The following is a 56,099-nucleotide window of genomic DNA, read 5'->3' as shown; positions in this document are numbered from 1 at the left end:
ACCTGCCTGTCTCCAGGCTCGTGCCGGTCAGGATGCACTTTGTCGTCGTATTGCCCATCTCAACAGACGCCACGATAAAATAAGGCTTCACCCGGTACTCGGGAACACCGTTGCCCGGTCCGTGGGAGAGCGATGGCGGAGGCGGGCTTTCGACGATATGCGGAGTAGGTTTGAAAAAGCGCTCCAAAAAGCGGGCACACATAGTAGTCTTTTCCCTGTCTCGCGGCTTATATTTTTCCATACTCCCCTACGGCGTCCGGGACCCGCAGAGTGAGCAAAAGATTGAGGGGGTCCCGCACAGGTGACGGGCAGCAGTATACCGATTTTTCGGGAGGGTTCTGCTGATTCAGGTAGATGTCTGGGTTTGGAGGCCGCCACCCCTCTCGAACCTCAGGAGTTCGCTGTCGTTGCGCGACCCCGGCAGAGCGCTTATATATGCACGGCGCGGATATCCTCGTTACCGGAAAGGTCCCGGCGCGACGAAGCGCCCGTTCCGCTTCCGGGAGAGGTGAACCATATGGTTGCGCTTTCAGGTGAGATTAAGGAAGTATTCGGCAAAGTCAAAGTCATGCCGATGGCCACGGCATCGAAGAGCGGCGTCCCGAACGTGGCGCCGATGGCATCGATCCAGCTCGTCGGCGACGACACCGTCTGGATCATGGACAACTACATGGTAAAGACGCTTGAGAACCTCAAAGAGAACCCGGTGGTGGCTCTCTACTTCTACGACCCGGACTCCAAGCGCTGCTTCCAGATAAAAGGCTCGACGGAGATCAAGACGTCCGGCCCCGATTACGAGAAGTTCCGCGATCAGGTGAGGACAAAGAGCCACAAATATCCGGCGAAATCGCTCATCGTCATCACGATCACCGACGTCTTCGAATGTACACCGGGAAAAGAGGCAGGGAAGAAGGTGCTCTAAGCACCCTTTAACGTTTCTTGAGGTTCTGGAAGAGGCGCGCCTGCAGTCCGAAGTAGTTCGAGAACCCGACGGCGTGGTTCTGGTCGATCGTCGTCGAGTCGAAGGAGACCAGGTCGTCGGAGTACAACGCAAGGTCCGAGCTCCGGCCGAGCACCTTCAGGCCGCCCTTATACAGGCCGACGTCCACGGTGCCGCTGGCCCGCTCTTGCGTCTTGTCGATGAACGCGTTCAGTGCGTAGAAGAGCGGTTCGTGCACGAGACCCATGTAGGCGAGCTCGGACCACTTGTCGTCGACGATATGCTTGAACGCGAGTTCCGAGCGGGTCAGGACGAGGTGCTCAAGGTCACGGTGCGCGGCAAGAAGGACGGTTGCGGCCGGGTGCTCGTAGTTCTCCCGGGCCTTCAGGCCGAGGACCCGGTCCTCGATCATATCGTTGCGGCCAACGCCGTTCCTTCCCGCGATCCGGTTCAGCTCTTTGATCAGGGCGATGCCGGGAAGGCTCTTCCCGTTGAGAGCGACCGGGATGCCCTTCTCGAACTCGATCCGGACCTCCTCCATGACGTCGGGGGCGTCCTTCGGCGAGACCGTCCAGGCATAGATCTCCTCAGGCGGGTGGAAGGCCGGGTCTTCGAGGTTGCCGCCCTCGATGCTCCGGCTCCAGAAGTTCTCGTCGATGCTGTAGGGCTTGTCTTTTGCCACGGTCACCGGGACGTTGTGCTCCTGCGCGTAGCAGATCTCCCACTCGCGGGTCAGGTTCATCTCCCGCATCGGTGCGACGATATCGTATCCGGCGGACCTGAAGATGAAGTCGAACCGGAGCTGGTCGTTTCCTCTGCCGGTACACCCGTGTGCGATCTTTGACGCGCCTTCCTTCTCTGCAACCTTCACGATCTCTTCGGCGATCAGCGGACGGGCAAGCGCCGTACCCATCGGATACCCCTCATAGGATCCGTTCGCCTTGATCGAGGGGAAGATGCAGTCCGCTACAAACTTCTCCCTGGCATCGATGGTATAGTGCTTGTCTGCAAGTTTCCGGCCCTTCTCTGTTGCCCGGGCGATATCCTCTTCGGGCTGGCCCACGTCGACGGCAACGGTGACGATCTCGTCAAATCCGTAGTGCTCGCGCAGGAGGGGGATACAGATGGAGGTGTCGAGACCTCCCGAAAATGCTAGGACGACTTTTCCCTTTTCCATGGTACTGATCACCGCGTTCCTGGTTTCTGTCTGAGAGACAGACTGGAGTAATCTACATTATTATGACCTTTCACCCAATAAATGAACTGGTATGGATGGGCGCACCGGGAGAAACCGGAACCGTTACCGGGATTCCCGGGGTCGGAGATGGTGGAATGTGGAGTGCATGGGACACGCCCCATGACGGTCCGTTGCGCCGGGACCTCCGGCATAAAGGATTGGCAGATAGAAATCCGGGAAAATGAACATTACACAGCAAACAATCGTCAGACCGCCTATAATTCACAGGATAACGAGCATGACAGCACTTAATTTCAGAATACACCGCAAAATGTCTGAAAAACCTAAATCCCACATGAAATCGGACATTTTAAAAAAACAGAAATTATAACAAAGATGAGATAGATATCGTGAAGCCGGGAGGGTTCCGTCATTTTTGAGAAGTTCCAAAATGAGAACATACCATTACCACAACCAATCATCAGTGTGAAGGGTCTGACCAAGGTATTCGGGCAGGATCCCGGAAAGGCGCTGGAACTCCATCGTTCCGGCCGCTCAAAGCAGGAGATATACAAAGAGACCGGTTCGACACTGGCACTCGATAACGTCTCATTTGAGGTTATGCCGGGCGAGACGTTCGTCCTGATGGGGCTTTCCGGGAGCGGGAAATCGACGCTCCTGCGCTGTATCAACCGGCTTATCGACCCCACCGAGGGTGAGATACGGATCGACGGCGAAGATGTCGTCAGGATGAACCGGGAGGAACTCCAGGCGACCCGGCGGCGCAAGCTGGGCATGATCTTCCAGAGTTTTGCTCTCCTCCCCCATCGGACGGTTCTTGACAACGTCGCCTTCGGGCTTGAGATCCAGGGCATCCCGGCAGACGAGCGTCATAAAAAAGCCGAAGAGGTGCTCCAGATGGTGGGGCTCGGCGGCTACGGGGCGAGCATGCCCGGCGAACTCTCCGGCGGCATGAAGCAGCGGGTCGGGCTCGCCCGGGCGCTCACCAGCGACCCGGACATCCTCCTGATGGACGAGGCGTTCAGTGCCCTCGATCCGCTCATCCGCCGGGACATGCAGGACGAACTGCTGGAGATCCAGCAGCGGCTCGGTAAGACGATCGTCTTCGTCACCCACGACCTCGACGAGGCCTTAAAACTCGGCGACCGCATCGCCCTGATGAAGGACGGCGCGATCGTACAGATCGGCACGCCCGAGGAGATCCTGACGAATCCCGAGAACGCCTACGTCGAGAAGTTCGTCGCTGATGTGGACCTGACAAGAGTTCTCTCGGCAAGCGACGTGATGCGCCATCCCGAACCGGTTGCCCAGTGTACCGCGGGACCCAGGGTAGCCCTGCACCTCATGGAGGAGCACGACATTCCGGGGATATTCGTCGTCACCCGCCAGCGCCTGCTCCGTGGGCGGGTGACCCTCGACGACGCCGTCGAAGCCGTCAAGAAGGGCAAAGCGATGGCGGAAATCCTTATCACCGATATCCCCGTCGTGGCCCCCGACGCATCGCTCTCCGACATCATCTCGCTGATCGTTGGGAGCCCCTACCCTGTGGCGGTGGCGGACGATACGGGCAGGCTCAAAGGAGTCATATCACGCGGCGCCATCCTCGCTGCTCTGGCACGGAAGGGGGAGGATATCAATGCAACTGCCTAAACTCCCCGTGGGAGAGGCCGCCGAGTGGCTCGTTGACTGGATCGAGCTCTACTTCGGCTGGCTTCTTGACGGCATCAGTGAAGGGCTGCGGTATCTCATCGGCGGGTTCCAGGACCTCCTGATCTTTATACCGGCACCCGTCCTGATCCTCCTCGTGAGCGTGCTGGTCTGGTTCGTCACCCGGCGTGATATCAGACTGGCGGGGCTCACCGCGCTTGGCCTGCTGCTGATCTGGGACCTTCAACTCTGGGATCTCGCCATGCTTACCCTGGCACTCGTCCTCGTCTCGACAGTCCTTGCGCTCGCGATATCGATCCCGCTCGGGATCGCGGCTGCGCGGAGCGACCCGCTGAACGCTGCACTCAGGCCGTTCCTTGACTTCATGCAGACCATGCCTTCGTTCGTCTACCTCATTCCTGCTGTGATCTTCTTCGGCCTCGGGAGCGTCCCGGGCATCATCGCGACGGTCGTCTTTGCGATGCCACCGGCGTTGCGCCTCACGAATCTCGGGATCCGACAGGTGCCCCGCGAGTTGATCGAGGTTGCAGACGCCTTCGGCACCACGCCCCGCCAGAAGCTCTTCAAGGTGCAGCTCCCCGTCGCGCTCCCCACCATCATGGCAGGGGTGAACCAGTGCATCATGCTTGCCCTCTCCATGACCGTCATCGCATCGATGATCGGGGCGGGGGGGCTCGGCTACCAGGTGCTTGTGGGCATCCAGCGGGTGGATATCGGGATGGGGTTTGAAGCGGGGCTTGCCATCGTGATCCTCGCGATCATCCTCGACCGGATCACGCAGAACCTTGTGCCGCAGCGTGAGAGCCAGTGACCCATCCCAATAGTATTTTTGAGGGGAACGAGTGGCCGGCTCATCCTCCGGCAAACACGTTCGTATCGACCGAAGAGAGGGTGGATAGTCAGTAGAGGAAAGAGCGTTTTATCGCCGTATGTCCGTCCGATTTGGGTTTTAAAATGGGCCCGTTCGCCAATCGGAACCCGAAAAACCTAAATAACGTTAGACCCATATGTTGAAGCGGTCAAAATCTGGCCTTTTTGCCCTGGGGTGCAAACACGCCAGGAGTGGCATATACCGCCACCTCTGCTCTATGTTCGGGCCATTGGCATCTTGCCGCCCGAACTGTTCGTGAGAACCCGGAACCCCACACAGCCGGATTCTGAACGCCATTTAGCCGCCCAGAAGCGGCAAAAACGATAAGGTGATTATATGGTTCATACGATGAGAAGCACACTCGTACTGGCAGGTATCGTCCTGGTGCTCTGCCTCTTCTCCGCCGGCTGCACCGGCACGGAAGCGACCGAGCCCAAGAAGGAGATCAGCATCGGCTACGTCACCTGGGACTGCGCCATTGCGAGCACCAACGTAATGAAACTGGTCTTTGAAGAAGCAGGATACGACGTCGAACTGATCGCAGTCGACGCAGGACCGCTCTTCCAGGCACTGGCCGGCGGGGATGTCGACTTCACGACGACCGGATGGCTCCCGCACACGCATGAGAGTTACTGGGAGCAGTATGGCGAACAGATCGATTACGTCAGGCCGAACATTCCCGGAGCGGCACGTATCGGACTCGTCGTCCCCACCTACGTGACCATCGACTCGATCGAGGAGATGAACAGTGTCGCTGATCAGTTCGGCGGCAGGATCGTCGGCATCGAGCCCGGCGCGGGCGTCGTGGCCCGGACCGAGCAGGCCATCGATGAATACGGCCTTAATTACAACCTCGTCACCAGCAGCAGCGCCGGCATGGCCGCTGAACTCGGCGCCGCCATCAGCGATGAGGAGTGGGTCGCGGTGACCGGGTGGTCGCCGCACTGGAAGTTCGGCCGTTACGACCTCAAGTTCCTCGAGGACCCGAAGGGTGTCTACGGCGGGGCCGAGGATATCGTGACCCTCGCACGGCAGGATCTCGCGACCGACGACCCGGAGGCCCGTGCAATCCTTGAGCGGTTCGAGTGGACCGGCGAGGATATCGCCTCGGTCATGACCGATATCGCGGGCGGCATGCCTGAAGAGGAAGCCGCACAGAAGTGGATCGACGCCAACAGCGAGAAGGTCGATCTCTGGCTCGGGACAGCATAACCCCCTCTTTTTTCGGCTTTGTTGAAACTCTCTTGGGAGAGTCATCGTTTGTGTCCCAGACACGGATTCCGAGGAGACATCACCATGAGGGGGGTGGGGACAAAGGGAAGTGCGAATGAAGTGAGCATGAGAAGACCTTCGGCCCTCTCGAACTCCTGCCCTACGGACAGCTGTTCGTTGGAACGTCGCACCCTTCGACCCGTCGCTCTTCGCGTGAGCTGAAGTGGACGGCAACACCGGAACAAAAAGAGAGGGGGACCAAATCCCAGATCACGCCGACCCGATGTAGTGCCCGAGCGGTTCGAGGGTGATCTCCTCGCGCTTGATGGCGTCGATCGCCATCGCCGCAGCCCGGGCCGCCTGAAGCGTTGTGATATAGGGTATGCCGTAATCGACGGCGGCCCGCATGATCTGGATGTGGTCCTGCCGCGACGCCTTGTCCGCCGGGGTGTTGATGATCAGCCGGATTCCCCCGGAGCGCATGACGTCGATGACGTTCGGGGACCCTTCCTGGACCTTCCGCACGAGGTTGGTCTCGACGCCGTTCTGGGTGAGGTAATCGACCGTCCCGCTCGTACCGTAGAGGGAAAGGCCGAGGTCGCGGAGCTTTCGCGCGATCGGGAGGAGCTCCTCCTTCTGCTCGTTTGTCACCGATATGAAGACGTTGCCCGTCGTCGGCAGGGTGTTCTCTGCGGCGGTGCATGCCTTGTAGTAGGCACGGCCGAAGTCGTAGTCGATCCCCATCACCTCGCCGGTGCTCTTCATCTCCGGCCCGAGCACGGTGTCCACGCCGGGGAGCTTGTTGAAGGGGAGGAGCACCTCTTTGACCGCGACGTGCTCGATCTCGGGCTCGGCAACATTCATATCGGCCAGTTTCTTGCCGACCATCACCTTCGCGGCGAGCTTCGCGAGCGCGATGCCCGTCGCCTTCGCGACGAACGGCACGGTCCGGCTCGCACGCGGGTTTGCTTCCAGGACGTAGACGACGTCGTTCTGGACGGCATACTGGATGTTGATCAGCCCGACGACACCAAGACCGAGGGCGATCCTCTTCGTGTAGTCGCGCACCCGCGCGATGACAGATGGAGAGAGGGACTGCGGCGGGATGACGCAGGCCGAGTCGCCGGAGTGGACGCCGGCCCACTCGATATGCTCCATGATCCCGCCGATCAGGACGTCCGTCCCGTCGGAGACCGCATCGACGTCGATCTCGACGGCGCCCTGGAGGAAGGAGTCGATCAGCACCGGGTGCTTCTTGCTCACCCGGACGGCCTCTGTGATGTAACTCTCGAGTTCGGCATCGTCGTGGACGAGTTCCATCGCCCGCCCGCCAAGGACGTAGGACGGCCGGACCAGCACCGGGTAGCCGATCGCCCGCGCCATCGTTCGCGCCTCGTCCTCCGAGTAGGCGGAAGAGTTCGCCGGGCTCGGGATATCAAGCCGGGTGAGAAGCCGGCTGAACCGGTCGCGGTCTTCCGCCGCATCCATGGCATCGGGCGACGTGCCGAGGATCCTTGTCGTAAGGCCGAGGCGCCGGATCTCCGCTTCCAGCGGCACGGCCAGGTTCACCGAGTTCTGGCCGCCGAACTGGACCATGACGCCGTAGTAGTCGTCCATCCTGAGGATGTTCACGACGTCTTCAAGCTGCATCGGCTCAAAGAAGAGCCGGTCGGATGTATCGGCGTCGGTCGAGACCGTCTCGGGGTTGTTGTTGACGATGTGGACCTCGATCCCCTCTTCCTCACGGAGCGCCATCACCGCGTGGACGGTGCAGTAGTCGAACTCGATCCCCTGCCCGATCCGGATCGGCCCGGAGCCGAGGATCAGCACCTTCTTCGCGTCGTTTCGGGAGAGTTCGCACCCCTCCTCCCACGTGGAGTAGAAGTAGGGTGTGGTGGCCGGGAACTCCGCGGCGCAGGTGTCCACCATCTTGTAGGTCGGCCTCCCGGCGATAGCCGCGATCTCATCGGGGGTCTTTCCCGTCAGCGCCTGCAGGTCCTCGTCCGAAAAGCCGTAACGTCTCGCGACCCGGATCTCCTCCGGCGCAAAAGCGGTCTCGAGTTTCCGTTCGAGGTCCACAATGTTCTTGATCTTCTCTAAAAAGAATGGCGTGATGGCGGTGAGACCGGCAACCTCCTCGACCGTGAACCCCTCGCGGAAGGCGTCAAAGAGGCACCCGAACCGCTCGTCCGTCGGGGACGTAAGGATCATCCGGATCTCACTCTGGCTCGTGTGCCGCTGCATATCGTTATCGAGCGACCGGAGCGCCTTCTTGAACGCCTCCTCGACCGTCCGCCCGATCGCCATCACCTCACCGGTGCTCTTCATCGCCGTGGTGAGCGTCCGGTCCGCGGACTTGAACTTGTCAAACGGCCACCGCGGCACCTTCACCACCACGTAGTCGACGGCAGGCTCGAAGGATGCCGGGGTGACGCCGGTGACCGGGTTCATGATCTCGTCGAGCCGCAGCCCGATCGCGATCTTCGCCGCCACCCGGGCGATCGGGTAGCCGGTCGCCTTGGACGCGAGTGCGGACGACCGCGAGACCCGGGGGTTCACCTCGATGATCCGATAGTCGCCGTCTTTGTAGGCGAACTGGATGTTGCACCCGCCCTGGACATCGAGCGCCCGGATGATCTTGATGGCAGCGGTCCGGAGCGTCTGGAACTCGTCGTCCCGTAGCGTGAGGATGGGCGCGACGACGACGCTCTCGCCGGTATGGATGCCCATCGGGTCGACGTTCTCCATACCGCAGACGATGATGCAGGTGTCTGCCGCGTCCCGCATCACCTCGAACTCGATCTCCTTCCACCCGGCAACGCTCTCCTCCACGAGCACCTGGTGGATGCGGGAGCGGGTGAGACCGATCTCGATGATCCGCCGCATCTCCTCGGGCGTGTGCGCCACGCCGCCGCCGGAGCCGCCGAGGGTGTACGCCGGCCTGATGATCGCCGGGAGGCCGACCTCGCGGATGGCCTCGTCGATCTGGTTCATATTCTCGAGGATCATGCTCCGGGGGACGGGCTCGCCGATCTCATTCATCAGATCCCGGAACTGCTCCCGGTCTTCTCCCCGGTAGATTGCCTCAAGCGGGGTCCCCAGGATCTCCACGCCCTCAAGCGCACCTATCTCCGCGAGCTCCGCCGTCATGTTCAGGCCGGTCTGGCCGCCCATGCCGCTCAGGATACCGTCCGGCTTCTCTTTCTGAATGATCCTGGCTATGATATCAGCCTTCAGGGGCTCGATATAGATGACATCGGCCGTGTCCGGGTCGGTCTGGATCGTCGCGGGGTTCGAGTTGACGAGGACGACCTCGACACCCTCTTCCCGGAGCGCCCGGCAGGCCTGCGATCCCGAGAAGTCGAACTCGGCCGCCTGCCCTATCTGGATTGGGCCGGAGCCGATGATGAGGACCTTTTTGATGTGAGATTTCTTCGGCATGACTAGATCCCCCCGTAGACGCGGTCAAAGAAGTGCATCTCCGTATCCCGCGGCCCGCCGTGCGCCTCCGGATGGAACTGGACGCAGGTGATATTGAGATCCGCGTTCTCGAACCCCTCGACCGTGCCGTCGTTCACGTTCCGGTACGAGACGGTGCATCCTTCGGGTAGCGTCTCTTCGTCCACCGCAAAACCGTGGTTCTGTGTCGTGATGTAGATGCTCCCGTCCCGATAACGGACCGGCTGGTTCGTTCCCCTATGTCCGAACTTCATCTTGTAGGTCTCGGCACCGAGCGCAAGGGCGGCTACCTGGATACCCATGCAGATGCCGATGACCGGCACCTCGCCCGCGAGGTCCCGGACGCATCGAATGGCGCCTGTTGCCCGTCGCGGGTCGCCGGGCCCGTTGCTGACGAAGAGTGCGTCGGGCTCTGCCGCCATCACCTCGTCAGGTGTGGCGGTGTGCGGGAAGACGCGGATATCGGCGCCGCGGTGGCTGAGGCTTGAGAGAATATGCCGCTTTACACCGAGGTCGATGACGGCGATCCTTTTTCCGGGGCCGCTGATCCGGTAGGGCTCGGGGCAGGAGACGCTCCCGATCAGATCGAGATCGCTGATAGGAGGGGCAGTCCTGGCGTGCCGGACAGCATCTTCTCCGTCGTCGCTCCCGACGATGAGGGCTGCCCGGAGCGTACCGACCGTCCGGGTCTTTATTGTCAGGCTGCGAGTATCGACGCCCGATATACCCCGAAGGCCGTTTTCTTCAAAATATACTGCAACCGATGGTTGCGTTGTGGGTGTGCGGGAGACCTCCCGCACGACGCAGCCCCGCGCGTGGACCTCTGGACTCTCAAAATTCTGGTGATCTACACCGTAATTTCCGATGAGGGGGTAGGTAAACATCAATACCTGCCCGGCATAACTGGGGTCCGTCAATGCCTCCATGTAACCGGTCATCTGCGTCGAGAAGACGAGTTCACCGGAACATACCCCCTCAACGCCAAAACCATCCCCTACAACAAATGTTCCGTCTTCAAGACCCAGAACCGCCTTCATGAATTACCATATCATGTGGGGCAGATTCCTTATTAACGGTAGTGACGGATCGAACCGCTTCCAGGAACCCCCGCCGGAAATGCGTAGTTACAGAGCGCGGCGGTCCGAAATATTGAAGTTCACAGAGCGCCGGGTGAGACCTGATGACCGGGAGCGCGGAGGAGAAGACCGCAACGATTGAGACACCCGATGGGACGTTTACCGTCAGGCTCACGTGCGAGGATCTCGGGCGCATCTATCCGGGCATGGTCAGGTACACCATCACGGTTATCCGCGGCACCGAGGTGGTCTACACCTATGCCATCAACTCCTACGAGAGCGCACGCCAGGGTTCCCTCCTGGACACCCGGGTGGCGGCCGAGATCGTCTTTGCCCGGCTCGCGCACGACGTGGCATCCCGCCCCCATATCTACACCCGGCCGCGGGTCTTCATCCGGCCGCTTCCGGGCGGCGGCACGACGGACGTCGTCATCCTGCAGGGGAGCCCGCGCCGGTTCGGGAACTCAGCAGCGATTGCGTCATGGTGCGACGACGAGGCCGCCCGATCCGGCCTCTCCTCCCGGATCTTCTTTCTGCAGGAGATGGATATCCGCCCGTGCATCGGCTGCTACACCTGCTACAACAACGGTTACTGCCCGGTTGACGACGATATGCCCCCCATCATCCGTGCAATCGAGTCTGCCTCCGTCCTCGTCGTCTGCACCCCGGTCTACACCGGCACCGTCCCGGCGGGCCTCAAAGCGGTGATAGACCGTTGCCAGTGGCTTCACGCCCGTGAGAAGGTATTGGAGAAAGAGGTGCATGCCCGGGGCCTGCTCGTCGCCGTCGCAGGTCGGCGGGGAGCCGAACCGTTCGTCTGCGTAACACGTGTGGTCGGCATGTTCATGGAGAACCTGGGTATCCGCCCGACCGGGCCGGTGCTGGTCGGCGACCTCGACAGGGTGCGGGATGTGGAGAAGATCGAGGGGGCTGAAGGCGACATCCGGGCGGCACTGCGTGCGCTGCTCGCTCCTCGGGACGAAGAATAATATATTCTCAAATCCCCCACCGATGATGCATGGCAGAAGTGATTGTTGAGATTGTCGGGTTTATGGAGTCCGAATGCGGCCCGTTCCCCTGCGACGAGACGCGATCCTGCGGCCTCGATACCTGTTACCCATCGAATAGCCTGATGGACGCCATCGGCGCCCTGCGCGACGAACTCCTCGACCTGTATGGCGATAGGGTCGAGGTGAAGACGACCCTGCTTGACGAGGCGATGCCCGATCACATCAGAACGATCATCGAGGAACGCCACCCGCCTATCCCGATCATCCTCGTCAACGGGCGGCTTACGTCTATCGGGAGGGTCTCGCTCGACCTGATAAAAGAAGAGATTGAGTATGCTCTTGAAGAGTCTTAGAAGATCTTCTTCAACTCTCCGGTCGCGAGGTCGAAGTACAGGCCGTGGAGCCGGACCCGCCCTTCTTTTTCCGCAGCCCTGACCGGCGGGTAGGTGCGGAGGTGCTCAAGCTGCAGGCCGACGTTCTCAATCTCGATGAGCCGCCGCCGGGTCTTCTCCTCCTCGGGGCTTTGCGGCACCTGCATCCTGGCATCGACACGGCGTTTCGCCTCCATAGCGTTGTTGAGCCAGAGCGGAATGTAGGCGTCCGTGCTCTCGTGGTCAAGGCCCTTTATGGCGCCGCAGTCCGAGTGGCCGCAGACGGCGATATCTCCGACCTTGAGGTGGTTGACCGCGTACTCGAGCACGGTCGCGAAGTTCCAGTCGTGAACCGGGACGATGTTGCCGATGTTCCGCTGTACGAAGATCTCCCCGGCCTTCGAGCCTGTGATGCGCTCGGGATCTACTCGTGAGTCCGAGCACCCGATCCAGAGGACCACCGGGTGCTGGCCTGACGCCAGCGGACCGTAATGCTCAGGGTCTTTGTCGAAATCTTCTTCCAGGAACCGCTTGTTACCCTCAAGAAACTTCTCGATCATCTATGTACTCCATAAGCGTTGTGGGCGACCGTCTCGGATAGGTGCGCCTCTGAAGAGGGGGTTACTCTCGAGGGTTAAAAAGGTATATACCTGCATGTTGCGGGGCAACGCGCAGTCCGGGAGCCGGAGAAACAAACGGCATTCCGGGCCGCGATAGAGCCGAGAATGCCGGAACACCTCTGTACATCAATGCCCGGATCAGGGGCGCGGGGTACCCGGTTCACCATGACGCCGTTACAAGGTACGTTAACAAATTCCAATGGTTTATAACAACTTTCTTCAGCAGGGGCCACGGCGCCGGCGAGGGGTATGCGCTCCCCAAAAAAAGAGGAGTTATCTCTGGACGGCGCCGAGGTTCGCCTGCTCGACGGTCTGCACGTAGCGGGCGAGCACGCCCGTAAGCCGGCGCTCCGGAGGCTTCCAGGCCCGGCGGCGCTCCTCAAGGGTCGCTCTCTCGACAATGAGGTCGAGGGTTTTTGCATAGAGGTCGATCACGATCTCGTCGCCGTCCTCCACGAGGCCGACCGGTCCGCCGACCGCGGCCTCGGGGGCGACGTGCCCGATGCACGGGCCCCGGGTGCCGCCCGAGAAGCGCCCGTCGGTGACCAGGGCAACCCGGGCATAGCCGAGGCCCATCAGCGCCGAGGTCGGCGAGAGCATTTCAGGCATCCCCGGTCCTCCCCGCGGGCCTTCGTAACGGATCACGACGACGTCGCCTTCCGCGATCTCACGGTGAAGGATCGCCTCCATCGCGGCAGCCTCACCGTCAAAAACCCGCGCCGGGCCCCGGTGCCGCCACATCGCCTCAGGTACGGCAGCGCACTTGACGACCGCGCCGTCGGGAGCAAGCGTTCCCCGCACGATCTTCAGGCCGCCCGCCGGGTTGACCGGGGCGTCGGCCGTCTTGATCACGTCCGGGTCGGTGACCTGCGCGCTCTTCGCGATCTCAAGGGTTGAGCGGCCCGAGACCGTCGGGGCGTCGTCGAGGTAGCGCTCGAGCATCTTCAATATCGCGGGGATCCCTCCTGCCCGGTGGAGGGCGAGCATCGAGTGCGGGCCGCCGGGCTGCATGTGACAGATGTGGGGAGTCGCCTCGGCGACGGCGTTGAAGGTCTCAAGGTCGAGCGGGATCCCTGCCTCGCGGGCGACGGCCATCAGGTGAAGCACCGTGTTCGACGACCCGCCAAGCGCCATGTCTACCCGGATGGCGTTCTTGAGGCCTGTAGGGGTGACGATATCCCGCGGGCGGATTCCTTCCCGGACAAGGTCGACCGCCCGCTCCCCGCTCTCGCGGGCTATGCGGAGTTTTGCTGCGTCGACCGCGGGGATGGCGGCACACCCCGGGAGGGAGAGGCCCAGCGCCTCGGTCACGCACGCCATGGTGTTTGCGGTATACAGTCCCTGGCAGCTCCCGCAGCCGGGCATCGCTGCGCACTCAAGGCTCCCGAGTTCCTCTTCGCTCATCGTGCCGGCGGCGACCCTGCCCACGCCCTCGAAGATATCGATGAGGGAGAGTTCGCGGCCCGCTGCGTAGCCGGGGAGCATCGGGCCCCCGGTGACGACGATCGTCGGGATGTTGCACCGCACCGCCGCCATGAGCATACCGGGGACGATCTTGTCGCAGGTCCCGATAGAGACCAGGCCGTCGAACCGGTGCGCCTCGACCATCAACTCGACGGCGTCGGCGATGTTCTCCCGCGAGGGGAGCGAGTAGCGCATCCCCTCGTGGCCCATCGCGATCCCGTCGCAGATGCCGATGGTCCCGAACTCGAACGCCACCCCGCCCGCGGCCGCGATGCCCTCCTGCACTTTCTGTGAGATCGACCGGAGGTGGATATGTCCGGGGACGATCGTGTTATACGCGTTCGCTATACCGATGAAGGGCTGGTCCATCTCCCGGTCGGTCACGCCGAGCGACCTGAGCAGCGCCCGGTTCGGAGCACGCTGGTAGCCTTTCTTAACCGTCTCACTCCGCATGGTAATCCTTGTAGAGGGTAAGCGCGCGGGGGGAGAAGAGGGTTCCGGTTGGGCGGGCTGTGGTGCAGGTGGAATTTCCTTGCGTGACGAAGGCGGGTGGTTTGTCACGTGCGCGAACGCTACCTGGCGCACTCTTTAAGTTATCACATCTCATTCGGCCAAATAGGACCATACACAGATTTCGGGGGGATATCGCCACGCGCTGCCCCCGCCCCTAGGGGGCGGGGGAGGAGGCCGAAGGCCGGGTGGGGTGGGGGTTATAGACTTCCCAGATTGGTGGAGACAGGGGAGGGGGGCAAGCCCCCCTCGCACCTAACGGTGCTCAAGCTCGCTCTCGCTCGCACTCCCCGTCAGCCCCTCCCCCAAGGGCGATAGCCACCACGGTCCAGTGTATCTGGTTATTCCTTGTTTTAACGGTCCAGTTCGTCGCAACATGACATAACAAGCGTCAAAAAAAAGGAACTGCACTGACACAGGGGAAGAGAAAACCTGTTCCTCACCCCTCAAACCCCTCATACAGTTCCACCACCCCGCCGATGACGATCACCGCCGGGGGCCGGACGCCTGCGGCTCGGGCTTTCTCGGCGACATCGGCGAGGGTCCCGACCGTCACCCGCTGGTCGGGCCGGAGGCCGCGCTCGATGATCGCGACCGGGGTTGCGGGGTCCTTGCCGTTCGCCGTGAGGGCGGCCGCGATCGCGGGGAGGTTTTTGACGCCCATCAGGATGACGAGGGTCCCCTTCAGCCGCGAGAGGACCTCCCAGTCCAGGGCGGACTCGGGCTTCGTCGGGTCCTCGTGGCCGGTGATGAACGTCACCTGCGACGCGTACCGCCGGTGGGTGACCGGGATCCCGACCATCTCCGGGACGGCGATGGCGCTGGTGACGCCCGGCACCACCTCAACCCTGATACCGTGTTCCCGGAGCGTCTCGATCTCCTCCCCGCCGCGGCCGAAGAGGAAGGGGTCGCCCCCCTTCAGGCGCACGACGGTCTTGCCCGCCTTCACCCGCTCGACCATCAGCACCTCGATCTCGTCCTGCTCGAGGGTGTGGCTGCCGCCGTACTTCCCGCAGTCGATCCGTTCGGCGTCCTCGGGGAGCGTCGCAAGGATCTCCTCGCCCGGGAGCTGGTCGTAGAGGACCACGTCCGCCGTGTCGATCACCTCACGGGCCCTTATCGTCATGAGGCCGAGCCCGCCCGGCCCGGACCCGACAAGATATGCTTTTCCAGTCATGGTGTTATCCCCAGTGCCGCGTAGGCCTCCCGGATAAGGCCGCCCGCCTGCCTGCGCAGGGCCTGCCCGCACTCCCGGGCTTCGCCGACGGTCGAGATCCGCCGCTCAGTCCGCTCCCACCGGGAGCCGTCGAGCGCCAGCACCTCGGCAATCAGGTTCCCGTTCCTGCAGAAGATCCCCTGCGGGGTGAAGCATCCGCCGCCGACCTCCTCCATGACGGCCCGCTCGATCTCCACGTCGAGGCGGGTCGGTGCATGGTCGAGGGCCGCGAGTGCCTCGACGACGGCCGGGTCGTCCCGGCAGACGACCGCGACGGTCCCCTGGTTTGGGGACGGGACGAACCGGTCCGTGGGGAGGGGTTCCCCGGCAAGCCGGATGCCGAGGCGCTGGAGGCCAGCCTCCGCGAGGACGATGGCGTCGTATTGTCCCTCGCGGAGCTTCCGTAACCGGGTATCGACGTTCCCGCGGAGCTGCTTCACCTCAAGCGCCGGGGCGTCGCGGAGGAGCTGGGCGCGGCGCCGGGTGCTCGACGACCCGATGATGCGGACCGCATCGAGGGGGCACTCGTGCGCAAGGAAGTCGGCGGGAGAGTCCCGCTCGAGCACCGCGGCGCAGACCAGTCCTGCCGGCCGCTCCGCGGGAATGTCCTTCATGCTGTGCACCGCGGCGTCGATCTCGCCGCGGAGGATCGCGTCGTCGAGCGCCCGTACAAAGACCCCCTGTCCCCCGATGGCGTGGAGCGGAACGTTGGTCGCGGTGTCGCCCTCCGTCGTGATCGTGATGATTTCCGCCTCGATACCCCGGTCGGCGAGCATGCCGACCACCTTGTTTGTCTGTGCAAGCGCAAGCGCGCTTCCCCGTGTGCCTATGCGAAGAGACATGATCCGTATGCCTCCGCTATCTGTTTGATGTCCTGCGTTGTGTGTGCGGCCGAGAGGAAGTTCGTCTCGAACTGCGACGGCGGGAGGAAGACCCCGGTATCAAGCATCGCCTTCCAGAACCGCGAGAACGCTGCCGTGTCGCACTCCTTGACCTCACGGTAGTCCCGCGGGGCCGAGTCCCGGAAGAAGTGCTTGAAGAGCGAGCCTATCCTGACGAACGAGCCCTTGTGCGCGTCGACGGCGACCTCCCCGATCGCCCGCGTGGCCTCGTCGAGCCGCCGGTAGACCTCCGGGTGATCGTGAAGGTGGCGGAGGGTCGCGTACCCCGCCGCGAGGCTTGCCGGGTTGCCGCTGAACGTCCCCGCCTGGTAGACCGGGCCTGCGGGGGCGACCAGTTCCATGATATCGCGCCGTCCCCCGAACGCCCCGATGGGAAGGCCGCCGCCGATGATCTTGCCGAACGTGGCAAGGTCCGGCTTCACCCCATAGAACACCTCCGCGCCGCCGATCCCGACGCGGTAGCCGGTGATCACCTCATCGAGGATGAGGAGAACATCGTGAGCGGCGGTGATCTCCCTGACGTCGGCGAGGTAGTCTCCGTCAGGGAGGACCGGGCCGATATTCCCCATGATCGGTTCGAGGATGAACGCGGCGACGTCGTCGTTGGCGAGCAACGTCTCCAGCGCTTCGGGATCGTTGTAGGGGACCTGCCGGGTGTGCGCCACAAGGTCCGCGAGGACGCCGGCGGAGTCCGGCACCCCGAGGGTCGTCGCCCCCGACCCGGCCTTCACCAGGACCGCGTCGTGGGCGCCGTGGAACCCGCCTTCGACCTTGATGATGTCCTGTTTCCCCGTGTAGCCGCGGGCGAGCCGGATCGCGGCCATCGTCGCCTCAGAACCCGACGAGACGAACCGGACCATATCGACCGCGGGGTGGTCGGCGGTGATCATCCCCGCAAGGTCGAGTTCGAGCGGCGTCGGCGTCCCGTAGAGCCAGCCCTTCTCGAGCTGCCGTTCGATCGCCTCCCGGACTACCGGGTGCGCATGGCCAAGGATGAGGGGGCCGTAGCCGAGGCAGCAGTCGATCAGGTCGGCGCCGTCGACGGTCGCAAGGTGCGAGCCCGCGGCACGCTCGACGTAGAACGGGTTGGGCTTGATGGCCCGCACCGGGCTGCTGACGCCGCCCGGCATCAGGGTCTTTGCCCGCGCGAAGAGGTCACTGCTCTTCATCGAGCCACCTCGCTGCATCTTCTGCAAAGTAAGTGATGATCAGGTTGGCCCCGGCCCGCTTGATGGCGGTGAGGCTCTCGAGAGCGACGGCCCGCTCGTTCAACCATCCGCGCTCCGCTGCAGCCTTGATCATCGCGTACTCACCGCTGACCTGATAGGCCGCCACCGGCAGCCCGAACGCTGTGACGGCCGCAAGGATGTCAAGGTAGATCCCGGCCGGCTTGACCATCAGGATATCCGCCCCTTCGGCCGCGTCAAGCTCCGACTCCATCACCGCCTCGCGGGCGTTGCCCGGGCAGATCTGGTAGGTCGTCCGGTCCCCAAACGAGAACCCCGAGTCCGCCGCGTCGCGGAACGGCCCGTAAAGGGCGCTCGCAAACTTCGAGGAGTAGGACATGACGAGGACATCCGGGTATCCGGCGGCGTCGAGGGCGTGCCGGATCGCCTGCACCATCCCGTCGAGCATGCACGACGGCGCGACGATATCGGCGCCGCTCTCCGCGTGAGAGACGGCTATCTGCGCCATCAGGGCAAGCGAGGGGTCGTTTAAGAGGTCCGGGCCATCAGGGGTCTCCCCGACGATCCCGCAGTGGCCGTGGTCGGTATACTCACAGGCGCAGACATCGGTGATGACCACCATCTCCGGCAACCGCTCCTTGATCTTCCGGGCGGCCCGCTGGACGACGCCGTCGGCCGCGTAGGCGCCGGTTGCCTCGCTGTCTTTTGTGGCCGGAACCCCGAAGAGGAGCACCGCCCGGATACCGGCGTCCCGGAGGCGGGCACAGTAATCGGCGACGCCGTCTACCGGGTGCCGGGACTGCCCCGGCATCGAGGCTATCGGAAATGGTGTACTGATCGATTCGTCCACGAAGACCGGCGCAATCAGGTCGGTCTTCTGCAGTTCTGTCTCGCGGAGGAGCGGCTGGACGATTCGCCGCCGTATCCGTCTCATTCGTCGTTCTGGAAACATGGTTCTCCCCGGGTAATCGCCCTCATCAGGGCCTCTGCCGTTGCTATATCGCCGGATTCTGCGCACGCGCGTATGGACGCGGTCGCATCCGCGAGGAGCTTCTTCGTGAGCGCCCGCGTCAGGTCGTCGATGACCTCCGCCGTGCGGTCGTCCTCCTTCCCCAGGCGGGTAAGCGCCCGGTCGCGTTCACGCGCCCGGATCGACTCTGCCCAGGTGTAGAGGAGGGCGAGCGTCTCGTCGGCCGCGGTCCTCCGGAGGAGCCGGATGAAGTGGTCGAGTTCCTCGTCGATGATACCCCGTGCCCGGTCCGCTTCGCTCCTCCGGGAGTCCATGGCGGCGTCGTTGATGTTTTTGAGGTCGTCGATCGTGAAGAGATGCACGCCCTCGATCGAACGCACCCCCTCCTCGACGTCGCGGGGCTGGGCGATGTCGATGAGGACAAGGTGGCGGGGGTGCGGGTCGAGCGGCCAGAGCCGCTCCTCCATCGCCTTCCCGACCTCCTCGGCGCGGATGACCGGGTGCGGCGCGGCGGTGCAGGAGATGACGACGTCGGAGAGCGCGATGTAGCGGTAGAGGTCCTTGAAGTTGACCGCCCGCCCCCCGATCTTATCCGCAAGCATCACCGCGTGCTCATAGGTCCTGTTCGCGACATAGATGGCCGTGAGGCCCTTGACAGCGAGCGCCTGCGTCACCAGAAGCCCCATCTCCCCGCTCCCGACGACCAGGATGTGCCGGTCGCAGAGGCTGCCGAGGAGGTTCTCTGCAAGCGTCACGGCTGCAGAACCGACGGAGACCGCTCCTTGGTTGATCTGAGTCTGGCGCCGGACCCTGACCCCCACGTGCACCGCCTTGTTGATGCAGAGTTCGATGACGCTGCTCGCGGCCCCCGCCTCCTGTGCGGTCGCGAGCGCTCGCCTGAGTTGCCCGAGGATCTGGTCCTCGCCGACGACGAGGGAGTCGATGCCCGCGGCCAGTTCCAGGAGGTGATGAGCCACGGCCTCGCCCTCGATGACCGCAAAACCGCGTCTGCCCCGCTCCTGCAGGAACCCTTCAAGGCTCCGTGCGTCGCCCTGCACCAGGACCTCGACGCGGTTGCAGGTCTGGAGAAGGAGAGCGCCCTTGAACCGTTCCCGCGCCTCACGAAGGAGCGCCGCCTCGTCGGGGAACCGGAAAGCCTCGAGCGTGGCGATATTCGCGGTGTGGTGGTTCACGCTCGCGAGCGCGAGCGGGGTCGTGAGCGGTTCAGGCATGCAGGTACCTCTCGACCGCCATCGCGCGTGCCCGGTCGTAGTCGGCGGCGAGCGCCTTCCAGACCTCGTCGTCCTCGAGGATGCTCCAGAGGATGCGGGATCGCTCTGTCTGCACCGGTTCGGTCTCCCGGAGCATCGAGCGCACCTCTTCCTGCAGGTCGATCATCCGGTCAAGGTCCGCATACTCCTTCTGGAGCCTCATGCGGAGGTAGCGAGCGACGGCGGGGCTCTTTCCGCGGGTGCTGATCGCGACCAGGTAGCGGCCGCCCCGGACGACCGAGGGGATGATGACGTCCCCGGACTCACCGGCGGCGTTGTTGAAGAGGACGCCGGAACCGGCGCACGCCCGCCCGATACGGTCGTTGAGCCCCGGGTCCGGCGTCGCGGCCACCGCGAGGAACGCGTCCTCGAGGAGGGCGCGGAGCGCCGGATCCGGGAGGGTCGAGAGGTCGGCCTCCTGCCGCCTGATCGCGAGACCATCAAGGTTCGGTGAGAACGAACGGCTGATAACCGTCACCGCCGCCTCATGCTCAAAGTATGCAGCCTTTCGGGCACCGACGTCGCCTCCCCCGAAGATGAGCACCCTTTTGCCCTTCAGGTCAAGCATGAGAGGGATCATTCCTTCTATACTCTGGTGAACGGACTAGATTAAGGTGTTGAAAAACAGGTTCCCTCAGAAACCCGTGAGCATACGACACGTGGTCGGATCACCGGGAGCCGCTTGCCAAAACAAGGTATTAATGAGACGGAGATCATCTACGTGAGTGATATGGCTGAAAATATGTATGCATTCAGCAGACTGGACGGTGCCTTTCAGCGCACGAAAAGCCTGCTCTGGCCGATCAGATGGGGCGTCTGGCTTCGCCTGGCCCTGATTGCGCTCTTCGTGGGAGGGGGCGTCAGTTTCCCGAACACTTCCGGGTATACCTTCGACGAAGGCGACCTCCCGGCCGGCGTTGTGGAGTCTCTTCCCGATATCGCGCCGCTCATCGTGGCGTTCATCCTCATCGTGCTTGCGATCGCTCTCATCTGGTGGATCATCGGCACGGTGATGCAGTTCGTCTTCGTCGATATGCTCCGGACGGGTGATATTCATATCAGGCGCTTCTTTGGAGAACGGCTCGGCAAAGGAGTCCGGCTCTTTCTCTTCGAGGCAGCCCTCACGCTGATCCTGATCCTCGCCATGATGGCGTTCATCCTCATGCTCGTCGGGCTCGGGGGGTCGGGTGGCGGCGGTGTTGCATTCATCCTTCTGTTCATTCCGTTCATCCTGGTCGCAGCCCTCCTCTTCGGCCTCATCTTCCTCCTGACCCACGACTTCGTCGTCCCGATGATGATCCACGAGGACTGCGGGGTCATCGAGGGCTGGCGGCGGCTTATCGGGGTGATATCGGCCAACGTCTGGCAGACCGTCGTCTACGTCGTCACCAGGTTCGTGGTGGGCCTCATCGCCGGAATCGTGCAGGCGGTCCTGGTCATCCTCGCGATGCTGATCATCGCGATACCGTTCGTGCTCATCGGGATCGTCCTCCTCGCTGCAGCCCTGGCCAACTACGTGCTGCTCCTCGTCCTCCTCATCCCCTACCTCGTCGTCGCCGTCCCGGTTGCGCTCCTGATCGCGGTGCCGTTCGTCACGTTCTTCCGGTACTACGGGCTGCTGGTGCTTGAGGGGCTCACGCCGGAGTACCGCCTCCTCCCCGAATAACTCTTTTTTTTAGCCCGGAAGAAGAACCGTTTCGGTTATGTCATGACCTGTCGGCGGAGTTGCCCGTGGAAGAGAAAGACTCTTCCATTCATGAGACCATGAATCACGATCAGCAATGGTCGATATCGAGCCGCTGGTGATCCTTGCCCTGGCGCTGGGGCCGGGAGTATTCTGGGCGTGGTATTTCTACCGCAGGGACAAGTTGAATCCCGAACCGGCGGCGTTGATCGTGAAACTCTTCCTCCTCGGCGTCCTCGTCACGTTTCCCGTGGCCTTCGTCGAGGGATTCTTCGGCCTCTTCATCGCGTCCTCGCTGGCCATGGGCGCCGTCGTCGCGCCGATCGTCGAGGAATACGGCAAGTTCTGGGTCGTCCGACGGTTCGCTTACCCGAACACCGAGTTCGACGAACCGATGGACGGCATCGTCTACGCCGCCGCCGCCGCTCTCGGGCTTGCGTCGCTCGAGAACGTCCTTTACGTCTTTGCGGCATACGTGACGTCGCCGGAGCTCGCCCTCAGCACAATCGTCGTCCGGGCGATCTTCTCGGTCCCCGGGCACGCGCTTTTTTCCGGTGTCTGGGGCTACGCCCTCGGCCGGGCCAAGTTCGCGCCCGCAGAAGAGCGTTCGGGGATCGTCCTCCGGGGGCTTGCTCTCGGGATGGTGCTGCACGGCATCTTCAATTTCCTGCTCTTCTCCTCCGAGATCGTCGCCTACGCCATCGCTGTCTTCATTCTGGTCCTGACACCGGGGCTCTGGATACTTGCAAACCGAAACATCAGGCAGGCGCTCAACCACGGGGGACGGTGACTGCTCCCACGACTAAATTCGTGGGCATCTACGGATGTTATCCGAGAGATTGCAGCCCCAATCTCAAGATATTGATCGCCGCGTTCTGGTCCCGATCCAGTTCCAACCCGCAATGCGGGCAGGAGTGAACTCGGTCAGAAAGGTTCTTGACGACGATCAGGCCACATCGGGAGCACATCTGCGAGGTGTTTCTGGGGTTCACCACGATCACCTGCGAGCCAGCATCCTCCGCTTTGCTCGTTGTGATCGTGACAAACTGGTTCCAGGCCACATCGGCTATGTTTTTCGCCAGATAGGGGTTCTTTTGCATATCTCTGATATTCAGATCCTCGAACACAATCGTCCCGAACCTGTTCATCACCTTCCGGGAGGTTTGGTGAGCAAAATTGAGCCGTCTGTTGGCGATCCGTTCATGGACGTGTGCGACGATCTTCCGGGCCTTCTTCCGTTCAGGAGTGCCCTTCTCTGCCTTCGAGAGTTTCCTCTGCGCCTTGGCAAGAGCTTTCTCGTCGGTGCGGAAGAACCGAGGGTTCTCGATCTTCTCCCCATTCGAGAGCGTGGCGAAAGATTCGAGACCTACATCTACCCCGACTGCGGTCTCCTTCCTGGGTGCTGGATCGGGATCATACTCGACCGAGAAGCAGGCATACCATTTCCCGGTTGCCGACCGCCGGACTGTGAGGGTCTTAATCGTCCCTTGGATCGGGCGGTGGAGGACGATCTTCACATCCCCGATCTTCGAGAGGTTGAGCCGATCTCCGACGAACTTGAACCCGCCTTTCTCAGCCTGCGGGTACGTAAAACTGTCATATCGCCCCTTCCCCTTGAATCGAGGGTATCCGGGGTTCTCCCCGGCTTTCACTCGCCGGAAGAAGGCTTTGAGCGCGAGATCCACCCGAACCTGAACGTTCTGGAGGGTCTGAGCATAGACCTCCTTCAGTTCAGGCCGTTCGCGTTTCCACTGAGTCAGGATCTTGTTTGTCTCATACAGGGAGACAGAACGCTGTTCCTGTTCCCAGGCGGTCTTTCGCAATGCGAGCGTGTCGTTGTAAATCCACCGGCAAATCTCAAGTGTCCGCTCTAACTGGGTGACCTGAGATTTCGTCGGATAGATCCGGTAACGATACGTTCTACGGATTGTAACACTCTATCGACCTGTGCTTAGATATGGTTGTCGGTGGCATTCATCCCACGACGGAAGTCGTGGGCTCTCTGCCTGTTTGATCGTAGGCGCGCGACCGTCAGCATAGCGGGGATTCGTCCCGGGGAAAATCCGCTCCCGGACGAGATCCTGCAGCGACGGCACCGCCCGATCCGGGTCACGATTCGATAGGCTTATTAGCCAGAGAATCCCATGTTGTAAGGCACACAGTGCGAAAGCACAGTTGTGCGCCGATAGTGTAGTGGTTATCACTAGGCGTTGCCAACGCCTAAACCCGGGTTCGAGTCCCGGTCGGCGCATCCGAACACAGGTTCGATCCTTCTTTGATTTTTACCCCCGGGAGCGAAGCGTCGGTAATCGGCGCGGAATGTTAACCGCCTCATCGTTCTCCTTCTTCCTGTAACGAGGGCTCCTGCCGGCTGGAGCCTTTGGACGGGTGAAAGCCGGAGAAGAAGAACCTGGATTTCTCTACCGGCAGCATTGCCGATGCCGGGGTTGAGAAACTCCGGATGCCCCCATTTAAACGGGGGAGCGGTCACAGGAGCGAAAGAAAGTCCTCGACAGTCATGCCCGCATCGGCGATCAGGTTTCTTAGCGTTCCCCGCTTGAGTTCGGTATGAGCCGGGACAGAGAGGAGGGCCGGAGATGCGTGGTTGACCATAATGACATGGCTGCCGGTCTGGCGGGCAACCGTCCAGCCCATCTTAGAAAAGGCCTTAACGGCTTCTTTTCCTGATATAACCGGTAATTTTCCCATGAGTTACAACGCAACATCAGCCAGGTGTTCGCCGGGTTGCTGCGTCACCCGATCGTTGAGCACCTCAATACATCCGGAGATGGCATCTTTGATGTTCTCGAGGGCTTCTTCAACGGTCTCACCCTGCGAGTGACACCCGGGAATTGCGGGGCAACTCACAACGTATCCGCCGTCCTCCGGATCTTCCCTGACGATAACCCGAAATTTCATCTGTACGCACCAGATTATCTCTATGGTCTCCCGGAGTAATCAGGGTTTGCCCGGGCCTGATAAACCACCTTCGCAGGTTGCCCGGGAGACGCTTACTGTCAAAGATCGCATCCCATAGTCCCTGCGCAGCTTCGCACCTGCCGGATGCATCCATCGATCGGCGCGGAACCATTATCACCGTCACGGTCACTCTCCCGCTACAATGGGACTACGGCAGGGGCTCTCGCAGTTCGACCTGACGAATATCATCGTCGGGGCGATCGTCGGCGCCGACATCTACATCGCATCGGCGCTCACGGCCGGCCTGGTCGGCCCGTTCTCGATCGTCCTCTGGGCGGTGGCCGGGCTCTTCGCCATAGCGATCGCGATGGTCTTTGCCTACTGCAGTTACTACGTCCCCCGTGTCGGCGGGCCGTTCGCCTACGTCTCGGAGGCGTTCGACGACTTCTATGGGTACCTCGCCGGCTGGAGCATGTGGATCGCCGAACTCCTCGCTCTCCCGGTCTTTGCAATCGCGTTTGCAAACTACCTCCAGGCGCTCGTCCCCCTCACCCCGGTTGCAAAGGTCGCCGTCCGGGCGCTCTTCGTAGCGTCCCTGACGCTCGTCAACATCGTCGGTGTCCGGGCCGCAGGAAGGCTGAACGATGCCCTGACGCTCATCAAACTCTCTCCCCTGCTCCTCCTCGCCGTGACGGGGTTCGGCGTCTTCATCGTCCGGCCGGAGACGTTCGTCGGGAACTACACCCCGCTGCTCCCGCTCGGCCTGCAGAATGCTGCCCACGCTCTGGTCCTGATCTTCTGGGCATACGCCGGGTTCGAGCTGGGGACGCTCCCGGCCGGCGAGGTCGAGAACCCGCAGAAGGCCATCCCCCGCGCCATCGTCACCGGGATGCTGATCGTCTCCTTCTTCTACCTCTCGACGAACTTCGTGCTCTTCGGGGTCGTCAACTGGACCGAACTCGACCAGAGCACCGTGCCGCTCGTCGTCGCCGGCACCGCCCTCTTCGGGTCGGCAGGAGCGCTCATCATGACGGTCGGCGCCCTCTTCTCGGTGGCCGGGTCGGACGAGTCGGGGATGCTCGGCAGCGCACGGCTCGCGTACGCGATGGCGATCGACGGGCTCTTTCCCCGTGCGTTCGCGAAGATTCACCCCCGCTACAATACGCCTTACGTGGTCCTCATCATCCAGGGAGCGATCGCCTTCGTCCTCTCGAGCATTGGAAACCTTCCCGGGCTGATATCCTTCGCCGTCCTCAACCTCGCGTTCTCGTTCCTGCTCACCTGCTTTTCCCTCATCGTTTTACGGAGCGACGGCGCTGCGGACCTCCGCGGCCAACACCTCCTCCCCCTTGCCGGCATCGCGATCTGCCTCTTTCTCCTCTTCTCAACCACAACCTTCGATAAGGTTACGGGGGTCCTGGTCATCCTGGCGGGTATCCCGATCTACCTCTATTACTCACCGAAAACCGATATCCGTCATCTCAAAGACGTCTTTCTCTCCGAGGAGGCCGTATTCCTGCGGCGTCTCGAGGCGAAGGAGACGTATCTCGCAAACCTCCTGGCCCTCACCCACACGGTCTTCCGGAGGATCCGGCGGCGGGGCAGCCGCGAACCTGGAGCGAGGTAGCACTCACCGCGCCCGGCCCGACCCCAGCAGCCGCGCCATCTACACCGTCGCCACGGCCCTGCACTTCCCGATCACCGACGACGACCGGGTCGGGCGCCGGGCGCTCTCCGCGGTCCCCGCCGGCGGCGTAACGAGGAGGTTTTGGCCGTATCACGCAAAGGGATGCTTCGCGGTATCCTTCCGGGCGAGCACCTTGCTCAGCGTCGGGGGCCTTGCGGGAAGGTTCGGGGTGAGGACGGCCAGGAGCGGCGTGTGGCCCCGTGCGGGCGATGCGAGCGCCGTGACGAACGCCTCTTCCACGCTGCTCCCCTTCTTGATGACAAAGTCGACATGGACAACCTCCGGCCCCTCCCGAACCATACCCTTATATTTCCCGCTCCGTATTATAGTCGAAAGCGCAACTGCCTCTGCAGTTGTGCCTTCTCCAGGTCTCAGCGGAACGCATCCTCCCTGGAGAGAGGGGCGCGTTGCGGATGCACCGGATCTATCGGGGGGCTGTCGTGGACTCGATCAGGGTTGCAATTATCGGTGTCGGGAACTGTGCCAGTTCGCTGCTTCAGGGCATTGAATACTACCGGGGAGGGAGCGAAGAGAGTGCAATCGGGTTGATGCACTGGAACCTCGGCGGCTATCTGCCGTCCGATATCAACGTGGTAGCGGCATTCGACATCGATGCAAGAAAGGTCGGGAAAGACGTCTCGGAAGCCATCTTTTCACCCCCGAACTGCACAACCGTCTTCTGCCCCGCAATACCGAAGACCGGCGTGACCGTCCGGATGGGCCGGGTGCTGGACGGCTTTCCCGAACATATGCTGAGTTACAAGGAGGAGTGCAGGTTCGTGCTCGCCGATGAGGAGGAGGCATCTCGTGAAGAGGTCATCCGGGTGCTCGAAGACTCGGGCGCAGAGATGCTGCTCAACTACCTCCCTGTGGGATCGGAGGAGGCTGTACGGTTCTATGCCGATTGTGCTCTCGAGGCGGGGGTCGGCCTCATCAACAACATGCCGGTCTTCATCGCAAGTGACCCTGCCTGGGCAGAGAGGTTCTGCGCAAAGAGGCTTCCGGTCATCGGCGACGACGTCAAGGCGCAGCTCGGGGCGACGATCACCCACCGGGTTCTCGCCGACCTCTTCCGGCAGCGGGGGGTGAAACTGGACAGGACCTATCAACTGAACACCGGCGGCAACACGGACTTCCTGAACATGTTGAACAGGAGCCGTCTTGCCTCAAAAAGGGAGTCCAAGACCCAGGCGGTGCAGTCGGTCCTCGATATGCCTCTTGATGACGATGATATCCACATCGGTCCGAGCGACTACGTCTGCTGGCAGAAGGACAACAAAGTCTGTTTCCTCCGGATGGAAGGAAGGCTCTTTGGGAACATCCCCATGAACCTCGATCTCCGCCTCTCCGTCGAAGATTCGCCCAACTCCGCCGGGATCGTCATCGATGCGATCCGGTGCTGCAGGCTCGCCCTTGATAGGGGGATCGGCGGCGTGCTGACATCTCCGTCCGCCTACTTCATGAAACATCCCCCGGTGCAGGTCAGGGATGACGAAGCTCACCGTATGACCGAGGAGTTCATCCGGGGCGTACGGCGCGACTGAAGGCCGGGGCTTCACTCGATGAGGACGAGGCCGACCGACGTAATGTCGCCGTGGACGATCTTGCCGTACTCAAGGTTCCTGCAGGGGATGACGTGCAGGTCCCACCCGGCCTTCCGGGCGGTGGCGAAGACGTCGATCCCGGCACCCCCCATGGTCGGGCGGACGAGGTCCATGTGCCGGCAGAGCCTGCGGATGCTCTCGTCAACGACTCCTTCGTGCTCCTCGGCGACACAGTGCAGGTGCTCGCAGTGAACTACCCCCGCGCAAGCGGGGGACTTCCTGCTTCATCCTCCTCCCTATTGGGAGCGAGTCCACAGGCTCTTCGGCGCGTTCCGCGCCTGCAAGTGCAAACTGTTTGATATTAATCGCGGCGTTCAAGTCCCGGTCGTGGTGCGTGCCGCATTCGGGGCAGGCCCACTCCCGGTCCTTCAGTGTCAGATCGGTCTTCCAGTATCCGCAGACCGAACAGGTCTTTGATGAGGGCTCGAACATCCCGATCTTCAGCAGGGTTTTCCCGGCTTCCTGACACTTGTATGCCAGCATCGAGACAAAAGAACCCCACCCGGCGTCGCTGATTGCTCCCGCGAGAGAATGGTTCTTCACCATGCCGTCCACGTTCAAGGACTCCACGGCCAGTGCTTGGTTTTCGCGGACCAGTCGAGAAGAGAGCTGGTGCTGGAAGTCCCGCCGTTGGTCGGCAATCTTCTGGTGACACCGGGCAACCTTGAGCCGGGCCTTGCCACGGTTCCGGGAACCCTTCTGCTTGCGGTCGAGCCGGCGCTGGAGCACGGCTAACCGCGTTTGCGTGTTCTTGAGATACTTCGGGTTCGCTACCTTCTCCCCGGTCGAGAGAACGGCATAGTGCGTGAGACCCAGGTCGATCCCGACTGTCTGGTCCGGGATCGGATCGGCAGGGTGCGGGGGCTTCCTGCCGTCCTCGACCACGATGCTGATGAAGTACCGACCGGTCGATCTGCAGATGATCGTCGCAGTCTTCATCCTGCCTTCGAACCGGCGGTGGAAGACGGTTTTGATCGCACCGATCTTCGGGAGTTTTACCGTTCCCTGCTCGAAGTCCACGGTATACGACTGCGGCACCGTGAACGCCTGTTCGGGGGCGTGCTTCTTCTTGAAGGTCGGCTCGTCGGCGCGCCCCTCGAAAAAGTTCGTGAACGCACGGGAAAGGTGATGGATCGATTGCTGCAACGACTGGGCGTTGACTTCTTTCAACCAGGGCAACTCCGCTTTGAGGGCAGGAAGCTGCTTCATGAGGTCGTACCCGGACAGGCTGATCCCGTCGTCGTGATATGCCAGATTCTTGCGGTCGAGCGCCCAGTTGTACACATACCGGCAGCATCCGAGATGCTTGGCGATCAGGACTTCCTGATCCCTCGTGGGATAGAGCCGGTACTGGTACCGCCGCAGCATACGATACTGTCGTATGGAGTCTCCTCCAGCATAAAGAAGAGCCGCACGGGGCGAAAGTGAACAGACGTTGGGGTGCCGCGTTCACCTCCCCGTGCGGAGGGAGCCCTCCCGCTCTGCCAGTCGCACCTCCGGTGCTCAAGTTCCGCTCCTTCAACCCCGCGGAGGGTAGATGCAGGGGTATCCCCCAAACCCGAACGCCTTCGGGAAAACGTCGTAGAAAGCCGTCTTTTCAAGAAGATGTACCGTCGAGTTCACCCAGAGGATGAGATCGCGGAAGAACGGGTGGAAGTCGAGGGGGATCTCGTCGGGTTTCAAGTCCGGGTGGCCGGGGACGCCCTCAAAACGGAGGAGGATGCCGGTGCTGTACTCGGCGAGCAGCCGGCGGGTCTCGTCGAGTGCGGGGGCATACGGCGGGCAGGACATGTGTTTCCCGTAGCCTTTGCACCCGAACCGGCACTTGAACCGCACCCATTCCGCAACGACGACATCGCGGGCCGCTATCCGCCGTGCCTCCGCACCACGCTCCCGCGCGAGCGCGGAGAGCCTCTCGATCTCTTCCTCAAGTTTGCTTCTCACTGCGCTTCCCCCCGGTGAGGGTATCTGCCGTATCTGGGTATTTATAGGTAGCGCGAGGGGGATGAGGGTCGGGATCCTGCTTTTTGGGGACGGATACCGCCGGTTAACGGATCGAATGGAAGAAACGGGCCCTCACGTCGATGCTTCCCACCCGGCGCAGACGTCCCGCTCGGGGTCGAGGAGGACGTCGTGCGGGAGCCCGATGAGCGCGACGGCCGCGAGCGCCCCGATGACGCCACGGCCGCCGTGGAGGCGGATGCCAAACCGTTCGGCGGTTGCCTCCGCCGCTTCCCGGGTGAGCACCGTCTCTCTCGCGCTCCTGCCGTAGGCCCGGAGCGCACCGGGTGTCCGGAACCCCTGCCGGACGGCGATCCCCCAGCCGGGGGAGACCGCCTCGCCGGCGACGAACCGCACGGCCGCCTCCTCGATCTGCGGCACCTGGCCGGGCTCCACCGCGAGTTCGATGTAACTGCAGGAGTTTCCGGCGGTCGCGCCTTCGAGCCGCGGGTTGAGCATCGCCACGCGGTGGCCGATCGGCATGACGCCGTCAAGCTTCGCGAGGTGCTGGAGGAGGGCGAGGGCAAGGGCGAACGTCGCGCCCTCGCCCTCTACATCGGTGTCGTCGATCCCGATGGCGACGTAGGCGAGCGCCCGGGTGATCACCTCGCCCTCGACCACCGCTCCTTCACGGTGGACGGTGACGCCGCAGACCCCCTCTGCAAAGGACATCATATCGGTGAGCGAGTAGGCCGGACCGCCGATGCACCGGATGTACTGGTGGATGTAGTCGCCATCATGGAAGACACCGACGATCCCGACCGCCGGCGCCGGGTCGAGCCCGACGGCGACGTCCCGACGGCCGAGGAGCGCCCGCTCCCGGAGCAGGGTCCCGTCGCGGCGGACCGACTGCAGGGCGCCGCCGGCGCGGGCGTGGTGGAACTCGCAGAAGGCGGCGCAGCCTCCGCTCATGCACTCGTGGTAGATCTCGACCTCGCTGCCGTCGACGGTGGTGAAGACCCGGCGGCAGGCGCTCTCCGGTATCACGCTGCTTGCCGCATACCGGGCCGCGTGCCGTCCTCGCTGCTCCTCCGTGAGGAGGACGCACCCCTCTTCGATGAGGCGGTTCACCCAGTCCTGGACAGTGCTCCGGGGGGTATCGAAGGCCTCAGCAATGTCGGCTACCGTGAAGTAGCCTCGTTCAAGCGTCAGCTGGCGCATCAAGCGCAGGTACTGTCTTCTCCGTTCAAGAACCCTGGACATGCCGCTCCCGGATAGCGAGGAGGTCGCCGATCACGGCACTGGCGGTCTCGATGGAACCCGCGCCCTTCCCGATGAACGTGAGGTCCCCGGCGAGGTCCGCCTCCACGGTGACGGCGTTGAGCGTTCCTTCGACGACGAGCGGGTGGGCCTTCGGGATGATCCGCGGAGAGACGCGGAGCACCCCGGCACCCGGGATGATCTCGCCGATCAGCCGGATGGTGCAGTCCTGGTCCTCCGCAAGCTGCAGGGCGTCGGGTGTCAGGAGGGTGATCCCCGTCCTCTCTACGTCGTCGAGCGTTGCATGCATATCAAGGACGGTGTTTGCGAGAATGACGAGTTTGATCGCCGCGTCGATCCCTTCGACGTCGTAGGTGGGGTCCGCCTCGGCGTACCCGAGTTCCCGCGCCTCGGCAAGGGCCTGCTCGTAGGTGAGGCCTTCTGCGGCCATCCGGGTAAGGATGTAGTTGCAGGTGCCGTTGAAGACGCCGGAGAGCCGGGAGATGGTGTTCCCGGCAAGCCCCTCCTGTATCGCATGGATGAGCGGGATCGCCCCGCAGACCGTCGCCTCGTACTTCAGGAAGACGCCGTTTGCCGCCGCAAGCGCCCGGAGTTCAGGGTAGGCGATGGCGATCGGGCCTTTGTTTGAGGTGACGACGTGCTTGTGCCGCCGGAGGGCCGCCCGCATGTGGCCCAGCGCCGGCTCGGCGGTCTCCACGTTCGTCGGGGTCACCTCGACGAGGACGTCGTACTCCGCCTTCGCCACCACGTCCGCGGGGCTGACATCCGGGCGGCCGCAGGGGCCGCCCTCCTCCTTTCTGGCGAGCGCCGCTAGAAGGTCGATCCCGCCGGCGTCGATGATGCCGCTTCGCGAGTCGGCAAGGCCGGTGACGGTGATATCGAGGTCTTTTGCAAGGATCGTCCGGACGATGCCCCGGCCGACGGAACCCAGCCCCAGGAGCGCGATCCGCATCATGCACCCTCCAGGGGCTCGATGATGAGGAGGCTCTTCCGCTCCGCGACGCCGCGGAGGATCCGGATCGCCTTTGCCATCTCTGTCCGGGTGGTCGAACGGATGGTGATGCGGGCCGACGAGGGGGCATTGATCGCCGGCATAACGAGGGAGAGCCCCGTCACCTCGGCCGAGCCGGTCCGGTCGATAGAGTCGACCGTGTCGGAGAGGTCCGTGTGCATCAAGTGGCCGATCATGATCAGGGTGCACTCGTAGAGGAGCCGCTCCTCGCCGATGCGCACGACGCTGACGCCTTGCTCCCTGAGGAGTTCAAGGAGGTTGTCGAGACGCCCCTCGGGGAGTTCCAGGACGATCTGGACGTCCAGCGTCTCTGTGGCCGCCGGGGTCTCTCTCTGGTGGATGACCGCTATGATGTTTCCCCCGACGGCCGAGATCGGTTTGAGAGCCGCGACCAGCTGTCCGGGCCGGTCTTTCATCTCGAGCTTCATGGATACCTGCAAAAAACCACCTGCTGAAGAGTTGACCTGCCGGGGAGATAAGCCTTGTACCCCAGAACGGACCTATCGACGGGAGGGGGTGCCGCAAAAAAGGGTGGGGAGAGCCGTGCTGTTACCGCACGGACCCGGGCGCCCCGGCGACGATCGTGAGAGCCCGGGCAAACTCCGGGAGGATCTCGGCGGGGATGCCCATGACGAGCTCGCCGTCCTCGATGCCGGAGAACCGGCGCGAGCCGTCGCACCCGAGGGAGTAGTTGATCCGGCCGGTGAGGTAGGGCTGCGCGGTCGCGTCCGCGCAGACCGACTGGATCCCCGACATCCCGGACTCGATCCGTCCGCCGAGCTGGTAAAGCGTGGCCTGCGCGAGTTTGAGCATCGTCCGCGGGTTTGCAATGATGATGACGACGTGCGGGTCAAACGGCGTCTTCTCAAGCGGGGCATAGACCGTCGCGTAGGTCTCGAGTTCGGGGACGTGCGGCACCTGCTGGATGGTCCGCATGCAGGCGGCCCAGCTCTCGAACTTGCCGAGTTTGTAATAGAACTCCCCCGTTCGAAGACTCTGCGTGAGTTCCTTCAGCCCGAGGGCCCAGCCGCCTCCCATGCAGACGTGTTTCTCGGCGGTCGCGTAGAAGATCTCGCCGTCGAGACGGGCCCGGCTGACCATCTGGCAGTGGCGGACCGTCTCCTCGATCGGGCCGACCGATTCGGGGATGCCTTCGGGACTCTTTGCAAATTTTACCGCGACCGGTGACCCCCGGAGGTCGAGGGTCTTCTTCAGCGTCTCTGCGATCTCCGCATAGGAGAACTCCGTGCGCATCTGGTCTTCCATGATCATACTCACTCCAGTGTGCAGATAGTCCCCGCGGTCGCTCATAAAATCTCGGTTTGCGGTATGACGGGATCAGAGGTTGCGCAGTTTATGGTTCACCTTCTCAAAGAAGGGTTTGCCCGTATGGACGAAGAGAGCGGGATCGGCCGATTTCTTGACCGTGACCGTGACCTCCTTCTCCAGTTCAAACGGGCTCTGCCCGTCGATGACGAGGTGCGCCGGCTTATCGGTCTCAAGGGTGATCGCAAGATCCCTCCCGGTGCTGATGAGGCGGGGACGGGACGAGAGCATGTAGGGTGCGAGCGGTACGAGAAGGTATCCCTCGATCCTGGGATCGACGATCGGCCCCCCCGCGCTCATGGCGTAGGCGGTCGACCCGGTCGGGGTCGATATGAGCAGGCCATCGGCCCTGAACTCTTCTGCAGGCGTCCCGTCGACGTAGACGCCGAACCGGAGCATCTTCGCCGGCCGGTCAGTGACGATGACCGCCTCGTTGAGAGCGTCGCCGAACCGCCGCCCGTTAACAGAGAGGCTGATCCTCAACCGGCGTTCGACCTCAAAGCCGCTTTTGTGGGCTGCGAAGAACGCGCGCGCTTCGGCGGGCTCCAGGTCCGCAAGGAACCCCACCTCGCCCCAGTTAATCCCGAGGACCGGAACCTGCTTCTTCATCTGGTGGACGGTGAGGAGGACCGAACCGTCACCGCCGACGACCACGACAAGGTCACCGGCGAGCTCCTCAAACGGTATGCCCTCCTTCTTCCCGATATGCCTCGCTGTGCCCTCTTCGAAGACGACGTCATGTCCCAGGCCTTCGAGCTCCCGGGCAAGTTCCGCGGTGTAGCGGAGCGCATTCTCATCGTCGATGCGCGATACCAGCACGATCTTCATACGCAACCCTACCTCAGGTACTCGATGACTTTGTTATGCACGATCCCGTTCGTGGCGACGAGGCTCCGGCCGACGGCGACCTCGTCGGGGAAGACGAGGGCGTTCCCCTCGAGATCGGAGACGGTGCCGCCGGCCTCCTCGCAGACCAGCATCCCGGCCGCCGCGTCCGTGACGCGGAGCGTCCCCCGCAAGTCGACGAAGCCGTCGATGCGACCGCACCCGACGTAACAGAGTTCGAGCGCCGATGCACCGAGGAGGCGCCACCGCCGGATGTGCCGGCCGAGCCCGAGAACGCGGGCCGGGTCGGACTTGCGGCCGCCGTAGACGCTCATGGCGCTCTCCTGGAGGAGCGATGAACTCGAGACACGGATAGGGTGCCCGTCGAGGAAAGCGCCCCGCCCCCTGACGGCGTGGAACGTCTCGTTCGTGGCAAGGTTACGGACGTATCCCTGCTGGACGACACCTTCTTCTGCATACGCTATGGAGAGAGCGTAGAAAGGGATCCCGACGACGGCGTTGTAGGTGCCGTCGACCGGGTCGAGGAAGATGGTGCCTCTCTCCCCGCCCATATCGGCGCACCCGAGTTCCTCGCTGATCAGCCGCCGGCAGCACGGGTGGCTCCGGAAGTAGTCTACGACGATATCCTCTGCGACCTGGTCGATCAGTTTCGTGGGCGTGCCGTCCGCGCCCATCTTCACGAACTCTCCTGCTTCCGGCGTTCCGACCATGCCGGCTACAGCATCAGAAACAGCCCCCGCCAGGTCGTCACACGCACGGATGAACTCCATCAAAAATTCCTCATAACATACCTTGTTCTACGGTGTATTTATGTAATGTAATCCAGATACATTAATCACGCGTTTATCGAGTGAGACAATATGAAGGAACAAACAGAAGTTGGAAAGCTGAAAGAGGGACGCTACGTCGTCATTGAAGATGAGCCTTGCAAGATTGTCTCCATCGCTATCTCCAAGCCCGGGAAGCACGGGGCAGCAAAGTCCCGGATCGACTGCATCGGCATCTTTGACGGTGTGAAGCGCTCGGTCGTCCAGCCGGTCTCGGCGAAGACTTACGTCCCGGTGGTGGAACGCAAGATTGCGCAGGTCATATCGATCGCCGGCACGACCCTTCAGCTCATGGACGTCAAGGACTTTGAGATGTTCGAACTCACGGTAACCGAAGACCAGGTCGGCGGCCTGGAACCCGGCCAGGAGATCGCCTACATCTCGTCCCTGGGTAAGAAGAAACTTGAGTGACGTGTTCTGGCTCTCGAAGACGGGCATGCACGAGCTCGCCCATCTCCATTTTGCGGATGCGGATGCGTCCTACGAGGACGCCCGCTATGCCGTCTTCGGCGTCCCCTACGACGCCACGACGTCGTTTCGGCCCGGGACACGGTTTGGCCCCCGGGCGATCCGGGAGGTCTCGCTCAACTTTGAGTCCTACGAACCCTCGACCGGGATAGACTTCTGCGAGGTGCCGGTCACGGACCTCGGCGACCTTGCGGTCTTGAAGGTCCCGGAGGATCTCGTGGGCCAGGTGGCCGACGTCGTGAGCGATATCGCCGGCGACGGGAAAGTGCCGGTGATGCTCGGCGGCGAGCATACCGCGACGGTCGGTGCGGTCAGGGCGGTGGCGCCGGAGGTCTACGTCGTCTGCGACGCGCACCTGGACCTGCGGGACGAACTCGACGGGACACCCTACAGCCACGGGTGCGTCACCCGGCGCGTCCTCGATGGGGTCGGGGACGTCGTGATCATCGGCGCCCGGAGCGGTGATGCCGAGCAGTTCGCGGTTGCGGCCGAGGAGACACGGCTGTATACCGCCGATACGGTGCGGGAGCGGGGGATCGGCGCCGTGCTCCAGGAGGTGCGGGAGCATATCGGGGAGAGGAGGACCTACCTCTCGATCGACGCCGACGCGATCGACTGCTGCTTCACCCCCGGCCTCGGGACGCCCGAGCCGTTCGGGATGACGCCGCTCGATATCCGGGAGGTCGTGCGGACCCTTGCCCCGCAGGTCGTGGGGTTCGACTACGTGGAGGTCGCCCCGTTCGACTCCGGCCAGACGGCGGCGGTGGCGGCGCAGATGGTGCGGGAGTTCATCGCCCGGCATTGGGTTGCCGGGCGGTGAAGGGCCCCGGGCTTTTTTTCGGCGGTCTGTTTTCGCCACACCTCGTCGAAGGTCGGGGGGTCTACGGGGTGCAGGAAAACCCCCGGGCTTTAGCCCGGGGAGAGTGCCAGAGCAGAAGGACGCTACCCCGCGGAACACCGGACCCGGTATCGGCACTACGTTTATTATGCCGAACTGCACACATCTCAAATGATTTGAGGTGAGCGCCATGTTAGTCGAGTTTAAAATATTCTATTACGATGGAGGGTGGACCGCTCGTGCTACAGATCACGGTATCATCACAGAGGGAGAGACTATCGGCGAACTTGTCGATAACATCATAGAGGCAACAGAACTCTACTTCGAAGGCGAGATCGAAGAGAGAGAGCAGATCACAATCACCGTTACGACCGAACCGGTGCCCGACTTCATCCTGGAACTCGACGAAGGTGACCCCGAACCACTCAGTCAGCACTTTGAATGCCAGTTCACCGTCGATCGCAATGCCAAGGCGACCGGTTGTTAGCGGATTCAAGCTCGTCAAATTCCTCAAATCTCTTGGTTACACATATATCAGGCAGACAGGAAGCCATGTTCAGATGGTTACCCGGAAAGACGACAGAAATTTTCATGTCGTCGTTCCCCTGCACAACGAACTAAGGGTCGGAACACTGTATTCGATACTCGACGAGGTCTCAAAAGCAACTGGAATACCCCGGAATGAGTTGATTGAGGCAATCAGATAACCCCTCTGATTCCAAAGGATTGTAGCGAGGAGGCTTTCGGCTGCCTCGTCCAGTTCCCGGAGGTGCCCGAGGATCCCTTCATCCATATCAGGCCCTCGTGAGCAGAACCCGGTCAAACCAGTCGAGCGTCTCCGCATAGTCGAGGTAGAGGGAGAGCACACCCGCCTCGTACCGGATCCTCCTCTCCCGGTCGCGGGAGAATATGAGTCTGCCGCTCTTGATGACCTCATGCTGCAAGGAGATGGGAACGGTGTTGAGGATCTTCACATCGGCCTCAAAGCGATAACAGAACCCTCGTTCGAGCTCCCGCTCGATCTTCCTCGCGAACCGCATCGCCTGGTACGGGGCGGGTTCTCCGGTGACGAGGACCGCCACGTCCACGTCGCCAAAATCCTCCCTGCAGAACGAGCCGAAGACGTACCCCATCTCTATCTCGTCACATCCGGCGAGGACCGTATGGATGATATGGAGAACCTCTTCTTTCTCCTCTGCCCCCAGCAGATGGCGCCGCCTCATACCGTCGTATATCTTCCCGCATCGCATATCATCCCTTCCCGGTTCCCGCCGGCAGCCGAGCCCCTTCTTCCCGTCGCGGAGTGCCTCTCCGGTCGACCGGTCCGCGGCGGCGCTCCTGTCGGCAGCCAGCGGGGTGCCTGCGCGGATGAGCGTGAGTTGACGGGAGAGGCTGGCGGCACCCGGGTGCAAAACGATCGCGTCTATCCTTACTTATTGTGTGCCCACATACGTCTCCGGCACCTGGAGCTTCAGGTGGTAGCCGTCGATGCACCGGGTGTTGATGACGAAGTAGTAGTCGTGGTTCCCCTCGTAGAAGGTGTGCACCCACTGCTGCTTCTTGAGGTCGGGGTTCTCCTTTGCCGAGAGGAACTCGGAGAGGCGGAGGGTGACGATCTTGACGAACCGGTTCGGGTCCTGTGCATCCACGATCTGGCAGTTGAAGAACGGGATCTCGTCGTTTGAGGTCGTGATATCAGAATAGTCGAGCCGCCAGAGAGGGAACGGGACCCGGACGATCCCGGTGGTCCCGGACCACTGCCCCTCGATCGTCGCGTAGGTCACCCAGCGGGCGGGGGTGGAGGCGTTCACCGGCGGCGGGCTGGTCAGGTTCTGGTGAGGCGTCGCCCCGGCCGGAATCTGGTAGGTCCCGGGGTCGACGAACCCGATCGGCTGCGGCTTCCCGTCCCAGGTGGGGACCGGGGTGGGGGTCGGCACGGTGGTTCCCGGGGGTATCGTGGGTGTCCACGCCGGGGTGACCGTCGTCGGCTCCGGCTCCCCGGCCCACGGGAGCGGCTCGCCGGTCGTCGCCGGTTTGATGACGAGAGCGATCACGAGGACGATCGCGATCGCCAGAGTGACGTATAGGAAATCCTGCTTCTCCGCCATGACCTCGACCTCTTCACCGGTTAGGAACGGCCTGTGCGGCACCCCCTCCCTTCCGGTCACCGGCAGCGGGCCGGTGTGGAATATTTCCTGCGCGGAAATATCTTGCCGGAAAATCGGGGGTTGATTGCACGATATTTTCCGTTATCCTTAGTATTACACCTCCGGATACAAATATTTGCTGATCCTGGCCGGGTGCGGCAAACGGCGGATTTTACTCATTATTTCAGGGAATAGACCGTTCTCGAATCCCCGGGAATAAAGATACTTTTATATGCTAGTTTGCATATAGTCTCCACTGAACCGTAATAGCCCAGATGAGGCGCTCATTCATGGAACGATCGTTCATGATGGATTCATTCGGGCTCCGGTAACAGGAGGAAACGTTTCATGAGTAAATTCGTGAGAAACGAAGATGCATTTACCGGCCTCGAGGCGGCGATCGTCCTGATCGCGTTCGTCGTCGTCGCGGCTGTATTCTCGTACGTTATGCTCGGGGCCGGGTTCTTCGCAACCGGCGAGGCGCAGAGGACCGTGCATACCGGCGTGGGGCAGGCAACCTCGAACCTTGAGGTGTCAGGACCGGTGGTTGTGACGGCTGAGAGCTCGGCAAATCCGGAAAAACTGAGCAAGATCAGCTTCTTCCTGCAGCTTGCTGCCGGGGGGGCATCGGTGGATATGGAAAAGGTGACCTTCACCGTATCGACGACCGATGATCTGAAGACCTACGAGTTTGAGGGGGTAGACGATGTGTGGTACGTGGATGGAGTTACGCAAGATGAAACCTCTGAACCTCCGCAAAACAACATGCTCGACAAATTCGAGATGGTAAAGATCACAATTCCAGGCTCAACGCCCGGTTCCACGACATTCCCTACTATCAACACGAACGACCGGTTCACCGTTGAGGTCAAGCCCGACATCGGCGCAGCGCTCCCGATCAACCGTATAGCACCGCCGGACTTCCAGTCGAACTACAATTACGAGGTCTACTGAGGTGAATGAGAATGATGAAACTGTTTAAGAATGAGGATGCATTCACCGGGCTTGAGGCGGCGATCGTCCTGATCGCGTTCGTCGTCGTGGCCGCGGTCTTCTCGTACGTTATGCTCGGTGCCGGGTTCTTCGCAACCCAGGAGGCGCAGCAGGTCGTCCACACAGGCTCGCAACAGGCCAGTTCCAGCCTGGAGATCATCGGCAACATCTATGGGCGTGCCACTAGCAGCGGGAGTGAGCTTGGCTCCATTGAGTTCACTGTCGGAAATACTGCGGGCGGCACGCCGATCGATATCAGCCAGATGCTGGTGACGTTCACCAGCGGAACGGTGTCAGAGGTCATAACGTATGACAAGGATAGCTCCGTCGTGAGTGGTGGGAGTGGTACGCCCTCTACGCCCTCTGCTGGTACCTGGGCTGTCAATAATACCTACAATGATATCGGCGACACTAAGAATCATCTCCTCGAACCGGGAGAGCAGTTTGTGTTGAAGATCGTGTTCCCCGATACTGTAGAGTTGAAACCCAACACTCCGTTCTCCGTGAACCTTCAGCCGGCGGTCGGTGCAGTCTACCCGATCAAGAAGACCGTACCGGCATATCTAAACACAGTGAACACTCTCTAGCGGTGAACGCTTACCTACAATCCTTTTTTTATCTTTCAAGTATTGGTGCAGTAATTTTGTAGGAGCCGCGGCCTGCAACGGATCCAACCCGGTGAACATGTCAGCCGGGCACGTGTATCCCCGGAGCCGGCAGCCTGATCGACCTCGACGGTTCCAACCCGGTGAACATGTCAGCCGGGCACGTGTATCCTGCTACGCCTGCCTCCATCCAGCGCTCATAGGAAGAGTGCGGAAACGAGAGGATAAACGGAACTGACAGCATGATCTCAGAGATCTTCTCCCTCCGGCACGACGAGACCCGGAGAGGCGTAGCAGGCTCAACAACGATCAATCTCAGGACCCACCACCTGCTCTCCCGCCAGACGATTCGGGAGACAGATGCATCGTCCCACCCCGACCGACAGCACATTGCCGCGACATGCAACCCACTGTGGGTGTGATCTACCAGGTAAAGCGCTCGATTGGTGCGGTTATTGACCATATCAACATCGGCTCAATATGCCCCTCTTCTCATATCAAGTTCGGGGGACGACCCCATATAAGCGCGACGAGAATTTAAGCGATATTGCACTGCGGAACCTTGGGAATCGCTACAAAAAAGGGAGTTCGGGTTCAGGGAATATCCAATCCCGAAACCCCGATGCAGTGCTGGAAGAGCGTCTCGACGAGCGGGATCCAGAGCGGGTAGCCGTTGAACTTCGCCACCGAGTAGAGGAAGAGCATCATCAACTGCCACGCGAACGGAGCGGCGATGAGAAGGAGCAGGGCCGCCGTGACCCATCTCGGCGGTACGCCGAACCGCTCTCCCGCCGCGATGAGGATGAGAGTTGCGCCAAGCAGCGCGAACGTGATCTGAGTAAAGAACATGGTATAGCCGGCATACAGGCCGCCGTAGGGCTGGAAAAGCATCATAACGACAAGCAGCACCGGGGCGGAGACCGCGATGACGGCGGCCAGCGAGAGCGTCTGCCGTTTCGGGTCGGCGCTGCTCAGGCGCGATACGGCGTAGGCCCCGAGCAGCCCCACCGGCAGATAGAACGGTGTCAGGTACCGGATATCCGGGACGATGCCGTCGCTGGTGTTGAGCCCGTGCATCGACCGGAGGTATGCCACCCAGACTGCGATGCCGACGACGACGAGGAACACGACGATCTGCCGGTCCACAGCGGTGAACCGTTCGGGCCTCCTCCACAACAGGACGGGCAGCAGAACCAGCGCAATGATGATCAGCGGCGAGACCGCCACGAGGCTCATGTTCCCGGACGCCGGGGCAAAGAGGATCCCGAAGATATCGCCGGGCAGGGTCGACCACGACGACGAGAACTGGGATGTGACCATCGAGAGGAACCGTGCGACCCCATCTGACGGCGCCGGGACTGCCTGGACGACATCCCCGATCACCTCGGCCGAACCGATGAAATTTCCGTCAGACCCGCCACGCCAGACCCCGCTCTGGTAGACGTGGAACGAGGGCACCAGCGGGTTTCCCGTCACGCAGATGTTGTTGATGAAGAGCGGCACGGCCCCCGCGAGGGTGGCAAGGGGTATGCAGAGCACTTTTATCGTCCCCGTTACCGGCCCCCGCAGGAGGCCGCGGGAGACCTGGAGCCCGACGAAGTAGAGCATGGCAAAGACAAAGACTGCGAACCCGACCTCCGGCCGTGCCCAGGCGAGCAGCCCGATGAACCCAAACCCGAAAGCAGCGTCCCGGAGGTTGCCGTACCGGATGTAGCGCACCAGGAAGAGGAGGGCCGCTGCCAGCATCGCCGCCACCAGCATGTGGTCCTTCGCGTTTGCCGCCCAGAAGATGTAGGAGGAGCAGGAGATGCAGGCGATCGTCCCGAAGAGCGAGAACCAGGTATCCTCAAATACGGTCCTGCAGGTGAGGTAGACCATCACCGCGAGCGCGGCAAAGAGGAGATGGTTCGTGAAGACCACCGCTGCGGCCTCCACGGGCGCATCCGGCGCGGTGAACGGCCAGGGGTAGTAGAGGAGCAGGTTTGCGAGGAATCCCACAAAAGCACCACCGATCACGAGCCACGTCCACCGGATCCCCCGCCACCGGGCATACTCGGGACGATAGGCATCGACCAGCACCGCCATCGCGACCGGCAGCATCGACCAGAGGAGGACGACCGCGATCCTGAACTGGTCGCCGAAGAGCCCGAAGAACCAGAGTGCAGGAAGCGAGAGGACAGGGAGCATCATCGTGTAGCCGAGGAGGTTGTGGTGGGACTGCATATAGGGCCCCGGCGTCCCGTTCACGAACGTACCGTACTTCCCCTCGTTCACGACGATCTGGTGCCCCTCGGCGAACTGGTGCAGCTGGTTGACCGTGATCCACTCATCGTTTAAGAAGAGCGCCGGGTTCGAGAACGTTATGATAAAGAAGAGCGCGAAGAGGAAGATGAGCACCGGAACAAGATTCCCATCAAGGAAACCTGAAACCGCTCCCCGCTCCGGCTGGCCCCGGATCTCGTCCGCCTGCCCCGATTGAGGCTTCGTTGTTGACCCTCGTCGTGAACTCATAGGTACCGCCCTGATGAAACATAGGAAGAGTTAATTTACCGATGGGTTAATTTTCGGCCCGTCGAATCTTATATCTTCGTAAATTATCCCGCTTAACCACTGGAAGGCATTATATGGAACAACATGCAGTCAACAGGGTTCGATACGCCATGAACAAAAGCATTCGCCGGGATCTTCCGGCAGGCCGGCCCCTGCAGTGCAGACAGGGCCAGCAGAAAACTACCTCCTCTCTGCCCGAAAGCCCCGGACTGCTCCCCCGATCGCACCGGGTCGGGTTGGTCGTGGCCTTCTCCGGCCACAGCCGACCCCCCCACCAAAACCACCCCTCCTCAACCAACAGAACCCGCCAAACTAGCCGGTAAACCCCCATCCACAGGAATAAAATTTATTAACTATGACAATTATATAACTCACCATTATGGTGGGGGTAGACCAGGCTCAGATCGATAAAATACTCTCCGGCGCGTCCTCGGAGGACCCGGAAGCCCGTCTCGACACGCTCGAGAAGGAACTGGACTTCGTCAAGACCTCGATCAAGCGTCTGCTCATCGACCTCCGGGAACGGATGAACGAACTGGACAACCCGTTCACCAGCACCGCACCGTATACGGGAGGCCGGTTCGAGCCGCCGGCCCTCCCCCGGGATACAGACGACGACCTGCTGGACGGTGTACCCCTCGACCTCGGCGGACAGAAGACTACAGCGCCCGAGAACCCCGGCGGACTCTTCCCGACGGACCTGGCAGCGGCCTGCCTCCCCCCGGAGAGCATACCACTCCTCCCCCCGGAGAGCGTGCCTCCCCAGGAGAAGTCCCCGGGTAAACTCAAACTCCAGAAGGTCCACCGGCTCTTTGCCTGGGTGCACCAGGGCTGCTCCAAGTACGGGCACGAGCACATGACGATCATGATCGACGCCTACCGGTCGATGGGCTACATCACCGACGAGGTCGCCGACCAGATCCGGGAGATCATGCGGATGGCCCCCGCGACCCGGGGTGACGTCGCCGAGATCGGCCCGAACGAGTTCGTCTCCGAACTCTACGTCTTAAACCGCATCCTCGACCCCGAGGACGCGACGCTGGACCGGGACATGATCGAGGTCCTGATGCTCGCCCGCAGGCGTTCGGCCGGGCTGGACGCCGGAAAACCATCTTCACAGGAACGAGACGGCGGCGATACCTGGATCGAACTCCTTGACAGGATATGATGGATGTCGAGTGAAGCCTTCACCACCGCGATGTTCCTCATCGCCGCCATCATCTCGGCCGGCGTCCTCATTAACGCAGTCTTCCCCGTCATCTACACCCTCTCGGGCACGATCGCGTCGTCCTCCCACAAGGTAGACGAACGGCTGAGCGTAGACGTGAAGATCGTCACGACCTACGCGAGCGATAGAAACGACACCGCCCGCATCTGGATCAAAAACGTCGGCACCGGGAGGATCGCCGGCACCGAGATCCGGAAGGCCGACGTCTTCCTCGGGGGCCAGGGCGACTTCGTCCGGTTGACGTGGAAGGAGGCGGTCACGGATGGCGCCTGGACCCACGAGATCCTGGAAGACACGAACAACTACTGGGACCCCGGCGAGACCTTATACATCGAGGCCGAAACCCAAAAAATCCCCGCCACAGAGAGCGTCGTCTACTTCCAGTTCGTCCTCCCGACAGGGCTCTCACGATCGACCACCTTCAACGCGGGTGACTAGCCATGAGCGTGGGACCCCTCGTCGCATCCGGCATCGGCATTCTCCTCCTGGTCGCCACCGCCTACATTCTGGTCGGCGGCACCCTGGCCACCACGGAGGTGATGGTCGAGGCGCAGAACAACCTCGCCGTACACCAGGAGACCCGCATGCGGACGGCGATCGCAATCCAGAACACGACGATCGCCGGCCAGACCCTCTATGTCGAGGTGAAGAACACCGGGAGCGAACCGATCGTCGAGATCTCGTCTCTCGACGTCTACCTCTTGAGCGGGGGCGTCCCGGTCTATGTCCCCTACGGGAACTGGAGCAGAGTGAGCATAACCCCGGACGATATCCACCCCGGCGGACTCGATCCCGGCGAGACGCTCACCCTCGCCGTCGGGTTCAAAGACGAGAACGCCACGTGGGTCCAGGTTGTCACCGGAAACGGGGTTTCCAGTTCAGCGTACACGTGAGGTGAGCAACATGACGACGAGCGAGACAGCAGACAGCAGGAACTCCGGATTGCCCGACCAGTCGATCCTCTCGACCGGGAACTCCGAGCTCGACAAGAAGCTCGCCGACGGCCTCCCGCTCGGGTCGCTCAACCTCATCGAGGGCGAGAACGACACCGGGAAGAGCGTGCTCACCCAGCAGGTCATCTGGGGAGCCTTAAAACAGGGGTTCAACGTCGACCTCTTCTCGACCGAGAACACAAGCAAGAGTTTCCTCTCGCAGATGGAGTCGATGAGCCTTGACATCTCCGACTACTTCGCCTGGGGCTACCTCCGGGTCTTTCCGATGCACGTCGTCGGGTTCGAGTGGACAAAAGAGAAGATGCAGGGAACGCTCGAGCGGATGATCAACTACATGGAGCAGAGCAAAGCGCAGGTGATCGTCATCGACTCGCTCACCCTCTTCACCGAGTACGCCAAGCAGGACACGGTCCTCACGTTCTTCACCAACTGCAAAAACCTCGTCGACCACGGCAAGACCATCCTGATCACCCTGCACACCTACGCCTTCGTCGAGGACTCCCTCGTCCGCATCCGCTCGATCTGCGACGCCCACCTCTTCATGAAGAAAGCCCTCGTCGGCGGCAAGTACGTCATGATGCTCGAGGTCGTCAAGGTCCGCGGCGCGCGAAAGACCACCGGAAACATCATCAGTTTCGAGGTCCACCCCGGGTACGGCATCAAGATCATCCCCGTATCGGTCGCGAAGGTGTAGAGAATGGGATCGGCACTGGAAGCAACGGTGACCCTCCCCTTCGAGCCCGATTACATCGACGAGGGGAACGACTGCTACAACAACGTCGAGTCCTGCGCCCTCTACCGTATGCTCCCGGCAAACGCCCGGGATTACGTCAAAGCAAGCCCTCACCTCCTCGAGTACCTCCACATCCTGCCGGTCAACACCGTCGGCATCCCCCTCTTCCTCTCGGAGCTGAAGCGGGACCTGAAATCGATGGAGAACCCGAACGTCATCTACCCGGTCAACGACTCGACGTTCGTCCATATCTTCCCGGACCAGAACGACGTCCGGAACTGGTACATACCGATCGAACCCTCGTTTCTCCACTCCGTCAAGGCGATCCTCCCGGTGATCGAAGAGAGGCTGATCGACATGATCGACGCCCTCGACGAGGAGCCGGTGACCGAGCCGGCGCGTATCGAGGTGCTGAAGAACTTCATCCGGCAGCTCGTCTACGTCCAGGAACCGAACGAGAAGATCGATCCCTCTCTTCTTTCCGGCGGCGCAAAAGACCTCAAAAGCCGGATAAAAACCTTCCTCACATCCGAGGTCGGGGCGTCGGCAAACCCGCAGGCATCGGGGCATCCCCAGCTCGCCGACGGGCGACTCATCCTCTCGCAGCAGGAGTACAAGGCGCTCGAGTACCTGATGATCCGCGACAAGATCGAGATGGGGACGCTCAAACCGTTCCTCTCCGACCAGTACATCGAGGATATCACCTGCGACGGCGTCGGGCCGATCTTCATCGAGCACAAGATCTTCAAGGGCTTAAAATCGGTCGTCGGGTTCCAGGACTCAAAGGAGCTCGACGCCTTCGTCATCAAGCTCGCCGAACGGATCAAACGGCCGCTGACCTACAGAAACCCCATCGTGGACGCGACCCTCCCCGACGGGTCGCGTATCAACATCGTCTACGGGACCGAGATCAGCAAGCACGGCAGCAACTTCACCATCCGTAAGGTGAACGAGGTCCCCTTAAGCATCCTGCAGGTCATCGAGAGCGGGGCGTGCAACTACATGATGGCCGCCTACCTCTGGATCTGCCTCGAATACGGGATGTCGATGTTCGTCTCCGGCGAGACCGCGAGCGGCAAGACGACGACCCTGAACGCCCTGACGACCTTCCTTCCCCCCGAGAACAAGATCGTCACCATCGAGGACACCCCCGAACTGACGGTCCCCCACCGGAACTGGACCCGCGAGGTCGCGAAGGCCAAGGGGAAGGGCGAGGGCGAAGGCTCGGAGATCACGATGTTCGACCTCCTGAAAGCCGCCCTCCGTCAGCGCCCGAACCAGATCCTGGTCGGTGAGATCCGTGGTGTCGAAGGGTCCGTCGCCTTCTCCGCAATGCAGACCGGCCACCCGGTGATGAGCACCTTCCACGCTGCGTCGGTCGAGAAACTGATCCAGCGTCTCTGCGGCGACCCGATCAACATCCCCAAGACCTACGTCGATAACTTAAACCTGGTCATCATCCAGAGCGCCGTGAAACTGCCCGGAGGCGGGACCGTCCGGCGGATGCTCAGCGTCAACGAGCTCGTGGGCTACGACCCCGAAACCCAGGGGTTCTCCTTCATGGCGGCGTTCGTCTGGGACCCCGCGACCGACTCCTTCACCTTTACCGGCAGGGGGAGCAGTTACCTCCTCGAGAACAAGATCGCAACGATGCTCGGCATTCCCGAGAACCGGCGGGCCGATATCTACGATGAGGTCGACAAACGAGCAAAGATCCTCGAGCGGCTCCACAAGGCCGGGTACACCCAGTTCTGGGACCTCTTCCACATGACCACGAAGATCAAGAAACAGGGCCTGCTCACCATCGAGGTGTAAGACGGTGTTTGAGGATGTTGCCGAACGGCTGCGGGCGGCAAACCAGGGGAAGATACCATTTGAGGAGCAGGTAGAGTCCCTCTACGACCTCCGCGACTACATCCTCGAGAACAAGAAGATGGAGCAGGACCTGCTCCTCATGTACACCTACATGGCCGCGATCACCACGTCGGCCGTGACCCGGCCCGAGATCTTCCAGTACACCTCCGAGCGGTTCGAGTACATCCCGTCGCGTTACATCGCACGGGTGCAGCGCCTGGTCACCGGGTGGGGCAACAGCTACGCGGGAGCCCTCCGGGCGGTCGCCGAACGGTGCCGGAACAGCACTCTCCAGAGCATGCTCAACCGCTACGCGAACTCGATCGACTCCGGTGTCCCGGACGACGACTTCATCGGCACGGAACTCTCGAGCATCAGGAGCATCTACCGGAACACGTTCGAGCAGGGGATCGAACTCTTGAAGAAGTGGGGCGACGCCTACATCGCGATGCTCCTCTCCGCGTCGCTCGTCGCGATCATCATCATGATCTCGGTCGCTATCTATGCCCCCGATGGGATTGAAGCGACGCTGAACACCTCTTACCTGATCATCCTCTTGATATCGGTCTTCGGCCTCTTCATCATGTACCGGGCCGTCCCCGACGACCCCCGGACGCACGGGCTTGCAGAGATCTGTTCAAAGGAGCAGGGCATCATCAGGCGACTGGAGCGCCCGATGATCCTGATCACCGCCGTGATCGTGCTCCTCCTCGTCCTCGCCGGCGTCAACGCCGGTGTAATCTTCCTGCTCGCCGGCCTCCTGCTGATGCCGCTCGGGATCATCGGCTACATCGACGACGCCAACGTCATCAACCGGGACGAAGACTTTTCCACGTTCATCCGGGGCCTCGGCTCGGTGATGGGCGGCAAGGGCATCACCACCGGCGACGCGCTCCAGGAGGTGGACCGGAAGTCGCTCGTCCACTTAGAGCCGTTCATCAACGCGGTCTCGTCGAAGCTGAACCTCGGCCTCGACGAGGCCGGGACCTGGAAGAAGTTCATCGGGGAGACCGGCAGTTACCTGATCTACAAGTACATGAACATCTTCCGGGACGCAGTGGCCCTCGGCGGGTCCCCCGACCAGATCGGAAAGATCGTCGGGTCGTCGATGCTCGAGCAGGTGCTCCTCCGGCGGAAGCGCGACATGATGGTGAAGGGGTTTATCGTCCTGCTCATCCCGATGCACGGGGCGATGATCGGGATCTTCGTCTTCCTCTTCGAGATCCTCCTCACCATGGCCAACGCGATCCAGGAGGTGATGGCCCATTTTGAGGAGACGTCGGCCGCACTCTCGGGAAGTACGGCCACGATCGGCGGTGGCATGGCGACATCCTTGAACATCTTCGTAAACTTCCCGGAAGAGACGATGCGGACCTACGTCGTGACGATCCTCTTAATGCTGACCGTGGCAAACATGTTTGCGGGAAAGATAGTCATGGGCGGCGACCGGTACATCTACTACTTCTTCGCAAGCCTGCTCTGTGCGGTCACCGGGGTCATCTATATCGTGGCTCCAATCCTGGTCGATGCGTTCTTCACTATTCCGGCATTTGTGGGGGTGTAATGTGAGAGAACAACTACGTCGTCCGCTGCTCTTCCTGATCACCATCGGAGCAGGCTCCCTGATCATCGTCTTCGACGCCACCGTCGAGGTCATCGTTGCAGGCACCGTGCTCGCGGGGTTTCTTGCCCTCATCGTCACGGGAGCGCTCGACCTCGTCGAGTTGAAACCCTCAAGGTTCGCCGCCGCTCTGCGGGAGAGAAAGGAGAAGAAGAGAGAGTCCGGGGAAACGGACGCGAACGTGCCGGCAGATAGACCGTCTCTCATCCGGCGGCTCGCATCCACCGAGATCAACCTCTCCGGCATGCTCGGGACCCTCGGGGCATCGATCCGGGAGACGATCGCACACGCCCGTACCCCAAAAGGTGAGAAGAAGAACCGGATCGAGCAGCTCGATCTCATGCTTGATGAGGCCGTCGACGGCACCGCCCCCGATCAGCCCCTGACCCCGGTCACGCCGAAGGCCGGCGGGGGCGGTGCCGTCGACCCCCTGGCCTCGCTCGCAGACCTGGACCTCGACTCGCTCGCGGACCTGGACATTAACGGCGAGGGGTCCGGTCCCGGGGCGGCGTTTGATCCCGACCACCTCGCGCTCCTCTCCGGGGAGGATGAAGACGCCGTATCGGCGATCCTCAGGACGCACCAGAGCGGTCTCGACGACCTCGACCTCACATCCGGTCTCGAACTCACCGGCGAACCCGCCGTGACCCCTCTGCCGATGACCGCCGCCGGTATCCCGGAACTCCCCGGAGGCGACGGTATACCGGATATGAGCGTGCTGAGTGCGGAACTCTCCGCGCTCGACGACCTGGACCCGGGTGAGATCGAGATCGAGGGCGAAGAGGTTGCCGCGGATGAGCCCCTCCCGGAGGAAGAAGACGTTCTCGAGGAGGAGCCGGAAGAGGAGTTCGACATGGTCTCCTTCGCGTCCGGCGGTACGGTCGACGACGACCTGATCGCTTCGCTCAAATCCGACGCAAAGAAGAGGAAGTTCGTGGAGGACGTCAGCCTGGTCCGTGAACTGAAAGGAGAGAAGTATGCGGCAGCAGACCTTGCAGCGGAGCTTGAGGATCTCCTCGCGGCGATGAACGCAGAACGATAACCCGGATGATACGATGAAATCAGTCCCGATAAAGGTCGAGCACGAAGGAAAATGGGTCCCGACGACGATGGGGATCGGTGAGGACCGGTTCCGCATCGATGCGCCTCTTAACACCGAGATCTTCTACAAGTCCGTGGTCGATCTCGATGAGAAGAAGAACCAGGTGGTGATCACCGCCGGTGCTGAGGGGAAGACGGTCTACCGCGTCGCGTCGGTGGAGAAGGTTCTCTCGGTCTTGAAGAAGTTCATCATCATGCAGGCGAGCGCCTACCGGTTGAACGCCTACTTCATGTCGCCTGCAGTCCGCGGAGGGGTGCTCATCCAGGACGCCCGGTGGGATAAAGGAGCGATCGCCGTCATGAAGACCGGCATCTGGTTCGTCAGCCAGGAGAAACAGGTCTGCATCCCCATCGGGGACGTCGCCGGCATCGAACTCACGTCCCGGGAGATCCAGGAGAAGGATCTCAACGTCGTGAAGATCGATCACCTCAGCGAGAACGAGGTCGTGACGAGCTTCGTCCTCTGCCCGATGACGACGCTCCAGGTCCTCTACAACTTCCTCAAAGAGGCGACGCGTGACTCGGAGGTCAATGAAGAGATCGACCCCCTGACCGGGCAGGTGGCCATGCTGGTCTACAGCGGGATGGACTCGAGCGCCATCGAGAATATGCTCAAACTCTCCCATAAGGACCTCGACGCCATCTACGATCGGCTGCTCGATATAGGGCTTGCCGAAGTTCTCTACGTCAGAAAAGAAGTGCAACTGACGCCAAAAGGGGTCAGATACATATCAGATGCAGTAAAATCACCGATAAACTAACAGAATCATTTGTCCAAAATACGAACAAATATATAATGATTTTTCCAAATACACAGTGAGTGGTGTTCGATGGGAAGAATCCTGATCGTCGATGATACAATGTTTATGAGAACGCTGCTGAAGAACATTCTCTTCTCCGGCGGGCACGACATCGTCGGTGAGGCCGCGGACGGGGCGGAAGCCCTTGCCAGGTACCAGGAGCTGAAGCCCGATCTGGTCACGATGGACGTCGTCATGCCGAAAGTGAATGGGATCGAGGCGCTCAAGGCTATCAAGGCCGCCGACCCGGCGGCAAAGGTCATCATGTGCACGGCAGTCGGCCAGGAGCAGATGGTCAAACTCGCCGTCAAGAGCGGAGCGAGAGGCTACATCGTCAAACCGTTCCAGGCTCCAAAGGTCCTCGAAGAAGTCAAGAGCGTTCTCAGTGCGTAACCATGATACGGGTTCTGATCGTCGACGACTCGCTCTTCATCCGGACGATCCTGCGTGATATGCTCAAAGGCAGCCCGGAGATCGAGGTCGTCGGGACGGCGGTCAACGGCATCGACGCCCTCGAGAAGATAGCGGAGCTCGCACCCGACGTCATCACCCTCGACATCGAGATGCCCCGGATGGGCGGCCTTGGCGTGCTCGAAGCGCTTCAAGGGCAGAGCACGAAACCGGGCGTAATCGTCCTGAGTACGCTGACGTCCCGACAGGCCGATATGACCCACCGGGCACTCCGGCTCGGGGCGGACGACTTCATGCTCAAACCAAAGGACGTCCCGAACGTCAGGGGTATCGAGCAAGAACTCATCCAGAAGATCAAGAACCTCGTCCTGCTCCCGACGGTCGTGAAACCCGCCGCGACCCGGAAGAGAGAGGCGGACGCGGTGGTGCTGATAGGCTCGTCGGCCGGGGGGCCGCCGATGCTCGACACCCTCCTCTCCGCGCTCCCGCCGGACCTGCCTGCATCAGTCGTCGTCACCCAGCATATGCCTGTCGGGTTCACCGCCTCGCTCGCCGAACGCCTGAACCGGGTCTCGCCCCTGCCGGTGAAAGAGACCGGAAATGGGGACGTTCTGCAGACCGGCCAGATTCTGGTCTCGAAGGCCGGATATCACACCGTCATATCGGGGATCCTCTCGGGCAGCGGGAGATCCCACGGCCGGGTCGTCCACTCGACCGCTCCCCCGCTCCATGCGGTCCGACCGGCCGTTGACGTGACCTTCACCTCCGCAGCACGCGTATTCGGCCCGCGCACCGTCTCCGTGATCCTCTCGGGGATGGGGAGCGACGGGGGCGAGGGGACGCTCGCGGTAAAGACCGCAGGGGGCACCACGGCGGTCTGCGCCGAAGAGGACTGTCTCGTATACGGTATGGCGCGGTCCGCTCTCTCCAGGGAGTGTGTCGACAGGGTGGTGCCGCTCAGGAATCTTGCACGTGAAATAACGAGAACGGTCAATCGGCTGGAGGTCGATCATGTTTGATGAAGAGGGATACCGGAAACTGTTCGTTGAGGAGTCACGGGAGAACCACGAGAATATCGTGAGCAACCTCCTTGCTCTTGAGAGCGGGGACGACCAGCAGACCGCCATCGATGAGATCTTCCGGTCTGCGCATACGCTCAAAGGGATGTCCGCATCGATGGGCTTTGATGCCATGGAGCACCTCTGCCACTCGATGGAGGACATCTTCTCGCTCATCAGGAGCGGCCAGCGGGAAGTGACCGCATCCCTCACCGACCTCCTGCTCACCTGCACCGACACGATCGAGGAGATGCTGGATACCATCGAAGCGGGAGGGACCCCCTCAGACGAACAGTCGGGAGGCCTGGTCCAGGAACTCCGGGTGTTCACGGAAGATGCCCCCGGAGAAGCACCGGTTGAGGCAATCCCCTTCGAGGCGGCAGGAACGGCCGACGGGCGGCCGCTCTATTCGCTCTCGGTCGCCGTCGACCCGTCCAGCACCATGAAGGACGTCCGGGCCATGCTGCTCCTGCAGAACCTGGAGAGCATCGGGACGATCCTCTCGACGACCCCCTCGCGGGAAGCGATCGAAGACGGAAAGTTCGACGGTCTGTTCGAGGTCCTCATCGAGAGCGAGGCAGGAGAGGATGCTCTCAGGACCGTCGCCTCCGGCACCGAGATCTCCCTTCTTGCTCTCACTGCCGCGTCGTCGCCGGCGGTTCTCCCGGTCGAGACCAGAGAAGTAAGACCCCATGAGGCGGTCCAGGAGCCGCGAGTAACGAAAGCGGAGAAGAACCGGGAGATCAAGAATATCCGCGTCGATATCGAGCGGCTCGACCGGATGATGAATCTGGTCGAGGACCTGGTGATCAACCGCGGCCGGCTTGAACAGATCGCAAAGAAGCACGGTATCAAGGAGTTCGATGAGGCACTCTCCATGGTGGGCCGTTCGGTCTCCGACCTCCAGAACCTCATGATGGGAGTCCGGATGATGCCGCTCGAGCGCATCTTCAACCGCCTCCCCCGGGTCGTGCGGGACGTCGCAAACCACGACGGCAAGGAGGTCGAACTCGTCATCGAGGGCGGTGAGACCGAGCTTGACCGGGGTATGATGGACGGCCTCTCCGACCCGCTCCTGCACCTCATCCGGAACGGCGTGAACCACGGCATCGAGACCCCGGAGATCCGGGAAGCCTGCGGCAAACCGCGGAAAGGGTCGCTCCGGTTGACGGCACGGAGGGATAAGGATAACGTCGTCATCGAGATCGAGGACGACGGTGCCGGCATCGATCCCGAGAGACTCCGGACGAAGGGCATTGAGAAGGGGCTGATGACACCCGATGCGGCGGCGACCGCAACGAAAGACGAACTCATCAACCTGCTCTTTGAGCCCGGGTTCAGCACGGCCGAGACGATCACCGATATCAGCGGCAGGGGTGTGGGGCTCGACGTGGTCAAAAAGACGATCGAGTCGCTGAAAGGAACGATCAAGGTCGATTCCAGCATGGGCGTCGGGACGAAGTTCGAGCTGGTGCTGCCCCCGACGATGGCGATCATCGACGTCATGATGGTGCATATCAACAGCATGCGGTGCGCCATTCCCATCAGCAACGTCGTCGAGGTGGCGCAGACGAGACCCGAGGCGGTTCACCGGATCGGCACCAGCGAGACGATCCTGCTCCGGGACCAGATCCTCCCCATGCACCGCCTGGAGGATATGTTCGGCCGGGCGCAGAAGAGCGATACGCTTGTCGTGTTGCAGAATAATGGCAGAAGATGCTGTATCGTCGTCGATACCGTGGACGGGCAGCAGGAGGTGGTGGTGAAACCCCTCTCCCGGCTTGCCGGCAACTGCCGCGGGATCAGCGGGATCACCATCCCGGGGGACGGCGACGTCGTGCCGGTACTCGACGTAAACACGATGATTTAAGAGGGGTATTCCATGGAACTAGACTCGATTCAGAAAGACGCGCTCTCGGAGTTCGGCAATATCGGTGCGGCACACGCGGCGACATCGCTCTCGCAGATGCTGATGAGCCCCATTGAGATGACGGTGCCGGAAGTGCAGGGTGTCGATATCTCCGAACTGCACAACTATATCAGCAACGAGATATCGGCCATGGTCGTCTTCCAGATCCAGGGAGAGGTCACAGACGGCGGGTATATCGTCGTCAGCATGCCCCGGGAGACCGTCATCCGGTTGACCAACCAGATGCTCGGCACCACCGAGACCGACCGGGAGATCGATGAGATGGACCGGAGCGCCGCAATCGAGATCGGGAACATCATGATATCGGCGTTCCTCGATGCGACCGCGGAACTGCTGGGCATCATCATGCTGCCGTCTCCCCCGGCACTGGCCATCGATATGGCGCATGCCGCCTTTGCGTCCATCGTCGCACAGATGGTCGGCGACGTCAACGACGTCCTGATCTTCAACACTGTGCTGACAGGGGATGCGCCGCCCATCTACGGGAGCATCTACATGCTCCCGAACGCCGAACTCATGCAACAGCTCTCCCTCATGCTGGAACGCCTGATGGAACCGTTCGCCTGAATCGGCCGATACCATGGAGAACAATTTTTTTGGCGAAGCATCGGCCGTAATCCTTGGTCTCGGTGAACTCCGGGTCGGGAGATGCCCGATGGGGACGATCGGGCTCGGGTCCTGCATCGCCCTCATCCTGCACGACCGGCGGCGGTCTCTTGCGGGACTCGCCCATATCATGCTCCCTGAAAGCCGCGGAAGTGCCGACCGTCCCGGCAAGTTTGCAGATACCGCCGTGAGTGTTCTCATCGAGGAGATGGAGAAGGACGGGAGCACGAGGTTCTCGCTCGCCGCAATCGTCGTCGGCGGTGCGAGTATGTTTGAATTCTCGGCCAATGCCTTAAACATCGGCGAGCGAAACATTGCCGCTGTGAAGGACCGGCTCCGCGAGGAGGGTCTCAGGATCGAGCATGAGGAGACCGGCGGCAGGGTTGGCCGATCCGTGTATTACTGGCCGGAGGGGAAGGGCCGGCTCATCATCAAGAGAGCGGACGGGACATGCGTCGAGATCTGATACTCGTCGTCGTTGCGGTCTCCCTCCTCATCCCCCCATCGGCGGCCCTCTACATCGACGTGCCCGACTACGATGCGGGCATTGCATCCGCCGGAGTGAACGGCGCGATCAACGGCCGGTATGGCGATGTCATCTTCGCGACCGATGACGGCATCTCGGTGTATACGGCAAACGGCACCTGGTCCTCGGTCAATGCAAGGCACCCCGGAGAGACGGCCTACGGCCTGCTTGCGCCCCTCGAGACCATCGTGACGGCGGTCGCCCTCGACGCGAAGGGCCACCTCTGGATAGGCTACCCGAACGGGCTGCAGATCGGGGATGGGAAGGGCTACCAGGCCATCCAGGACCAGCAGTTCCTCAAGAACCGTAACATTAATCGTATAATACGGTGGGGGGACGATATGTGGGTTGCTACCGGGCGGGCCGGGCTCCACCGTTATCATGACGGTGCCTGGACGTGGTATAAGCCGCTCGGGCCTGAAGGCCTTGAGTGCTACAGGGTCGTGAGCATGGCGGTCGATGCCGCGAGCGATGCACTCGTCATCGGGTCCGAGAGCGACGGCATCCAGGTGGTGCTCAAGGACAGGACCGGAGAGGCCCGCTTCGAGCAGGTCACCTGCCACGATGAGCCGCTAGCGGGGATCTCCGAGGTCCGGGTCGACCCG

58 protein-coding genes, 1 tRNA gene and 1 pseudogene (1 of these 60 only partly in view) are annotated in these 56,099 nt (G+C 61.8%); 32 read left to right on the top strand and 28 right to left on the bottom strand.

Features of this window, described 5'->3' with window-relative positions:
• On the bottom strand, positions 1-202 hold the beginning of the coding sequence (locus BRA49_RS09025) for a methanogenesis marker 14 protein (RefSeq protein ID WP_292385354.1). It extends 1,295 nt beyond the left edge of the window; the window shows 202 of its 1,497 coding nt (coding positions 1-202); its start codon is at positions 200-202; the stop codon falls past the left edge of the window.
• A 315-nt stretch (positions 203-517) separates the two neighbouring features.
• Here BRA49_RS09025 and BRA49_RS09020 point away from each other — a divergent pair, with 315 nt between their 5' ends.
• Positions 518-922, top strand: coding sequence for a pyridoxamine 5'-phosphate oxidase family protein (locus BRA49_RS09020; RefSeq protein WP_292385352.1), 405 nt, complete (start codon positions 518-520; stop codon positions 920-922).
• Positions 923-929: 7 nt separating this feature from the next.
• On the opposite strand, the gene BRA49_RS09015 is transcribed toward BRA49_RS09020, so the two are convergent.
• Positions 930-2,117, bottom strand: coding sequence for an argininosuccinate synthase (locus BRA49_RS09015; protein WP_292385350.1), 1,188 nt, complete (start codon positions 2,115-2,117; stop codon positions 930-932).
• A gap of 480 nt (positions 2,118-2,597) precedes the next feature.
• On the opposite strand from BRA49_RS09015, the gene BRA49_RS09010 reads away from it, so the two are divergent.
• From BRA49_RS09010 to BRA49_RS09000, 3 genes are all read left to right on the top strand, one after another.
• The gene (locus BRA49_RS09010) at positions 2,598-3,788 is read left to right on the top strand and encodes a quaternary amine ABC transporter ATP-binding protein (RefSeq protein ID WP_292385416.1); all 1,191 of its coding nucleotides are present in this window, start codon (positions 2,598-2,600) and stop codon (positions 3,786-3,788) included.
• Complete coding sequence (locus tag BRA49_RS09005; protein WP_292385348.1) at positions 3,775-4,617, top strand: ABC transporter permease; 843 nt, start codon at positions 3,775-3,777, stop codon at positions 4,615-4,617. The genes BRA49_RS09010 and BRA49_RS09005 overlap by 14 nt, the downstream gene beginning before the upstream one ends.
• 396 nt (positions 4,618-5,013) lie before the next feature.
• The gene (locus BRA49_RS09000) at positions 5,014-5,889 is read left to right on the top strand and encodes a glycine betaine ABC transporter substrate-binding protein (protein ID WP_292385346.1); all 876 of its coding nucleotides are present in this window, start codon (positions 5,014-5,016) and stop codon (positions 5,887-5,889) included.
• 270 nt (positions 5,890-6,159) lie between these two features.
• On the opposite strand, the gene carB is transcribed toward BRA49_RS09000, so the two are convergent.
• Both carB and carA read right to left on the bottom strand, forming a co-directional pair.
• Positions 6,160-9,330: a carbamoyl-phosphate synthase large subunit gene (gene carB, locus BRA49_RS08995; RefSeq protein ID WP_292385344.1), complete on the bottom strand. Its 3,171-nt coding sequence runs from the start codon at positions 9,328-9,330 to the stop codon at positions 6,160-6,162.
• A 2-nt stretch (positions 9,331-9,332) separates the two neighbouring features.
• A complete protein-coding gene (gene carA / locus BRA49_RS08990) occupies positions 9,333-10,385 on the bottom strand; it encodes a glutamine-hydrolyzing carbamoyl-phosphate synthase small subunit (protein ID WP_292385342.1) in 1,053 nt (350 codons plus the stop codon).
• Positions 10,386-10,528: 143 nt separating this feature from the next.
• Here carA and BRA49_RS08985 point away from each other — a divergent pair, with 143 nt between their 5' ends.
• Together BRA49_RS08985 and BRA49_RS08980 are read left to right on the top strand one after the other, a co-directional pair.
• On the top strand, positions 10,529-11,413 hold the full coding sequence (locus BRA49_RS08985; protein WP_292385339.1) for a flavodoxin family protein: 885 nt from the start codon (positions 10,529-10,531) through the stop codon (positions 11,411-11,413).
• A gap of 29 nt (positions 11,414-11,442) precedes the next feature.
• A complete protein-coding gene (locus BRA49_RS08980) occupies positions 11,443-11,787 on the top strand; it encodes a hypothetical protein (protein ID WP_292385337.1) in 345 nt (114 codons plus the stop codon).
• Here BRA49_RS08980 and BRA49_RS08975 read toward each other — a convergent pair.
• From BRA49_RS08975 to BRA49_RS08940, 8 genes are all read right to left on the bottom strand, one after another.
• Positions 11,784-12,365: a carbonic anhydrase gene (locus BRA49_RS08975; RefSeq protein WP_292385335.1), complete on the bottom strand. Its 582-nt coding sequence runs from the start codon at positions 12,363-12,365 to the stop codon at positions 11,784-11,786. The genes BRA49_RS08980 and BRA49_RS08975 overlap by 4 nt on opposite strands.
• A gap of 333 nt (positions 12,366-12,698) precedes the next feature.
• The gene (ilvD, locus tag BRA49_RS08970) at positions 12,699-14,342 is read right to left on the bottom strand and encodes a dihydroxy-acid dehydratase (RefSeq protein ID WP_292385332.1); all 1,644 of its coding nucleotides are present in this window, start codon (positions 14,340-14,342) and stop codon (positions 12,699-12,701) included.
• 496 nt (positions 14,343-14,838) lie between these two features.
• Complete coding sequence (gene cobA, locus BRA49_RS08965) at positions 14,839-15,576, bottom strand: uroporphyrinogen-III C-methyltransferase (RefSeq protein WP_292385330.1); 738 nt, start codon at positions 15,574-15,576, stop codon at positions 14,839-14,841.
• Positions 15,573-16,457, bottom strand: coding sequence for a hydroxymethylbilane synthase (gene hemC, locus BRA49_RS08960; RefSeq protein ID WP_292385328.1), 885 nt, complete (start codon positions 16,455-16,457; stop codon positions 15,573-15,575). Before hemC ends, cobA begins: the two co-directional genes overlap by 4 nt.
• Positions 16,442-17,686 (bottom strand): glutamate-1-semialdehyde 2,1-aminomutase, encoded by a 1,245-nt coding sequence (hemL, locus tag BRA49_RS08955; protein WP_292385326.1) that lies wholly within the window; start codon positions 17,684-17,686, stop codon positions 16,442-16,444. Before hemL ends, hemC begins: the two co-directional genes overlap by 16 nt.
• A complete protein-coding gene (hemB, locus tag BRA49_RS08950) occupies positions 17,673-18,656 on the bottom strand; it encodes a porphobilinogen synthase (protein WP_292385324.1) in 984 nt (327 codons plus the stop codon). The genes hemL and hemB overlap by 14 nt, the downstream gene beginning before the upstream one ends.
• Positions 18,635-19,906 carry a glutamyl-tRNA reductase gene (gene hemA / locus BRA49_RS08945; protein WP_292385322.1) on the bottom strand — a complete coding sequence of 424 codons (1,272 nt, stop codon included), beginning with the start codon at positions 19,904-19,906 and terminating at the stop codon, positions 18,635-18,637. Before hemA ends, hemB begins: the two co-directional genes overlap by 22 nt.
• On the bottom strand, positions 19,899-20,513 hold the full coding sequence (locus tag BRA49_RS08940; protein WP_292385320.1) for a precorrin-2 dehydrogenase/sirohydrochlorin ferrochelatase family protein: 615 nt from the start codon (positions 20,511-20,513) through the stop codon (positions 19,899-19,901). The genes hemA and BRA49_RS08940 overlap by 8 nt, the downstream gene beginning before the upstream one ends.
• A gap of 162 nt (positions 20,514-20,675) precedes the next feature.
• Between BRA49_RS08940 and BRA49_RS08935 the strand changes: the two genes are divergently transcribed.
• Together BRA49_RS08935 and BRA49_RS08930 are read left to right on the top strand one after the other, a co-directional pair.
• Positions 20,676-21,611: a DUF7544 domain-containing protein gene (locus BRA49_RS08935; RefSeq protein WP_292385318.1), complete on the top strand. Its 936-nt coding sequence runs from the start codon at positions 20,676-20,678 to the stop codon at positions 21,609-21,611.
• A 115-nt stretch (positions 21,612-21,726) separates the two neighbouring features.
• Entirely contained in the window at positions 21,727-22,419 is a 693-nt protein-coding gene (locus BRA49_RS08930; RefSeq protein ID WP_292385316.1) for a PrsW family intramembrane metalloprotease, read from the top strand.
• Positions 22,420-22,456: 37 nt separating this feature from the next.
• Here the strand turns inward: BRA49_RS08930 and BRA49_RS08925 are convergent, their stop codons facing one another.
• On the bottom strand, positions 22,457-23,557 hold the full coding sequence (locus tag BRA49_RS08925; protein WP_292385414.1) for an RNA-guided endonuclease InsQ/TnpB family protein: 1,101 nt from the start codon (positions 23,555-23,557) through the stop codon (positions 22,457-22,459).
• A 251-nt stretch (positions 23,558-23,808) separates the two neighbouring features.
• Between BRA49_RS08925 and BRA49_RS08920 the strand changes: the two genes are divergently transcribed.
• A tRNA-Gly gene (locus BRA49_RS08920) sits at positions 23,809-23,880 on the top strand.
• Positions 23,881-24,116: 236 nt separating this feature from the next.
• Here the strand turns inward: BRA49_RS08920 and BRA49_RS08915 are convergent.
• Positions 24,117-24,338: a type II toxin-antitoxin system HicA family toxin gene (locus tag BRA49_RS08915; RefSeq protein WP_292385314.1), complete on the bottom strand. Its 222-nt coding sequence runs from the start codon at positions 24,336-24,338 to the stop codon at positions 24,117-24,119.
• A gap of 3 nt (positions 24,339-24,341) precedes the next feature.
• Complete coding sequence (locus BRA49_RS08910) at positions 24,342-24,548, bottom strand: type II toxin-antitoxin system HicB family antitoxin (RefSeq protein ID WP_292385312.1); 207 nt, start codon at positions 24,546-24,548, stop codon at positions 24,342-24,344.
• Between the two features lie 202 nt (positions 24,549-24,750).
• Between BRA49_RS08910 and BRA49_RS08905 the strand changes: the two genes are divergently transcribed.
• Positions 24,751-26,175 (top strand): amino acid permease, encoded by a 1,425-nt coding sequence (locus BRA49_RS08905; protein ID WP_292385310.1) that lies wholly within the window; start codon positions 24,751-24,753, stop codon positions 26,173-26,175.
• Between the two features lie 150 nt (positions 26,176-26,325).
• On the opposite strand, the gene BRA49_RS08900 is transcribed toward BRA49_RS08905, so the two are convergent.
• On the bottom strand, positions 26,326-26,535 hold the full coding sequence (locus BRA49_RS08900; RefSeq protein WP_292385308.1) for a formaldehyde-activating enzyme: 210 nt from the start codon (positions 26,533-26,535) through the stop codon (positions 26,326-26,328).
• 113 nt (positions 26,536-26,648) lie between these two features.
• Between BRA49_RS08900 and BRA49_RS08895 the strand changes: the two genes are divergently transcribed.
• On the top strand, positions 26,649-27,779 hold the full coding sequence (locus tag BRA49_RS08895) for an inositol-3-phosphate synthase (RefSeq protein ID WP_292385306.1): 1,131 nt from the start codon (positions 26,649-26,651) through the stop codon (positions 27,777-27,779).
• Between the two features lie 11 nt (positions 27,780-27,790).
• On the opposite strand, the gene BRA49_RS08890 is transcribed toward BRA49_RS08895, so the two are convergent.
• From BRA49_RS08890 to BRA49_RS08850, 9 genes are all read right to left on the bottom strand, one after another.
• On the bottom strand, positions 27,791-27,973 hold the full coding sequence (locus BRA49_RS08890) for a DUF2284 domain-containing protein (RefSeq protein WP_292385412.1): 183 nt from the start codon (positions 27,971-27,973) through the stop codon (positions 27,791-27,793).
• A 7-nt stretch (positions 27,974-27,980) separates the two neighbouring features.
• Complete coding sequence (gene tnpB / locus BRA49_RS08885; protein WP_292385304.1) at positions 27,981-29,207, bottom strand: IS200/IS605 family element RNA-guided endonuclease TnpB; 1,227 nt, start codon at positions 29,205-29,207, stop codon at positions 27,981-27,983.
• Between the two features lie 150 nt (positions 29,208-29,357).
• Positions 29,358-29,783, bottom strand: a complete 426-nt coding sequence (locus tag BRA49_RS08880) for a DUF2284 domain-containing protein (protein ID WP_292385302.1) — start codon at positions 29,781-29,783, stop codon at positions 29,358-29,360.
• Positions 29,784-29,915: 132 nt separating this feature from the next.
• Positions 29,916-31,043, bottom strand: coding sequence for a helix-turn-helix domain-containing protein (locus BRA49_RS08875; protein ID WP_292385300.1), 1,128 nt, complete (start codon positions 31,041-31,043; stop codon positions 29,916-29,918).
• A complete protein-coding gene (locus BRA49_RS08870; protein WP_292385410.1) occupies positions 31,027-32,013 on the bottom strand; it encodes a homoserine dehydrogenase in 987 nt (328 codons plus the stop codon). Before BRA49_RS08870 ends, BRA49_RS08875 begins: the two co-directional genes overlap by 17 nt.
• The gene (locus tag BRA49_RS08865; protein WP_292385298.1) at positions 32,013-32,501 is read right to left on the bottom strand and encodes an amino acid-binding protein; all 489 of its coding nucleotides are present in this window, start codon (positions 32,499-32,501) and stop codon (positions 32,013-32,015) included. The genes BRA49_RS08870 and BRA49_RS08865 overlap by 1 nt, the downstream gene beginning before the upstream one ends.
• Positions 32,502-32,622: 121 nt before the next feature.
• On the bottom strand, positions 32,623-33,339 hold the full coding sequence (locus BRA49_RS08860; RefSeq protein WP_292385409.1) for a DUF169 domain-containing protein: 717 nt from the start codon (positions 33,337-33,339) through the stop codon (positions 32,623-32,625).
• A gap of 72 nt (positions 33,340-33,411) precedes the next feature.
• Entirely contained in the window at positions 33,412-34,227 is an 816-nt protein-coding gene (locus BRA49_RS08855) for an NAD(+)/NADH kinase (protein WP_292385296.1), read from the bottom strand.
• Between the two features lie 8 nt (positions 34,228-34,235).
• Complete coding sequence (locus BRA49_RS08850) at positions 34,236-35,015, bottom strand: bifunctional fructose-bisphosphatase/inositol-phosphate phosphatase (protein WP_292385294.1); 780 nt, start codon at positions 35,013-35,015, stop codon at positions 34,236-34,238.
• 90 nt (positions 35,016-35,105) lie between these two features.
• Between BRA49_RS08850 and BRA49_RS08845 the strand changes: the two genes are divergently transcribed.
• The 4 genes from BRA49_RS08845 (at position 35,106) to BRA49_RS08830 (ending at position 37,085) form a co-directional block, all read left to right on the top strand.
• Positions 35,106-35,483: a translation initiation factor IF-5A gene (locus tag BRA49_RS08845; protein WP_292385292.1), complete on the top strand. Its 378-nt coding sequence runs from the start codon at positions 35,106-35,108 to the stop codon at positions 35,481-35,483.
• Between the two features lies 1 nt (position 35,484).
• Positions 35,485-36,360, top strand: coding sequence for an agmatinase (speB, locus tag BRA49_RS08840; protein ID WP_349680905.1), 876 nt, complete (start codon positions 35,485-35,487; stop codon positions 36,358-36,360).
• A gap of 199 nt (positions 36,361-36,559) precedes the next feature.
• Positions 36,560-36,865: a type II toxin-antitoxin system HicB family antitoxin gene (locus BRA49_RS08835; protein WP_292385290.1), complete on the top strand. Its 306-nt coding sequence runs from the start codon at positions 36,560-36,562 to the stop codon at positions 36,863-36,865.
• Positions 36,843-37,085: a type II toxin-antitoxin system HicA family toxin gene (locus BRA49_RS08830; protein WP_292385288.1), complete on the top strand. Its 243-nt coding sequence runs from the start codon at positions 36,843-36,845 to the stop codon at positions 37,083-37,085. Before BRA49_RS08835 ends, BRA49_RS08830 begins: the two co-directional genes overlap by 23 nt.
• Positions 37,086-37,172: 87 nt before the next feature.
• On the opposite strand, the gene BRA49_RS08825 is transcribed toward BRA49_RS08830, so the two are convergent.
• Together BRA49_RS08825 and BRA49_RS08820 are read right to left on the bottom strand one after the other, a co-directional pair.
• Complete coding sequence (locus tag BRA49_RS08825; RefSeq protein ID WP_292385286.1) at positions 37,173-37,790, bottom strand: nucleotidyltransferase domain-containing protein; 618 nt, start codon at positions 37,788-37,790, stop codon at positions 37,173-37,175.
• Positions 37,791-37,811: 21 nt separating this feature from the next.
• On the bottom strand, positions 37,812-38,486 hold the full coding sequence (locus BRA49_RS08820; RefSeq protein WP_292385285.1) for a hypothetical protein: 675 nt from the start codon (positions 38,484-38,486) through the stop codon (positions 37,812-37,814).
• A 387-nt stretch (positions 38,487-38,873) separates the two neighbouring features.
• Between BRA49_RS08820 and BRA49_RS08815 the strand changes: the two genes are divergently transcribed.
• The 3 genes from BRA49_RS08815 (at position 38,874) to BRA49_RS08805 (ending at position 40,545) form a co-directional block, all read left to right on the top strand.
• Entirely contained in the window at positions 38,874-39,479 is a 606-nt protein-coding gene (locus tag BRA49_RS08815) for an archaellin/type IV pilin N-terminal domain-containing protein (protein ID WP_292385283.1), read from the top strand.
• Between the two features lie 11 nt (positions 39,480-39,490).
• Positions 39,491-40,105, top strand: coding sequence for an archaellin/type IV pilin N-terminal domain-containing protein (locus tag BRA49_RS08810; protein WP_292385282.1), 615 nt, complete (start codon positions 39,491-39,493; stop codon positions 40,103-40,105).
• A gap of 260 nt (positions 40,106-40,365) precedes the next feature.
• Positions 40,366-40,545: a hypothetical protein gene (locus BRA49_RS08805; protein ID WP_292385280.1), complete on the top strand. Its 180-nt coding sequence runs from the start codon at positions 40,366-40,368 to the stop codon at positions 40,543-40,545.
• Positions 40,546-40,717: 172 nt separating this feature from the next.
• Here the strand turns inward: BRA49_RS08805 and BRA49_RS08800 are convergent, their stop codons facing one another.
• Complete coding sequence (locus BRA49_RS08800; protein ID WP_292385278.1) at positions 40,718-42,634, bottom strand: hypothetical protein; 1,917 nt, start codon at positions 42,632-42,634, stop codon at positions 40,718-40,720.
• 418 nt (positions 42,635-43,052) lie between these two features.
• On the opposite strand from BRA49_RS08800, the gene BRA49_RS08795 reads away from it, so the two are divergent.
• From BRA49_RS08795 to BRA49_RS08730, 14 genes and pseudogenes are all read left to right on the top strand, one after another.
• The gene (locus tag BRA49_RS08795; protein ID WP_292385276.1) at positions 43,053-43,841 is read left to right on the top strand and encodes a hypothetical protein; all 789 of its coding nucleotides are present in this window, start codon (positions 43,053-43,055) and stop codon (positions 43,839-43,841) included.
• Between the two features lie 3 nt (positions 43,842-43,844).
• On the top strand, positions 43,845-44,339 hold the full coding sequence (locus BRA49_RS08790; RefSeq protein ID WP_292385275.1) for a flagellin: 495 nt from the start codon (positions 43,845-43,847) through the stop codon (positions 44,337-44,339).
• A 2-nt stretch (positions 44,340-44,341) separates the two neighbouring features.
• Complete coding sequence (locus tag BRA49_RS08785) at positions 44,342-44,794, top strand: flagellar protein FlaF (protein WP_292385274.1); 453 nt, start codon at positions 44,342-44,344, stop codon at positions 44,792-44,794.
• A 10-nt stretch (positions 44,795-44,804) separates the two neighbouring features.
• Positions 44,805-45,548, top strand: coding sequence for an ATPase domain-containing protein (locus BRA49_RS08780; RefSeq protein ID WP_292385273.1), 744 nt, complete (start codon positions 44,805-44,807; stop codon positions 45,546-45,548).
• Positions 45,549-45,551: 3 nt separating this feature from the next.
• Positions 45,552-47,402 (top strand): type II/IV secretion system ATPase subunit, encoded by a 1,851-nt coding sequence (locus tag BRA49_RS08775; protein WP_292385272.1) that lies wholly within the window; start codon positions 45,552-45,554, stop codon positions 47,400-47,402.
• A gap of 4 nt (positions 47,403-47,406) precedes the next feature.
• Complete coding sequence (gene flaJ / locus BRA49_RS08770) at positions 47,407-49,005, top strand: archaellar assembly protein FlaJ (protein ID WP_292385271.1); 1,599 nt, start codon at positions 47,407-47,409, stop codon at positions 49,003-49,005.
• Position 49,006: 1 nt separating this feature from the next.
• Entirely contained in the window at positions 49,007-50,104 is a 1,098-nt protein-coding gene (locus tag BRA49_RS08765) for a hypothetical protein (RefSeq protein WP_292385270.1), read from the top strand.
• A gap of 13 nt (positions 50,105-50,117) precedes the next feature.
• Positions 50,118-50,924 carry a CheF family chemotaxis protein gene (locus tag BRA49_RS08760; protein WP_292385269.1) on the top strand — a complete coding sequence of 269 codons (807 nt, stop codon included), beginning with the start codon at positions 50,118-50,120 and terminating at the stop codon, positions 50,922-50,924.
• Between the two features lie 69 nt (positions 50,925-50,993).
• A complete protein-coding gene (locus tag BRA49_RS08755) occupies positions 50,994-51,356 on the top strand; it encodes a response regulator (protein WP_292385268.1) in 363 nt (120 codons plus the stop codon).
• A gap of 2 nt (positions 51,357-51,358) precedes the next feature.
• Positions 51,359-52,393, top strand: a complete 1,035-nt coding sequence (cheB, locus tag BRA49_RS08750; RefSeq protein WP_292385267.1) for a chemotaxis-specific protein-glutamate methyltransferase CheB — start codon at positions 51,359-51,361, stop codon at positions 52,391-52,393.
• A complete protein-coding gene (locus BRA49_RS08745; RefSeq protein WP_292385265.1) occupies positions 52,386-54,302 on the top strand; it encodes a chemotaxis protein CheA in 1,917 nt (638 codons plus the stop codon). Before cheB ends, BRA49_RS08745 begins: the two co-directional genes overlap by 8 nt.
• A 12-nt stretch (positions 54,303-54,314) precedes the next feature.
• Entirely contained in the window at positions 54,315-54,929 is a 615-nt protein-coding gene (locus BRA49_RS08740; protein WP_292385264.1) for a chemotaxis protein CheC, read from the top strand.
• A gap of 13 nt (positions 54,930-54,942) precedes the next feature.
• The gene (locus tag BRA49_RS08735; RefSeq protein WP_292385263.1) at positions 54,943-55,434 is read left to right on the top strand and encodes a chemotaxis protein CheD; all 492 of its coding nucleotides are present in this window, start codon (positions 54,943-54,945) and stop codon (positions 55,432-55,434) included.
• Positions 55,419-56,099, top strand: a pseudogene (locus BRA49_RS08730) (hypothetical protein); the annotation flags it as partial. The gene BRA49_RS08735 and the pseudogene BRA49_RS08730, both read left to right, overlap by 16 nt.

This window comes from Methanoculleus sp. UBA430, from assembly GCF_002506585.1.
Lineage (GTDB): Archaea > Halobacteriota > Methanomicrobia > Methanomicrobiales > Methanoculleaceae > Methanoculleus.
This window is presented reverse-complemented; position numbering and strand designations above follow the sequence as displayed.

Coding starts and splice junctions, on each gene's coding strand:
- BRA49_RS08910 (WP_292385312.1), bottom strand. CDS start 24,548: ATGAAATTTCGGGTTATCGTCAGGGAAGATCCGGAGGACGGCGGATAC.
- BRA49_RS08860 (WP_292385409.1), bottom strand. CDS start 33,339: ATGGAAGACCAGATGCGCACGGAGTTCTCCTATGCGGAGATCGCAGAG.
- carA (WP_292385342.1), bottom strand. CDS start 10,385: ATGAAGGCGGTTCTGGGTCTTGAAGACGGAACATTTGTTGTAGGGGAT.
- BRA49_RS08790 (WP_292385275.1), top strand. CDS start 43,845: ATGTCGAGTGAAGCCTTCACCACCGCGATGTTCCTCATCGCCGCCATC.
- ilvD (WP_292385332.1), bottom strand. CDS start 14,342: ATGCGGAGTGAGACGGTTAAGAAAGGCTACCAGCGTGCTCCGAACCGG.
- BRA49_RS08895 (WP_292385306.1), top strand. CDS start 26,649: ATGCACCGGATCTATCGGGGGGCTGTCGTGGACTCGATCAGGGTTGCA.
- BRA49_RS08800 (WP_292385278.1), bottom strand. CDS start 42,634: ATGAGTTCACGACGAGGGTCAACAACGAAGCCTCAATCGGGGCAGGCG.
- BRA49_RS08865 (WP_292385298.1), bottom strand. CDS start 32,501: ATGAAGCTCGAGATGAAAGACCGGCCCGGACAGCTGGTCGCGGCTCTC.
- hemL (WP_292385326.1), bottom strand. CDS start 17,686: ATGAAGAGCAGTGACCTCTTCGCGCGGGCAAAGACCCTGATGCCGGGC.
- BRA49_RS08845 (WP_292385292.1), top strand. CDS start 35,106: ATGAAGGAACAAACAGAAGTTGGAAAGCTGAAAGAGGGACGCTACGTC.
- BRA49_RS08780 (WP_292385273.1), top strand. CDS start 44,805: ATGACGACGAGCGAGACAGCAGACAGCAGGAACTCCGGATTGCCCGAC.
- BRA49_RS09020 (WP_292385352.1), top strand. CDS start 518: ATGGTTGCGCTTTCAGGTGAGATTAAGGAAGTATTCGGCAAAGTCAAA.
- BRA49_RS08855 (WP_292385296.1), bottom strand. CDS start 34,227: ATGAAGATCGTGCTGGTATCGCGCATCGACGATGAGAATGCGCTCCGC.
- BRA49_RS08905 (WP_292385310.1), top strand. CDS start 24,751: ATGGGACTACGGCAGGGGCTCTCGCAGTTCGACCTGACGAATATCATC.
- BRA49_RS08805 (WP_292385280.1), top strand. CDS start 40,366: ATGATCTCAGAGATCTTCTCCCTCCGGCACGACGAGACCCGGAGAGGC.
- BRA49_RS08930 (WP_292385316.1), top strand. CDS start 21,727: ATGGTCGATATCGAGCCGCTGGTGATCCTTGCCCTGGCGCTGGGGCCG.
- cobA (WP_292385330.1), bottom strand. CDS start 15,576: ATGACTGGAAAAGCATATCTTGTCGGGTCCGGGCCGGGCGGGCTCGGC.
- BRA49_RS09015 (WP_292385350.1), bottom strand. CDS start 2,117: ATGGAAAAGGGAAAAGTCGTCCTAGCATTTTCGGGAGGTCTCGACACC.
- BRA49_RS08985 (WP_292385339.1), top strand. CDS start 10,529: ATGACCGGGAGCGCGGAGGAGAAGACCGCAACGATTGAGACACCCGAT.
- BRA49_RS08740 (WP_292385264.1), top strand. CDS start 54,315: ATGGAACTAGACTCGATTCAGAAAGACGCGCTCTCGGAGTTCGGCAAT.
- tnpB (WP_292385304.1), bottom strand. CDS start 29,207: ATGCTGCGGCGGTACCAGTACCGGCTCTATCCCACGAGGGATCAGGAA.
- BRA49_RS09000 (WP_292385346.1), top strand. CDS start 5,014: ATGGTTCATACGATGAGAAGCACACTCGTACTGGCAGGTATCGTCCTG.
- BRA49_RS08785 (WP_292385274.1), top strand. CDS start 44,342: ATGAGCGTGGGACCCCTCGTCGCATCCGGCATCGGCATTCTCCTCCTG.
- hemC (WP_292385328.1), bottom strand. CDS start 16,457: ATGTCTCTTCGCATAGGCACACGGGGAAGCGCGCTTGCGCTTGCACAG.
- BRA49_RS08900 (WP_292385308.1), bottom strand. CDS start 26,535: ATGGTTCGGGAGGGGCCGGAGGTTGTCCATGTCGACTTTGTCATCAAG.
- BRA49_RS08810 (WP_292385282.1), top strand. CDS start 39,491: ATGATGAAACTGTTTAAGAATGAGGATGCATTCACCGGGCTTGAGGCG.
- BRA49_RS08875 (WP_292385300.1), bottom strand. CDS start 31,043: ATGTCCAGGGTTCTTGAACGGAGAAGACAGTACCTGCGCTTGATGCGC.
- BRA49_RS08775 (WP_292385272.1), top strand. CDS start 45,552: ATGGGATCGGCACTGGAAGCAACGGTGACCCTCCCCTTCGAGCCCGAT.
- hemA (WP_292385322.1), bottom strand. CDS start 19,906: ATGCCTGAACCGCTCACGACCCCGCTCGCGCTCGCGAGCGTGAACCAC.
- carB (WP_292385344.1), bottom strand. CDS start 9,330: ATGCCGAAGAAATCTCACATCAAAAAGGTCCTCATCATCGGCTCCGGC.
- cheB (WP_292385267.1), top strand. CDS start 51,359: ATGATACGGGTTCTGATCGTCGACGACTCGCTCTTCATCCGGACGATC.
- BRA49_RS08820 (WP_292385285.1), bottom strand. CDS start 38,486: ATGGCGGAGAAGCAGGATTTCCTATACGTCACTCTGGCGATCGCGATC.
- BRA49_RS08815 (WP_292385283.1), top strand. CDS start 38,874: ATGAGTAAATTCGTGAGAAACGAAGATGCATTTACCGGCCTCGAGGCG.
- BRA49_RS08735 (WP_292385263.1), top strand. CDS start 54,943: ATGGAGAACAATTTTTTTGGCGAAGCATCGGCCGTAATCCTTGGTCTC.
- BRA49_RS08935 (WP_292385318.1), top strand. CDS start 20,676: ATGGCTGAAAATATGTATGCATTCAGCAGACTGGACGGTGCCTTTCAG.
- BRA49_RS08870 (WP_292385410.1), bottom strand. CDS start 32,013: ATGCGGATCGCGCTCCTGGGGCTGGGTTCCGTCGGCCGGGGCATCGTC.
- BRA49_RS08915 (WP_292385314.1), bottom strand. CDS start 24,338: ATGGGAAAATTACCGGTTATATCAGGAAAAGAAGCCGTTAAGGCCTTT.
- hemB (WP_292385324.1), bottom strand. CDS start 18,656: ATGTTTCCAGAACGACGAATGAGACGGATACGGCGGCGAATCGTCCAG.
- BRA49_RS08760 (WP_292385269.1), top strand. CDS start 50,118: ATGAAATCAGTCCCGATAAAGGTCGAGCACGAAGGAAAATGGGTCCCG.
- BRA49_RS08830 (WP_292385288.1), top strand. CDS start 36,843: ATGCCAAGGCGACCGGTTGTTAGCGGATTCAAGCTCGTCAAATTCCTC.
- BRA49_RS08975 (WP_292385335.1), bottom strand. CDS start 12,365: ATGATCGAGAAGTTTCTTGAGGGTAACAAGCGGTTCCTGGAAGAAGAT.
- BRA49_RS08940 (WP_292385320.1), bottom strand. CDS start 20,513: ATGCTTGACCTGAAGGGCAAAAGGGTGCTCATCTTCGGGGGAGGCGAC.
- BRA49_RS08980 (WP_292385337.1), top strand. CDS start 11,443: ATGGCAGAAGTGATTGTTGAGATTGTCGGGTTTATGGAGTCCGAATGC.
- BRA49_RS09005 (WP_292385348.1), top strand. CDS start 3,775: ATGCAACTGCCTAAACTCCCCGTGGGAGAGGCCGCCGAGTGGCTCGTT.
- BRA49_RS08850 (WP_292385294.1), bottom strand. CDS start 35,015: ATGGAGTTCATCCGTGCGTGTGACGACCTGGCGGGGGCTGTTTCTGAT.
- BRA49_RS08745 (WP_292385265.1), top strand. CDS start 52,386: ATGTTTGATGAAGAGGGATACCGGAAACTGTTCGTTGAGGAGTCACGG.
- BRA49_RS08755 (WP_292385268.1), top strand. CDS start 50,994: ATGGGAAGAATCCTGATCGTCGATGATACAATGTTTATGAGAACGCTG.
- BRA49_RS08795 (WP_292385276.1), top strand. CDS start 43,053: ATGGTGGGGGTAGACCAGGCTCAGATCGATAAAATACTCTCCGGCGCG.